This is a genomic window from Vibrio sp. 1249-1 (assembly GCF_033340495.1).
In genome coordinates this window covers 1-57,671 of the sequence record NZ_JAWOWJ010000010.1, presented here as the reverse complement: position 1 = coordinate 57,671, position 57,671 = coordinate 1, and the positions used below count along the sequence as shown (strand labels likewise).

At 42.4% G+C, this 57,671-nt stretch carries 55 protein-coding genes and 1 pseudogene; 16 read left to right on the top strand and 40 right to left on the bottom strand.

The window, feature by feature from the left end; all coding sequences use genetic code 11:
* The first annotated feature begins 473 nt into the window (after positions 1 to 473).
* Positions 474 to 677: a hypothetical protein gene (locus R7Z50_RS17275; protein WP_005377162.1), complete on the top strand. Its 204-nt coding sequence runs from the start codon at positions 474 to 476 to the stop codon at positions 675 to 677.
* A gap of 10 nt (positions 678 to 687) precedes the next feature.
* On the opposite strand, the gene R7Z50_RS17270 is transcribed toward R7Z50_RS17275, so the two are convergent.
* The 4 genes from R7Z50_RS17270 to zwf all read right to left on the bottom strand — a co-directional run bounded on the left by R7Z50_RS17270 (position 688) and on the right by zwf (position 5,144).
* Positions 688 to 1,215: a hypothetical protein gene (locus R7Z50_RS17270; protein WP_005377161.1), complete on the bottom strand. Its 528-nt coding sequence runs from the start codon at positions 1,213 to 1,215 to the stop codon at positions 688 to 690.
* Between the two features lie 226 nt (positions 1,216 to 1,441).
* Positions 1,442 to 2,890 (bottom strand): decarboxylating NADP(+)-dependent phosphogluconate dehydrogenase, encoded by a 1,449-nt coding sequence (gnd, locus tag R7Z50_RS17265; RefSeq protein WP_005377160.1) that lies wholly within the window; start codon positions 2,888 to 2,890, stop codon positions 1,442 to 1,444.
* A 38-nt stretch (positions 2,891 to 2,928) separates the two neighbouring features.
* Positions 2,929 to 3,645: a 6-phosphogluconolactonase gene (pgl, locus tag R7Z50_RS17260; RefSeq protein ID WP_017634562.1), complete on the bottom strand. Its 717-nt coding sequence runs from the start codon at positions 3,643 to 3,645 to the stop codon at positions 2,929 to 2,931.
* Positions 3,642 to 5,144: a glucose-6-phosphate dehydrogenase gene (gene zwf / locus R7Z50_RS17255; RefSeq protein ID WP_017634563.1), complete on the bottom strand. Its 1,503-nt coding sequence runs from the start codon at positions 5,142 to 5,144 to the stop codon at positions 3,642 to 3,644. Before zwf ends, pgl begins: the two co-directional genes overlap by 4 nt.
* Positions 5,145 to 5,681: 537 nt before the next feature.
* Between zwf and R7Z50_RS17250 the strand changes: the two genes are divergently transcribed.
* Positions 5,682 to 6,647: a helix-turn-helix domain-containing protein gene (locus tag R7Z50_RS17250; protein ID WP_238969908.1), complete on the top strand. Its 966-nt coding sequence runs from the start codon at positions 5,682 to 5,684 to the stop codon at positions 6,645 to 6,647.
* 99 nt (positions 6,648 to 6,746) lie between these two features.
* The gene (locus tag R7Z50_RS17245) at positions 6,747 to 8,882 is read left to right on the top strand and encodes a TonB-dependent siderophore receptor (protein ID WP_258616815.1); all 2,136 of its coding nucleotides are present in this window, start codon (positions 6,747 to 6,749) and stop codon (positions 8,880 to 8,882) included.
* A gap of 91 nt (positions 8,883 to 8,973) precedes the next feature.
* On the opposite strand, the gene R7Z50_RS17240 is transcribed toward R7Z50_RS17245, so the two are convergent.
* Together R7Z50_RS17240 and R7Z50_RS17235 are read right to left on the bottom strand one after the other, a co-directional pair.
* On the bottom strand, positions 8,974 to 9,660 hold the full coding sequence (locus tag R7Z50_RS17240; RefSeq protein ID WP_017634565.1) for a response regulator: 687 nt from the start codon (positions 9,658 to 9,660) through the stop codon (positions 8,974 to 8,976).
* Positions 9,657 to 11,276, bottom strand: coding sequence for a sensor histidine kinase (locus tag R7Z50_RS17235; RefSeq protein ID WP_258476788.1), 1,620 nt, complete (start codon positions 11,274 to 11,276; stop codon positions 9,657 to 9,659). Before R7Z50_RS17235 ends, R7Z50_RS17240 begins: the two co-directional genes overlap by 4 nt.
* Positions 11,277 to 11,752: 476 nt before the next feature.
* Between R7Z50_RS17235 and R7Z50_RS17230 the strand changes: the two genes are divergently transcribed.
* The 5 genes from R7Z50_RS17230 to R7Z50_RS17210 all read left to right on the top strand — a co-directional run bounded on the left by R7Z50_RS17230 (position 11,753) and on the right by R7Z50_RS17210 (position 16,847).
* Positions 11,753 to 11,980 carry a hypothetical protein gene (locus tag R7Z50_RS17230; protein WP_005377125.1) on the top strand — a complete coding sequence of 76 codons (228 nt, stop codon included), beginning with the start codon at positions 11,753 to 11,755 and terminating at the stop codon, positions 11,978 to 11,980.
* A gap of 130 nt (positions 11,981 to 12,110) precedes the next feature.
* Positions 12,111 to 13,526, top strand: a complete 1,416-nt coding sequence (locus R7Z50_RS17225; protein ID WP_053306992.1) for a TolC family protein — start codon at positions 12,111 to 12,113, stop codon at positions 13,524 to 13,526.
* A 3-nt stretch (positions 13,527 to 13,529) separates the two neighbouring features.
* The gene (locus R7Z50_RS17220; protein WP_005377122.1) at positions 13,530 to 14,510 is read left to right on the top strand and encodes an HlyD family secretion protein; all 981 of its coding nucleotides are present in this window, start codon (positions 13,530 to 13,532) and stop codon (positions 14,508 to 14,510) included.
* 22 nt (positions 14,511 to 14,532) lie between these two features.
* A complete protein-coding gene (locus R7Z50_RS17215; RefSeq protein ID WP_213898658.1) occupies positions 14,533 to 15,699 on the top strand; it encodes an ABC transporter permease in 1,167 nt (388 codons plus the stop codon).
* Entirely contained in the window at positions 15,696 to 16,847 is a 1,152-nt protein-coding gene (locus R7Z50_RS17210; protein ID WP_213898657.1) for an ABC transporter permease, read from the top strand. The genes R7Z50_RS17215 and R7Z50_RS17210 overlap by 4 nt, the downstream gene beginning before the upstream one ends.
* 286 nt (positions 16,848 to 17,133) lie before the next feature.
* Here the strand turns inward: R7Z50_RS17210 and R7Z50_RS17205 are convergent, their stop codons facing one another.
* The 6 genes from R7Z50_RS17205 to aspT all read right to left on the bottom strand — a co-directional run bounded on the left by R7Z50_RS17205 (position 17,134) and on the right by aspT (position 24,401).
* Entirely contained in the window at positions 17,134 to 18,042 is a 909-nt protein-coding gene (locus tag R7Z50_RS17205) for a LysR family transcriptional regulator (RefSeq protein ID WP_017634569.1), read from the bottom strand.
* Positions 18,043 to 18,185: 143 nt separating this feature from the next.
* Positions 18,186 to 18,614 carry a hypothetical protein gene (locus tag R7Z50_RS17200; protein WP_047102715.1) on the bottom strand — a complete coding sequence of 143 codons (429 nt, stop codon included), beginning with the start codon at positions 18,612 to 18,614 and terminating at the stop codon, positions 18,186 to 18,188.
* Between the two features lie 17 nt (positions 18,615 to 18,631).
* Positions 18,632 to 19,801, bottom strand: coding sequence for a patatin-like phospholipase family protein (locus R7Z50_RS17195; RefSeq protein WP_318089319.1), 1,170 nt, complete (start codon positions 19,799 to 19,801; stop codon positions 18,632 to 18,634).
* A gap of 210 nt (positions 19,802 to 20,011) precedes the next feature.
* On the bottom strand, positions 20,012 to 20,869 hold the full coding sequence (gene pdxY, locus R7Z50_RS17190) for a pyridoxal kinase PdxY (RefSeq protein WP_318149174.1): 858 nt from the start codon (positions 20,867 to 20,869) through the stop codon (positions 20,012 to 20,014).
* A gap of 125 nt (positions 20,870 to 20,994) precedes the next feature.
* Complete coding sequence (locus R7Z50_RS17185) at positions 20,995 to 22,590, bottom strand: bifunctional aspartate transaminase/aspartate 4-decarboxylase (RefSeq protein WP_258624464.1); 1,596 nt, start codon at positions 22,588 to 22,590, stop codon at positions 20,995 to 20,997.
* A 95-nt stretch (positions 22,591 to 22,685) separates the two neighbouring features.
* On the bottom strand, positions 22,686 to 24,401 hold the full coding sequence (gene aspT, locus R7Z50_RS17180; RefSeq protein WP_005377107.1) for an aspartate-alanine antiporter: 1,716 nt from the start codon (positions 24,399 to 24,401) through the stop codon (positions 22,686 to 22,688).
* Between the two features lie 426 nt (positions 24,402 to 24,827).
* On the opposite strand from aspT, the gene R7Z50_RS17175 reads away from it, so the two are divergent.
* The 6 genes from R7Z50_RS17175 to R7Z50_RS17150 all read left to right on the top strand — a co-directional run bounded on the left by R7Z50_RS17175 (position 24,828) and on the right by R7Z50_RS17150 (position 33,043).
* Entirely contained in the window at positions 24,828 to 25,040 is a 213-nt protein-coding gene (locus R7Z50_RS17175) for a DUF1656 domain-containing protein (protein ID WP_005377106.1), read from the top strand.
* 10 nt (positions 25,041 to 25,050) lie between these two features.
* Positions 25,051 to 25,914, top strand: a complete 864-nt coding sequence (locus R7Z50_RS17170; protein WP_005377105.1) for an HlyD family secretion protein — start codon at positions 25,051 to 25,053, stop codon at positions 25,912 to 25,914.
* Positions 25,915 to 25,927: 13 nt separating this feature from the next.
* A complete protein-coding gene (locus R7Z50_RS17165) occupies positions 25,928 to 27,283 on the top strand; it encodes an FUSC family protein (RefSeq protein ID WP_005377104.1) in 1,356 nt (451 codons plus the stop codon).
* Between the two features lie 301 nt (positions 27,284 to 27,584).
* The gene (locus tag R7Z50_RS17160; RefSeq protein WP_005377103.1) at positions 27,585 to 29,240 is read left to right on the top strand and encodes a hypothetical protein; all 1,656 of its coding nucleotides are present in this window, start codon (positions 27,585 to 27,587) and stop codon (positions 29,238 to 29,240) included.
* A 210-nt stretch (positions 29,241 to 29,450) separates the two neighbouring features.
* On the top strand, positions 29,451 to 31,490 hold the full coding sequence (locus R7Z50_RS17155; protein ID WP_318149173.1) for a carboxylesterase family protein: 2,040 nt from the start codon (positions 29,451 to 29,453) through the stop codon (positions 31,488 to 31,490).
* Positions 31,491 to 31,591: 101 nt separating this feature from the next.
* Positions 31,592 to 33,043 (top strand): phospholipase D family protein, encoded by a 1,452-nt coding sequence (locus R7Z50_RS17150; RefSeq protein ID WP_318149172.1) that lies wholly within the window; start codon positions 31,592 to 31,594, stop codon positions 33,041 to 33,043.
* A gap of 57 nt (positions 33,044 to 33,100) precedes the next feature.
* Here the strand turns inward: R7Z50_RS17150 and R7Z50_RS17145 are convergent, their stop codons facing one another.
* The 26 genes and pseudogenes from R7Z50_RS17145 to R7Z50_RS17015 all read right to left on the bottom strand — a co-directional run bounded on the left by R7Z50_RS17145 (position 33,101) and on the right by R7Z50_RS17015 (position 54,183).
* Entirely contained in the window at positions 33,101 to 34,759 is a 1,659-nt protein-coding gene (locus R7Z50_RS17145; protein WP_246542564.1) for an autotransporter assembly complex protein TamA, read from the bottom strand.
* Between the two features lie 334 nt (positions 34,760 to 35,093).
* Positions 35,094 to 35,558, bottom strand: a complete 465-nt coding sequence (locus R7Z50_RS17140; protein ID WP_005377099.1) for a DUF2846 domain-containing protein — start codon at positions 35,556 to 35,558, stop codon at positions 35,094 to 35,096.
* 169 nt (positions 35,559 to 35,727) lie between these two features.
* Positions 35,728 to 36,354 (bottom strand): LysE family translocator, encoded by a 627-nt coding sequence (locus R7Z50_RS17135; RefSeq protein ID WP_318149171.1) that lies wholly within the window; start codon positions 36,352 to 36,354, stop codon positions 35,728 to 35,730.
* A 327-nt stretch (positions 36,355 to 36,681) separates the two neighbouring features.
* The gene (locus tag R7Z50_RS17130; RefSeq protein WP_318149170.1) at positions 36,682 to 37,308 is read right to left on the bottom strand and encodes a LysE family translocator; all 627 of its coding nucleotides are present in this window, start codon (positions 37,306 to 37,308) and stop codon (positions 36,682 to 36,684) included.
* 129 nt (positions 37,309 to 37,437) lie between these two features.
* The gene (locus R7Z50_RS17125; RefSeq protein ID WP_005387184.1) at positions 37,438 to 37,791 is read right to left on the bottom strand and encodes a DUF1428 domain-containing protein; all 354 of its coding nucleotides are present in this window, start codon (positions 37,789 to 37,791) and stop codon (positions 37,438 to 37,440) included.
* A gap of 97 nt (positions 37,792 to 37,888) precedes the next feature.
* Positions 37,889 to 38,494: a hypothetical protein gene (locus tag R7Z50_RS17120; RefSeq protein WP_258481121.1), complete on the bottom strand. Its 606-nt coding sequence runs from the start codon at positions 38,492 to 38,494 to the stop codon at positions 37,889 to 37,891.
* A gap of 81 nt (positions 38,495 to 38,575) precedes the next feature.
* The gene (locus R7Z50_RS17115; protein WP_031781322.1) at positions 38,576 to 38,872 is read right to left on the bottom strand and encodes an antibiotic biosynthesis monooxygenase family protein; all 297 of its coding nucleotides are present in this window, start codon (positions 38,870 to 38,872) and stop codon (positions 38,576 to 38,578) included.
* A gap of 143 nt (positions 38,873 to 39,015) precedes the next feature.
* Positions 39,016 to 39,303 (bottom strand): putative quinol monooxygenase, encoded by a 288-nt coding sequence (locus R7Z50_RS17110; RefSeq protein WP_158173947.1) that lies wholly within the window; start codon positions 39,301 to 39,303, stop codon positions 39,016 to 39,018.
* A gap of 137 nt (positions 39,304 to 39,440) precedes the next feature.
* Entirely contained in the window at positions 39,441 to 40,082 is a 642-nt protein-coding gene (locus tag R7Z50_RS17105; RefSeq protein WP_005377082.1) for an alanine--tRNA ligase-related protein, read from the bottom strand.
* A gap of 142 nt (positions 40,083 to 40,224) precedes the next feature.
* On the bottom strand, positions 40,225 to 40,770 hold the full coding sequence (locus R7Z50_RS17100; RefSeq protein ID WP_025768089.1) for a GNAT family N-acetyltransferase: 546 nt from the start codon (positions 40,768 to 40,770) through the stop codon (positions 40,225 to 40,227).
* Between the two features lie 253 nt (positions 40,771 to 41,023).
* On the bottom strand, positions 41,024 to 41,587 hold the full coding sequence (locus R7Z50_RS17095; protein ID WP_053306980.1) for a sugar O-acetyltransferase: 564 nt from the start codon (positions 41,585 to 41,587) through the stop codon (positions 41,024 to 41,026).
* Positions 41,588 to 41,730: 143 nt separating this feature from the next.
* Complete coding sequence (locus R7Z50_RS17090) at positions 41,731 to 42,144, bottom strand: RDD family protein (protein ID WP_021707760.1); 414 nt, start codon at positions 42,142 to 42,144, stop codon at positions 41,731 to 41,733.
* Positions 42,145 to 42,285: 141 nt separating this feature from the next.
* Positions 42,286 to 42,894, bottom strand: coding sequence for a pyridoxamine 5'-phosphate oxidase family protein (locus R7Z50_RS17085; protein WP_318149169.1), 609 nt, complete (start codon positions 42,892 to 42,894; stop codon positions 42,286 to 42,288).
* Between the two features lie 143 nt (positions 42,895 to 43,037).
* Entirely contained in the window at positions 43,038 to 43,439 is a 402-nt protein-coding gene (locus R7Z50_RS17080; RefSeq protein ID WP_318149168.1) for a DUF2007 domain-containing protein, read from the bottom strand.
* Positions 43,440 to 43,543: 104 nt separating this feature from the next.
* Positions 43,544 to 44,065 carry a GNAT family N-acetyltransferase gene (locus tag R7Z50_RS17075; protein ID WP_258661316.1) on the bottom strand — a complete coding sequence of 174 codons (522 nt, stop codon included), beginning with the start codon at positions 44,063 to 44,065 and terminating at the stop codon, positions 43,544 to 43,546.
* 142 nt (positions 44,066 to 44,207) lie between these two features.
* Positions 44,208 to 44,579, bottom strand: a complete 372-nt coding sequence (locus R7Z50_RS17070; protein WP_132937087.1) for a hypothetical protein — start codon at positions 44,577 to 44,579, stop codon at positions 44,208 to 44,210.
* A 160-nt stretch (positions 44,580 to 44,739) separates the two neighbouring features.
* Complete coding sequence (locus R7Z50_RS17065; protein ID WP_132937086.1) at positions 44,740 to 45,315, bottom strand: hypothetical protein; 576 nt, start codon at positions 45,313 to 45,315, stop codon at positions 44,740 to 44,742.
* A 788-nt stretch (positions 45,316 to 46,103) separates the two neighbouring features.
* Complete coding sequence (locus R7Z50_RS17060; RefSeq protein WP_206970907.1) at positions 46,104 to 46,508, bottom strand: DUF1801 domain-containing protein; 405 nt, start codon at positions 46,506 to 46,508, stop codon at positions 46,104 to 46,106.
* Between the two features lie 112 nt (positions 46,509 to 46,620).
* Positions 46,621 to 47,565 carry an FRG domain-containing protein gene (locus tag R7Z50_RS17055; protein WP_206959765.1) on the bottom strand — a complete coding sequence of 315 codons (945 nt, stop codon included), beginning with the start codon at positions 47,563 to 47,565 and terminating at the stop codon, positions 46,621 to 46,623.
* Positions 47,566 to 48,195: 630 nt separating this feature from the next.
* Positions 48,196 to 48,573 carry a VOC family protein gene (locus R7Z50_RS17045; protein ID WP_132937081.1) on the bottom strand — a complete coding sequence of 126 codons (378 nt, stop codon included), beginning with the start codon at positions 48,571 to 48,573 and terminating at the stop codon, positions 48,196 to 48,198.
* Positions 48,574 to 48,765: 192 nt separating this feature from the next.
* Complete coding sequence (locus tag R7Z50_RS17040; RefSeq protein WP_206959763.1) at positions 48,766 to 49,386, bottom strand: HNH endonuclease; 621 nt, start codon at positions 49,384 to 49,386, stop codon at positions 48,766 to 48,768.
* A 132-nt stretch (positions 49,387 to 49,518) separates the two neighbouring features.
* A pseudogene (locus R7Z50_RS17035) lies at positions 49,519 to 49,995 on the bottom strand (GNAT family N-acetyltransferase).
* A gap of 738 nt (positions 49,996 to 50,733) precedes the next feature.
* The gene (locus R7Z50_RS17030; protein ID WP_318149167.1) at positions 50,734 to 51,267 is read right to left on the bottom strand and encodes a DUF6817 domain-containing protein; all 534 of its coding nucleotides are present in this window, start codon (positions 51,265 to 51,267) and stop codon (positions 50,734 to 50,736) included.
* Between the two features lie 199 nt (positions 51,268 to 51,466).
* Positions 51,467 to 53,086, bottom strand: a complete 1,620-nt coding sequence (locus tag R7Z50_RS17025) for a Shedu immune nuclease family protein (RefSeq protein WP_225478318.1) — start codon at positions 53,084 to 53,086, stop codon at positions 51,467 to 51,469.
* A 157-nt stretch (positions 53,087 to 53,243) separates the two neighbouring features.
* Complete coding sequence (locus tag R7Z50_RS17020; protein WP_132937075.1) at positions 53,244 to 53,651, bottom strand: hypothetical protein; 408 nt, start codon at positions 53,649 to 53,651, stop codon at positions 53,244 to 53,246.
* Positions 53,652 to 53,784: 133 nt separating this feature from the next.
* Positions 53,785 to 54,183 (bottom strand): DUF6232 family protein, encoded by a 399-nt coding sequence (locus R7Z50_RS17015; protein WP_025519062.1) that lies wholly within the window; start codon positions 54,181 to 54,183, stop codon positions 53,785 to 53,787.
* Between the two features lie 745 nt (positions 54,184 to 54,928).
* Here R7Z50_RS17015 and R7Z50_RS17010 point away from each other — a divergent pair.
* Positions 54,929 to 55,213 (top strand): type II toxin-antitoxin system RelB/DinJ family antitoxin, encoded by a 285-nt coding sequence (locus R7Z50_RS17010; protein WP_005398409.1) that lies wholly within the window; start codon positions 54,929 to 54,931, stop codon positions 55,211 to 55,213.
* Complete coding sequence (locus R7Z50_RS17005) at positions 55,210 to 55,488, top strand: type II toxin-antitoxin system RelE/ParE family toxin (RefSeq protein WP_170890328.1); 279 nt, start codon at positions 55,210 to 55,212, stop codon at positions 55,486 to 55,488. The genes R7Z50_RS17010 and R7Z50_RS17005 overlap by 4 nt, the downstream gene beginning before the upstream one ends.
* Positions 55,489 to 56,089: 601 nt before the next feature.
* Here R7Z50_RS17005 and R7Z50_RS17000 read toward each other — a convergent pair.
* Together R7Z50_RS17000 and R7Z50_RS16995 are read right to left on the bottom strand one after the other, a co-directional pair.
* Positions 56,090 to 56,368: a hypothetical protein gene (locus R7Z50_RS17000; RefSeq protein ID WP_033007115.1), complete on the bottom strand. Its 279-nt coding sequence runs from the start codon at positions 56,366 to 56,368 to the stop codon at positions 56,090 to 56,092.
* A 721-nt stretch (positions 56,369 to 57,089) separates the two neighbouring features.
* Positions 57,090 to 57,584: a GNAT family N-acetyltransferase gene (locus tag R7Z50_RS16995; protein ID WP_025637911.1), complete on the bottom strand. Its 495-nt coding sequence runs from the start codon at positions 57,582 to 57,584 to the stop codon at positions 57,090 to 57,092.
* Between the last annotated feature and the right edge of the window lie 87 nt (positions 57,585 to 57,671).

The window sequence follows — 57,671 nt, the reverse complement described above, 5'->3', positions numbered from 1 at the left end:
ATGTCCATATAATAAACATCCTCCATGTGGGCGCTAATTATAGGCGTAGTTTAAAGGCTTACCTAGCACTCTTTTTCACCTTTTGTGCAATCTGAGTTTCGATCGAAAAACGGATTTAATTGCCCGTAATTACTAAGGTATTGTTAAAAAGAGAAAAAAGCTTTTACTGTAACTGACGACAGGGATGAGCTTACGAGTGTAGGTTCACTTGCAATTGTGTATCGTAGAGTTCGAATACGATAATAATAACGCTACATGCCCTTAATCTGCGTAGTTAAAAACTTTGAAGTGATAGACAACCGAAGTCATATCTGTGCAACTCAGTTTAACGATTTGTCTACCAGTTCAATATTTCACCTTTTTTGAGAAATCTTTAGCCACTTTTTTGTGTGAAACGCCCCAAAAGAGCAGACAATTAAAAGTGTGGCATATGACCACAATTGTCTATCCCCACTTAGCTTCGGGAGGCGTTTATGAAAAGTAACAAACTTGGCCATGTGATGTCTTTCAGCAGGATGTTTTCCTTCATCGCATTCTTGACGGCCACATTCGCATGGATTCTCAGCATGTACGCCCTATTTACTGTTTCTTTAGTGGCTCTTGTGGTCAGTGCAATTCTCTACCTAAAAGACAGGTTTTATCAAAACAAGAAAACGACCACTGAAAAGAGCGCCTAGGCGCTCTTTTCTATTGAATGTCATTTCTGTGTGACTTGATATAGTTATCAATCCGTTCGAGTTCGTGAAAATAACCATACATACCAATACGATTAATTTCTGGTTCTATACAGTATTTTTCTTCTTTTACCATAGCTTCTACAAACATTCCGCTTGATGCAATTGTGAAAGGTGGACACGCTGAGTAACCATTATTTTCTGCAATATACTTCAATCGCCCAAATTCAAAAATTTGACCTGGAATAGCAACGATAAGGGACAAGACAATTGTTATAGTTATCACTTTAATCGGCACTTTGACTAACTGAGTCATTCGATCAAATAAAATATAGACCAATAATGTAGGGCACAAGAGTAAGCTTGCGATACTTAAAACATATGACGCATCAATGTAGACCACTTGAAAACCACTACTGAGCTGAAGCGGTAGAGATTCGAAAACGAAATGATGATAAAGGCGATAGATGGAGTAAGTAATCAGTAATATGAACATAAGCAACACGAAAGCTGTGTGAAATGGATGCTTCTGTTGTGTCATTTCTATTACCTTATAGTTGAGGAGACGGCAGAGAGCGGCTTAGCTTCACTCTTCGAAGAGAAATATTAAACTGCTAGCAAATGCATGCTCTCCCATTTCTGAGAAGTGCGTGACGAATCAACGTTTAATGTAACTTTTAAATCTACCAATATCTTACAGACACAAAAAAGGATGCAACTTGGGCATCCCTTTATATCTTTATATATAGTCGGTTTACTTAAAACGATTACACGTCGTAAGTTGTAGACGCTGTGTCGCCGCCTGTACCAGTCCAGTTAGTGTGGAAGAATTCACCACGTGGACGGTCAATACGCTCGTAAGTGTGAGCACCGAAGTAGTCACGTTGAGCTTGAAGCAGGTTCGCTGGTAGACGTGCTGTTGTGTAACCGTCTAGGAAAGATAGCGCAGAAATCGTACATGGCATTGGGATACCAGACTCTAGAGATTTCGCTGCTACTTTACGCCATGCTGCTAGGCTGCCTTGTAGGATGTTTTTGAAGTACTCATCAGAACCTAGGAATGCGATATCTGGGTTCGCTTCGTACGCATCACGGATGTTGCCTAGGAACGCCGAACGGATGATACAACCACCACGCCACATTAGCGCTACGTTACCGTAGTTTAGGTCCCAACCGTTCTCGTTAGACGCTTCGCGCATTAGCATGAAGCCTTGAGCGTAAGAGATGATCTTAGAAGCTAGTAGCGCTTGACGTAGTGCATCAACCCACTCTTGCTTGTCGCCTTCAACTGGAGTGATTGTCTTACCGAATAGAGACTCAGCTTCAACACGTTGGTCTTTCAGTGCAGATAGACAACGAGAGAATACAGACTCAGAGATAAGCGTTAGTGGAATGCCTAGGTCTAGTGCGTTGATACCAGTCCATTTACCAGTACCTTTTTGGCCAGCTGTGTCTAGGATCTTCTCAACTAGAGGCTCGCCGTCTTCATCTTTGTAGCCAAGGATGTCAGCAGTGATTTCAACAAGGTAGCTGTCTAGCTCAGTCTTGTTCCAATCAGCGAATACTGCTTGCATCTCGTCTGCAGACATACCAAGACCGTCTTTCATGAACTGGTAAGCTTCTGTGATAAGCTGCATGTCACCGTATTCGATACCGTTGTGTACCATCTTAACGAAGTGACCAGCACCGTCGTTACCAACCCAGTCACAACATGGCTCACCAGCGTCAGTTTTCGCAGCGATACCTTGGAAGATAGGCTTAACCGCTTCCCATGCTTCAGCAGCACCGCCAGGCATGATAGATGGACCGAAGCGCGCACCTTCTTCACCACCAGATACACCAGTACCGATGAAGTGGATACCTTTTTCACGTAGTGCAGCAACACGACGGTTTGTATCTGGGTAGTTAGTGTTACCACCGTCAATAATGATGTCGCCTTTGTCTAGCAGAGGTACTAGCGCTTCGATGAACTTGTCTACAACGTCACCAGCGCGAACCATCAACATTACTTTACGCGGCGTTTCTAGCTTCTCTACTAGTTCTTCTAGAGAGTATGCACCGATGATGTTCGTGCCTTTTGCTGGACCTTCCAGGAACTCGTCTACTTTAGCAGCAGTACGGTTGTGAGCAACCACTTTAAAGCCGTGATCGTTCATGTTTAGGATAAGGTTTTGACCCATTACTGCTAGGCCAATTACACCGATATCACCTTTCATTGTTTCTCTCCAATTTTATTTCATCGACGAGCAGCGTCTTAAGCAATTTTTGCTGCCGCGTCTAAATCTAAATACCATTCCGTTAGGCCCGATTTCGCTTGAATCTTAGCCGCTGGGTATGGCAGTGCGTGTGCTGGTGAACTGTTAATTTCTTCAACAATGTCCGCTTTTCCTGCACCAAGCACTAAGTAACTAATGCGTTTCGCTGCTTCTAATACGCGTGCGGTTTTCGACACACGAAGTTGGCCCGATTCAGGATGCGACGCCACAAGAGATAGGTTCGCATCATCATAATTCGTTTGGCCAGGGAACAGAGAAGCTGTATGACCATCTGCACCAACGCCTAATAAGATCCAGTCAAACACAGGTGTGCCGTTTTCACTCGGGATCACCTCTGCCATCTCTTTTGCAAAGCGCTCGGCTTCTGCTTTAGGCTCATCTTCGCCACGGATGCGGTGAATGTTTTCCGCAGGAATATTTACTTGGCTAAACAACAACGTGTTCGCTTCACCGTAGTTGCTTTCTGCATCGTCAGGGGCAACACAACGTTCGTCACCCCACCAAAAGTGGAGGTTTTCCCATTGAATGGAGGTTGCGTAAGCCTCTGAAGCCAGTAGTTTAAACAGCATTTTAGGAGTGCTGCCGCCAGAAAGAGAGATGTGAACAGGTCTGCCCATTTCGCTAAACGCTTTCATATCGTTAGCTAGGCTTTCAACTACCTGTTCTGCTGTTTGGTAGATCTTATGGTTGATCATAGTTCACAGTAATCCGTATCTGTTAAGTTTTTACATGGGAAACGCCAAGCGCGGCCATCACGCTGTAACAAGTCATCTGACTCTTTAGGTCCCCAAGTGCCGCATGCGTACCCGAAGAGGGATTGTGGATCTTGCTTAAAATCTAAGATTGGCTGTACGTATTGCCAACACGCTTCCACCGCATCACTACGTGCAAATAGCGTAGCATCACCATTCAAAGCATCAAGTAGAAGGCGCTCGTATGCCGTTAGCATTTGCGTTTCTTGCAGGTCAGCGTAATGGAAGTTCATTTTCACTTCCTTCGCTTCAAAGCCTGCGCCTGGCTCTTTCAAGCCAAAGCTCATTTGAATGCCTTCGTCTGGTTGAATACGAATGATCAGCTTGTTTTCTGGTGCGTTTTGACCAAACACAGGATGCGGTGTTTGTTTAAAGTGGATAACCACCTCAGTAACGCGTGTTGGAAGACGCTTACCAGTACGCACGTAAAATGGCACGCCATTCCAACGCCAGTTGTTGATGTACGCTTTCAAACCGATGTAAGTCTCTGTACGAGAATCGTCTGCAACTCCCGGCTCTTCACGGTAGCCGCGTAGGCTTTGCCCACGAACTTCAGACGCCGTGTATTGGCCTAATACTAGGTCATTGCGCAGAGCGTTTTCGTCTAATGGCTTTAAGCATTGAAGCACTTTTACCACTTCATCGCGCATCGAGTCTGCATTGATTTGCGCTGGTGGTTCCATACCTACCATTGCTAATACTTGTAGCAAGTGGTTTTGGAACATGTCGCGCACAGCGCCAGAGTTGTCGTAGTAACCACCACGCTCCTCTACGCCAAGGAATTCTGCGCCTGTGATTTCAACGTAATCAATGAAGTTACGGTTCCAAAGCGGCTCAAACATCGCATTAGAGAAACGAAGCACAAGCAGGTTTTGTACCGTTTCTTTACCTAAGTAATGGTCAATTCGGTAGATTTGATGCTCTTGGAAGTGCTCGTGAATTTCTTTGTCCAGAATACGCGCCGATTCAAGATCATAGCCGAATGGTTTCTCAATGATCAGGCGTTTCCAGCCATCCTCTTCACTGTTAAGGCCATGTGCTGCAAGACTTGCAGGGATCACACTGTATAAACTTGGTGGGGTTGCTAAGTAAAAAAGCGTATTGCGTTGCTCGAATTGATATTCGTCCGCAAGTTGGTCTAAGCGAGAAGATAGCTTACCGTAATCTTGTGTGTCAGAAGTATTAATTGCTTGGTAGTGCAGATGGTTAATAAATGCATCAAGCGTTTCTGGCTCAGTCTTTTCCATTTCCTGAAGCGATTTTTTCAGCTTCGCGCGGTAAGACTCATCACTGTATTCAGTGCGACTTACACCCAGAATGGCAAAATTCTCTGGAAGCTGCTTGTTCGCGTAGAGGTGGTATAAAGCAGGAATGAGCTTACGGTACGTAAGGTCACCTGAAGCACCAAAAATAACGATGCTACTGTTTTCTGGTATTACCATCATCTTTCCCTTAAAAACGAGGTACTTATTGTGTGCCCGGATACGGCTAGAGAATGAGCCAACCCTATCAATGGCACCTCAAAATAGAAAATTGGTCTTACCTATTACGTTGATAGGTAAAGTCTATGGGCCCAAAGAACCTCAAGAAGTTGCATTTCCGATTCTTGAAAACACGACGTATTGAGGTCATTTAAGTCACTTATGTCTCAAAAGTACACACTGTACTCGCTGGAGGAGAGTCCGACACGGGGCAATATTGTCTACGACTATTTGATTTACATCAACACTTGCCAGTGCAAACGTTTAAATAAGTTGCACAAAACGTCATAAGCGATTGTATTTTATTGATAAAAAAAGTTTCATCTGAACACTCCAAAATTTAAGCAAAAACTCTAATGTGGGCAATAATTACTCATCCTTGCAAGCCATTACAGTTTTATCGTGATCTGTGTTACTTACTTTTTATTTCATCATCCTATTGATAATGATACTCAATTAAAGATAATGAAATCACTATTAATGTGAAAGTAGAACGCCATGAAATCAAGCGCCATTAACCCACATCCCATAAACCGAATACAATCGGTGCTTGACTACATTCACACCAACTTAGACAGCACTCTGAGCGTAGATGAAATATCAAAAGCAAGTTGTTGGTCGCGCTGGCAACTGCAACGCGTATTTCAACAACACACTGGCGTATCCGTCGCTCACTATATCAGAGAGCTTAAACTTAGCCTTGCGGCTGAGCGCTTAATCCATACTTCTGACCGCTCGTTAGATATAGCGATAGAAATGGGATTTACATCTGAACACGCATTTAGCCGAGCGTTCAGGAATATGTTTTCAAAAAGCCCCCGTGAATATCGAAAAACGCAACAACTCTCCGGGTTGAGACAACCTTTGACGCTGCGTAAGACACCAAAAGAAGAGAAAAAACATCAGCGCTTTATTGAAGTTCGAATAGAAACAAAACCGGCTTTTGAACTTGCTGGTTATCATGAACCTATTCACGGATTGTTTTCTGCTACGCCCGATTTCCAATCCAAAGTACCGTCACTTTGGTCACGTCTTTATTCATCTGAAAACCTTAATAATTCGGAAAGTACTTACTTTGGCGTGATTGATGTGACGCAAGCGTATTCAAACAACCAACAACTTGAGTACTGGGCAGGTTATGAGTGTAGTCCAACAGTAAACGCATCAAGATCAACGAACTCTTCCAACTCGGGGTTAGACCTCTTGGCTGTTCCTGAGCAAACCTACGCCGTCATTACACACATAGGCAAAGCATCAGAGCTCGCCTCAACGCTGGAATGGTTTATTTTACATTGGCTACCCTACTCTAATTATCATGCTATCGATGGTTATGAGTTAGAGCTTTATCCAGAAGGTTATGATGTTGATAGCGAACAAGCACAAATGCAGTATTGGATTCCTGTCGAGCCAAACGACGCGCTATCTTTAAAACCTAAGAACAGAAGAATACGTTCCAAAGATTAGTGTTTTGCACCAAATTGTTAACTTTTCCTATTTCTTTGAATATAGAATACAAATAACAATCATTATCAATAAATAGAAAAAGTAGTGGAATTTATAAATATGGAAAGTCCGATTCGATTTCATCGTTCAGCGGTTGCTATCGTCGTATCCGCATTGCTCGCTGGCCACGCCAATGCGACTGAGAGCGTATTCCAACACGAAACGATTACGGTGCTAGGAGAAACATACCGAAACACCGCAACTAAAACCGTTTTAGAACCGGAGGAAACACCGCAAGCGATCACGGTAATCACTAAAGATGACATGGACCTACGCGGCGTAAACTCGGTGAGCGAAGCATTGCGTTATGCGCCTGGCGTAAATACAGAATTGCGTGGTGGTGCCGTTTCCCGACTTGACCTATTCAATATTCGTGGTTTTATTAACTACACCAACTTTTATGATGGTCTTCCTTTGCTGTACAACGGTTGGAACCTTCAACCGCAGGTCGATTCCGTTGCTCTTGAGCAAATCGAGGTTTTTAAAGGGCCAACGTCTGTTCTTTACGGCAATATTCCACCAGGAGGTATGGTCAACATTATCGCCAAGGCGCCTCAGTCAACACCCTCGCACTCTGTCTCGATTAGTACAGGGACTAACAGCCTAAAAGAACTGACGTTCGACACCACAGGACAAATTGGTGATTCTAATGTGGATTACCGTATCGTCGGCCTGGCAAAACAGCGAGATGGTCAAGCCGATACGTCTGAAGATGAACGTTATGTACTCGCCCCATCTTTCAATTGGCAAGCGACAGAAAGCACATTAGTGAACGTGAATGTTTACTATCAAAATGATCCATCAGCAGGTATCTACACGACTGTGCCTGCGTCTGGCTCAGTGATTAAAAACCCACTTGGCTCGATGTCACCAAACACTTATTTGGGGGATGAGGACTGGAACACTTACGAACGCGAAGTTCTGATGATGGGTTACAAAGTCCAACACGACTTTAACAACAATTGGCAATTTCTACAGAATGCCCGCTACATGACCGCCGATGCCTATCAGGAAAACACATATAACGGTGCACTTGAAGCGGATAACCGTACCGTTGGTCGAAATGCCTATTTAACCGATGAAAAGTCCAAATCCTTTGTGATTGACAACCAACTATCTGGCTACGTTAAAACAGGAAATTTTGAACATAACTTATTGTTCGGGCTTGATTATCAGTATCTAGATTCAGATGTAAAATACAAAGACACGCTTGGGTATTCGCTAACTCAGGACATTTTTAATCCTGACCACAACAGCATTGATCGTAATGCACTGAATTTCCAATACAAACAAAACTTAGATATCAAAACGAAGCAGATTGGCGTTTATTTCCAAGATCAAGTTCGTTACGACCAACTTGTAATGATTGCAGGTCTTCGTTGGGATAAATACGATTCAAATACAGACGCCGTTAGCGATTATCTAGGAGCAGTATCCAACAGCAAGGAAGAGTTAGACGATACCAACGTATCTTTCCGAGTCGGTGGTTTGTATGAGCTAGACTTTGGTCTCTCGCCATATCTTACTTACTCGGAAAGTTTTGAGCCAATTGCGGGTGCCGACTCTTCTGGTAAAGCATTTGAGCCATCAACCGGTCATCAATGGGAGTTAGGCTTTAAATACGCCCCATTATCTGGTGATATCTCAGGTAACTTAGCACTCTTCCATATTACGAAGAAAAACGCGATCTTGACCGATCCGAATAATCCATATGCACCAAACTATCAAGCGGGCGAAGTGGTATCACAAGGTATTGAACTTGAGGCAAAATGGCAAGCCACAGCACAAGCTGATTTCACTCTAGGCTATACATATACCGATATGGAGATTACCGAGGACAGTTATTACAACCAAGAAGGTAAAACGCCGGTTTGGGTACCTGAGCAAACGGCCTCTCTATGGGCCAATTACTTCTTTGAAGGAAATCTTTCAGGCCTTCGTACCAGTGCTGGCGTTCGCTATGTCGGGGAAGCACAAATTGATGCACAGAATAGTCAAAAAGTACCGGACTACACCTTGTTTGATTTAGCAGCAAGTTACGATTTCTCAACGGTATCTGAATCAATGAAAGGGGCTAGCGTCACGCTTTCTGCAAGCAATCTATTCGATAAAGAATACTATTCTTGTTACGACAAAAATAACTGTTGGTTTGGCGCTGAGCGCTCTATCGAAGCGAAGTTAGAATACAACTTCTAACCTCTTAGAACGGAACAGCAGTAATTTGTAAAGCGATGGTTTCTACAACAAGCCATCGCTTTTTATTTTGCATAGAGCATCAATATAAACGCTACCGTGTCACTTTTTTATAGCACCTTTCTGGCCTACCAACAGAGCCATAGTTTAAATCAGCCTCTAGTTCACCAGTGCTGATAAGATACTCCAAATAGCGCCTCGCCGTTGTTCGGCTCGCGCCGATCTTTTCGCCTGCCTCATCAGCGGTCAGCACACTGCCATTTGGGAACAACTCTCTGATCTTGTCTAGGGTTACACCATCAATCCCTTTTGGTAATCGGTTCGGCAAGTTGTCTTGATTGGCGTGAGACTGCAGCATTTTATCAACGAGGTTCTGATCCAAACTCTCTACGATGTCTAGTTGTTGGCGTTGGGACACATACTTTTTCAGTGCGGCATCTAAGCGTGGAAACATCACTGGTTTTAACAGGTAATCGACAACGCCACCCCTCATCGCCTGTTGTAATGTATCGACATCCCTTGCGGCTGTAATCAAAATGACATCACACGTTTGGTTACTTGCACGCAGTGTATTTAGTATCTCAAGCCCTGTGCCATCGGGAAGATAGACATCCATCAATAGTAAATCTGGCTTAAGAATGTCGAGTTGCATTTCTGCTTCCATTCTCGTGGTCGCAATTCCAACCACTTCCAAACCTGTCAGTTGGCTTAAGTATTTGTGGTGCAGCTCAGCAATAGCCAGATCATCTTCAATGATCATTACGCGAGTCGCCATACTCATAATTGTTCTTCCTTGGGTAAGTACACCGTTATTCTTGTCCCATAATTTGTATTGGGTATCATCTCAACATGGCCGTGATATCGAGTAGCAAGCTGATTGACAAGGTGTAACCCAACACCTCGATTTTGACGAGATTTCGTCGAAACGCCTTTTGTAAATAATGTTTGTGGATCCATTGTTTTTGGGAGGCCACAGCCATGATCTATCACCTCAAGTATCACTTCATTTCCGTAATCGCTAACGGACACATCAATGTTTCTGCGTTCTGACGCAACATTTGATTCATCGCGAATTGAAGTTAACGTGGCATCGAAAGCGTTATCAATCAAATTACCCAAAATTGTGACTAGTTCTTCCGAATTTAGCCACTCAGGCAGGGGCTCCAGACGACTGCCTTCCTCAACCACCAGTTGTAAGCCTAACTCGCGAGCACGTTCAGTTTTTCCAAGCAACATACCTGCAATTAGCGGGTCCTTAACGGTATCTCTTAAAAACTCAATCATTGCTTGATAGTGTGCGGTTTCTTGTCCAATTAACTTTTGCACCGCATCAAGTTCACCCATTTGTACTAGCCCACTAATGGTGTTGAGCTTATTGCGATGCTCATGGGTCTGCGAACGTAACAAATCTGCATATTCCTTGGTTTGTGATAGCTGCTCGGTTAGATCATTGATTTCATCCCTTAAACGGAAACTCGATACCGCCCCCACGATTTTTCCATCAACATAAATTGGAGAGCGATTTGCAATCAGGCGCTTATGATTAAGGAATATTTCAATATCATGATCTTCCTGCCCGCTTTCTAACACTGTATATAGATCGCTATCACGCAGCGTATCAGTCAAAGGTTTATTGAGCGCTGATTCTCTATCAATACCGAGAATCTGGCAGGCACTACGATTTATCGAGCGAAGTATCCCTTGGGCATCAATGCTTAACACGCCCTCTTTGATGGTGCTCATCGTCACTTCTAATTCGCCGTACAACCGCCCTATTTCTTCAGGCTCAAAGCCTAAAATGGCGCGCTGAAACTTTCTCGACGCATAATTGGATACAATGGCATTAGCGACGACAACTACGATGACCATTAAAATCAAAAAGGCCAAAAATGGTTCGATGCGGTCTTGCAGTCGGTCGAGCAAATAGCCAACCGAAACCACACCAATGATGTTCCCTTGCTCGTCAAAAATCGCAGCTTTACCACGAACTGAATAACCTAACGAGCCCTGTGCCGTCGAAACATAAGACAACCCCTGTTCTAGCGCTCGACGATTGTCGCCACCTCTCATTGGCTTGCCCAACCGCTCATCAACAGGGTGGATTAAGCGTACTCCCTTATGGTCGCCAATAACGATGAATGCAGCACCTATGGCTTCGGTTAATTCTCTAAAGCGAAGTTGGTATGGCTGGGGGTTTTGGGTTTCGATCATTTCACGAACAACCGCTGAGTCCGCTAAAAAACGGGCAACACCCAGTGCTTTTTCTCCCATTTCTTGCTCTTGATTGATTTTGAGATAAGTGAACCCCGCGGCGACAAGCAATAACAGCTCTATCAACCCCGATAGCGTCATGATAATGAGCATCCGCTTACGAAAGCTGATGGTTTTCCAACTCATTGATACATCCTTGTGATTCACTCTTGAGCGTAACGTTAACACTCAGTTAACAGCATGACGTTGTCGCGGTGATAAATCTGTGAGGAAGGCAAACAAACCGCAGAGTTTACGGTTAATTAATCGACGAGCTGAAACATAAAATTACAACCATTCACCAAATTTAGCATTCCTCTCTGATACTCAATTCCATACATAAATTGCCCTTAAAATCATGATCGCGATCACATCGATTTTAGCGGTTTTTGAGGCGTTTTTAGACTTTACAACGTATAATTTTTAATCAACGAAACCAATGAGAGTTTCGGTTTGAAAGCAGTGAAGCTGGAAGTCTATTAAAAGCTCAACATTGATGTCAGTGGTTTGGACAAAAATAAAACAAAACACAAATACTGACTACATGACAAACACTTAGACACCATCTGAAAACTGGAAAACTATAAACAGAGGTGCATTTATAGTTAGAAGGAACACCAAACATGGAACGCGATACCTTTGGAATATGCCTGAATAAGGCGATGCTGTCAGAGAATATGTATTCAACATTTACACACGTCAGGGCTTATGAAAAAAACGGAGGCGGTACTTCTGATCTCAAAGTCCTGTTATCGTTCCCTCAAATGAGTGGAAAAGATCTATTGAATACGATGCGAGGTTCTCGTCAGCTCGAGTGGAGAGCGGAGTTTCACTGTCCATATACGAAATAAATTTGTAACATCTCCCGCGCCCAGCACAAATATAACTGGGCGCATACTACTGCCCAATTTTCCCTCCTACTTAACACGCAGTTACGAATCCTTTATATTAGAGCTAATACTCTACGACAAAGCAGCCATTATGAAAAAAACAGGAAAGTTTTGGATACTGGGCTTACTTAGCAGCTCGATTTCCCTTGCCTGTCATGCGGCACCGATCACTTTTGATACCGCATGGCAGCTATTGCTAGAAAACAACTATTCTCTTAAAGCTCAACGCTCAAACGTCGAGAACTACCAATACCAAGAGAGTGCCACCAGCAATCTCAACTTACCTCAAGTTACCATTGGCGCGAATTACACGCGTTTAGATACCGATATCACGCTTTCGGGAAAACAGATCCTAGACAGCACAGGAGCACACATTAACGTACCTCCTGCTTTTCAGCCTATTTTTGGTGCCTTAGCTAATACCACTTCGACCATAACCGAGCGCGATATTTTCTCTTCGTCTATTCGTGCGATTTGGCCAATTTTTACTGGTGGTCGAATTTCTGCGGCTCAATCAGCAGCAGAAGGCAAAACGGATGAGGCGAAAAGTCAGCTCCTAATGGAACAACAAGCGCGTTTTGAAGATTTATCGAAGTACTACTTTTCTGTCGTACTGGCAAAGGAAGTACTCGCAACGCGGCAAGCGGTTGAAGCAGGGCTAAAAAAGCATCGAGATTTTGCCATTAAGCTTGAAGAGCAAGGACAAATCGCGCACGTTGAGCGCCTGCAAGCCGAGGCTTCTTTAGATAAAGCATCCGTAGAAACACGTAAAGCTGCCAGCGATTTGAGTATCGCTCAGGCTGCATTAGGTAAATTACTCGCACAAGATGACGCCGTAGAGCCCGCTGAATCTTTGTTTATCAACGACAGTCTTCCCCCTCTTAGCGCTTTTGTCGATCAAACGTTGCTTACCTATCCGGGGTTAGAACTTCTGAGCGCTAAACACAAACAAGCCTCTAGCTTAATCAAAGCAGAAAAAGGGAAATACTACCCTGAAGTTTATCTTTACGGCGACTACAGCTTGTATGAAGACGATTCTCTCGCAAGCCAAATGAAGCCTGACTGGTTAGTTGGTGTTGGTGTCAGCATTCCACTGATTGAATCATCAGGGCGAAGCGAAAAAGTCAAAGCCGCTCAAAGCGTCGTCTCGCAGGTCGACTCATTAAAGTCCCAAGCCAAACAAGACTTATCGCTGTTAGTCCAAAAGACATACTTGGAGGCTCAGCAAGCCATTGATGAAGTACAAGGGCTCGCATCTAGCATTGAACTCGCTAACGAAAACCTGCGCTTGCGTGAAAAAGCATTTACTCAGGGTCTGTCGTCTTCTCTGGATGTTGTGGATGCACAACTTTATGTCGCGAGTATAGAAACACAACGTTCAGCGGCGCGTTTCCGCTATTTAATATCTTTAACCAAGCTACTCGCATTGAGCAGTGAAATGAACAGCTTCGAACAATATCAAAATACCGCTTATATCCCTGCTTCAACATCCAAAGAGGTGAAATAAATCATGGCAGCTAAATCACTAAAACCCGTTTTACTCTCACTTTGTGCTTTGGGTGTTGCCTCTTGGGTTGGGTATCAATTTTACCAAGCCTATCAACCAGAACCGATCCGCTTACAGGGATTAATTGAAGCCCAGCAATACAGCATTTCCTCAAAAGTCCCAGGGCGTATTGATGAGGTCATGGTACGTAAAGGCGACGATGTAGAGAAAGGTCAGCTTATTTTTACCCTTCATAGTCCTGAAATTGAAGCGAAGTTAGAACAAGCAAAAGCAGGTGAAAAAGCGGCGGACGCCTTAGCTCAAGAAGCTGAGAAAGGCGCACGTGAGCAACAAATCCAAGCAGCAAAAGATCAGTGGATGAAAGCCAAAGCCGCTGCGAATTTAATGGAAAAAACCTACAATCGTGTGAATAACCTTTATAACGATGGCGTGGTTGCAGAACAAAAACGCGATGAAGCTTTAACTCAGTGGCAAGCAGCGAAATACACAGAAAGTGCCGCGTTTCAAATGTACGAAATGGCAAAAGAAGGCGCTAGAAGTGAAACCAAAGTGGCTGCGGCGGAAAAAGCGCGCATGGCATCAGGTGCGGTAGCCGAAGTAGAAGCGTATGCGAAAGATACTCAGATCTACAGCTGGTTCGACGGCGAAGTCTCTCAAGTTCTGCTTCAAAGTGGTGAATTAGCACCTCAGGGCTTCCCAGTCGTTACTGTGATAGATACAGAAGATGCCTGGGCGACACTGAATGTGCGTGAAGATTACCTTCAACACTTTAAAAAAGGAGCAACCTTTGATGCCTATTTGCCTGCCTTAAATAAAAATGTTGAGTTCAAAGTAACGCATGTTGCCGTTATGGGTGACTTTGCAACGTGGAGAGCAACCGATGCTTCTCAAGGTTTTGATCTTCGTACCTTTGAAGTAGAAGCTCGTCCAGCTCAACCCGAACCTGAACTGCGTATGGGAATGAGTGTTGTCGTTGAACTTTAATCACAACCACTAGGTTAATGCTATGACGATTAAGATTTCACAGCGGCATATCTTACGACGAGACAAGTGGTTGCTTTCGTGCCTTACTTGGATACCGATTTTGCTCGCGATGATGATTTGGGGAGTGTTCTCTGCGGGCATTGCCCGAGATCTGCCAATCGGTGTGGTTGATCTACAACATTCCCAACTTTCTCGAAAGCTCATTCAATCTTTGGATGCGTCGTCGAGTCTGGCTGTCAACTATCACTACACCAGTGCAAGCGAAGCAAAAAATGCGATGATTGAAGGCGATATCTACGCTTACGCGGTCATCCCATCTAAGTTCGACCAAGATATTCTCCAACACCGCCAACCTCAACTTTCTGTCTTTTACAACAGTCAGTACATTTTGGTAGCGAAACTGATCAACTCTGCCGTTGCGCAAGCACAAGGCTATTTCGACGCTCAGGTTGAAGTAATGGGCAACTTGGCTAAGGGTAACACCACAACGTTAGCAGCGGCTGGACAGGCTGTACCCGTGTCGACACAAATAACCGCATTATTTAACCGTAACAATAACTACGCACAATTTTTGGTAACGGCTATCGTGCCAGCCATTTGGCAAATATGTATTGTAGTAAGCACTATTTTGATTCTTGCCGCGCACTTTCGCATTTATGGTGGAAAGAATAGCTTTGCATTTTTGGGCGAAAAGCCATACGCCAGGCTCACTACCCTATTAAGTCAGTACATTCCGGTCTTTATGGCGCAAGGTGCGTTGTTCTTGTACTGGTTTTATTCCGTGCTTGATTGGCCAATGGAAGGCAGTTTTGTGGTTATGCTATTAGCACAATTGGCGACGGTTATCGCCTGTATCATTATGGGAGCGTTGTTCTTCTTCTTGTCGATGGATCCTGCACGTGCGATGAGTTTTGCTGGCGCATTTACGGCTCCAAGCTTCGCGTTCATGGGAATTACATTCCCAGTTTCTGACATGAACACGCTCGCTTATGCATGGCGTTCATTATTGCCGATTACCCATTACATTGAAGTACAAGTGAGTCAAGCAAGCTATGGAGCATCGGCCGCACAATCTTTAAGCTCGCTATGGCCTATGATTGGTTACGTTGTGCCCCTGCTCATTACCGCAGCCTTGATGGGTAAACATCGAACAGCTTCATCAACACGCCAAGCGAAGGAGGCGGTATGACATTGTGGCAACTGATTAAAGCGGAACTTAAGGCCGTTCTAACCAATCCAGTCGTTACGTTGACCGTGTTTGGTGGTGTCGTATTTTACTCGTTTTTATACCCTTTGCCTTATGCACAACAAACGCCTCGTGAACAACCAATCGCGATTGTTAATCTAGATGGTAGTCAGACGAGTTTAAAGCTGGAACGTATGGTTGATGCCACCCCACAAGTCAACGTAGTCACTCGACTTCATACGATTGCCGATGCAAAGCAAGCATTTTTACAACGAGAGATCACCGGTTTTTTAGTCATACCAGAACACTTTTACAAAGACCTAATGCTAGGTAAAAGCCCGACTCTGGCCTACGCTGCGGACGCCTCGTATTTTCTCGTGTACGGAACCGTGGTAGAAGGATTGGCCCAAGCGGGAGGCACATTAGGGGCCCAAGTGAAAGTCAGTAAAATGGTGATAGATGGTGTGCCCATGAGTATGGCTAGCCATAATTACTCTGCTATTAAGCTTAATATGAAACCGACGTTCAACCCAACCATGGGTTACATCGAATACGTAGTGCCGGCAGTATTTGTTCTGATTTTACAACAAACGTTGATCATGGCGGTTGGGTTACAAACGGGAACACAGCGTCATGGTCGTGGCTATTGGTCACAAGTATCAACGGGATCGCTGCTGCTTGTGAGAACGTTAGTATTTGTGGCAATTTATTATTTACTCGGCGCCTATTATTTTGGTTTTAGCTTCGAACGCTTAAACGTAAACCATATCGCCAACGCGGGCGAATTGCTGGCTATGTTGTTACCGTTCTTTTTAGGTTGTTGCGGACTAGGCTTCTGGCTAGGTTACTTATTACCTCGGCGTGAACTTGTCACCTTAGTCGTCCTAGTGAGCTCTATGCCGTTCATTTTCTTGGCTGGTTTTATTTGGCCGATTGAAGCCATACCTACTCCTTTACTATGGATTGCTGATTTAAGTCCAAGTACATGGGCGATCAAAGCTTTCTTAGCGCTAAACCAAATGGGGGCAACCTGGCAACAAGTCGCTCTACATTGGACGGCACTTTGGGCACTCACTGTGCTTTGGGGTAGCGTTGCGTACTGGATTGCTAAGCGAAGTAACAAGCCAGTTGTAACAGAGAGCTTGGGGTGACAGCTGACATTTTCTATTACTATAAAAAAAGCCGGGTAACTAAACCCGGCTGAAAATCTGCGTCCTTGCAGCGGACATATGGTAAAAACACTTTTTGCTCTGGGCTTACCCATTGAGCGAGATTAGATTAAGCCAAAAAGTATGGATTCCATACTCTCATATAGAGGGTCATATCCTTCCAATAGACATTAGTCTTCGCTAGAAAGATAACGTTTTTCAGACACAAAAAAACAAGACTCACATTGAGTCTTGTTGTTGATAGGGATGAGCAAGATACATGTCGCCGCTAAGTCATATCGCGGATTATTTTCTCTCGGTATTCTGTAACGACCTTCATGATTGAATTTTTTACATCACCGACTTGCTTAGAGGGTTGGCACCATAGGCCAAAACCAAACTTAAAACCTTCCAATAATTCAGAAGCTTCCACTGGCTCTATATGATTATTAGAAAACTCCGAATGGGCAAACGTTCTGGGGAGAATCGCCCATCCTAAACCTGCTTCAACCATTTTCACTACAAGGGCCAATTGGTCGACCTCTTCATGGTTCGAACTTACGATGACTTTTTCGCCCATTCCCTCTTCAATAAGAGACCGCAGTACAAATTGTTTACTATTCCTCAAGGCTGTCAATACTCGATCTGGTGCCATAGAAGCGAGTTCACCACCTTTCTGGACGAAAGGAACAAATTCAAAATGACCTAAAAACGTCGCATCCAGACTATGTATTGCTCGACTATCATGCACATTGACAATACCGAATTGATAATCACCATTCTGTAAACCCTCTTTAATTTCGTTGCGATTACGAACAAGAAAGTTAACTCGCATCATCGGAAAATCTGCTGCTAATTGAATACGAAGCAATACAAGAAAACGGTGTGGTATAGCGCTTGAATAGGCGATACTAACATTCTCTAACCCACCGTAAGCTAGACTTAATGCGACTTTATCGAAAGTACGTGCTTGTTCGATGGTTTGCTTAGCATAGTGGTAAAGAAGATGACCATCTTCTGTCGGTTCTACCGAGCGCCCCACTCGCTCAAACAGGTTGACCGCCAGTTGATCTTCAAGATTGGTAATCACCTGCCCTATTGTAGTTCGGTGCTTATTGAGTTTGACCGCCGCCTTACTAAACGAAAGCTGTTCATAAACGGTTACGAACGCGAGAAGTTGTTCAAAACTAAAATTCATAGGTTGTGCTTACTTTTTAGAGTTATCTAATTAAATTACCACAAGATCGTAGAATTGCTACTTGGTAACGGTAACAATCTGCGTTTGAATTCCTTCTCGACAACACAAAAAAAACCTACTAGCGTCAGTAGGTTTTCTCTAACTTAGTTGTACTCAACGACACGAGCTAAATAGTTGAATTCTCCTGAGTCACCATGGTAATCGCGGTAGACATCGACACTGAAATATTTAGGTTGATCAGCGTAAATGTGGTCAACGACTTTTTGCTCAAGTGACTCCAACGTTTCACCGACCTGAGAGTACACGAACTGCTTGTTCACTTTTTCCAATTTACGTTGTTTCGCTTCTTTGTGTGACACATAGTTGTTGATCTCTTCCCACTTTCCCACGAACTCGACCGCCACGTAACTCGAGTTCTCGTCAATCATAATAAAGGCTGCACCTTCTTCTTTGATTGCAGACAGTTGCTGCATATCACTATCCACTTTTTGCTGGTCAAGATGGGCTCCACTTTGGGCGAATGCAGTCGCGGAAGCGGTAAGCATCATGAGTGTAAGAACGGCTTTTTTCATTGTATCGTTTTCCTGTATTAAGGGAGTTCAGTTACCCAAAGTTGCCCTTGGGTGGCTTTTTTGAATCCATATTCGTAAATCGTCAGCAAGTAGCGGTGATCGAACATATCTTTCGTTACTTTGGCGTATCTGAAATCTTGATCAATGTAGGTAAACTGCATCTCGATATCGTTGATTTCACTGATGTATTTCATTCGATAGAGATCACCACGAGTTTGCGCTAGCGTAAGGCTTGAGACACTTTTCGATACCAAGTCCAAACCTTTGTCTTTTAGTGGACGATACGGCGCTTTTAACGCACCATTGCGAATCACATCCAACTGAGGCGCTTTTTCTAACCCCAAAGCATCTGAGATTTGTTGATAGTTGAAGTTAGACGGATTAAAGAACACCTGCGCTGCGAGACCGCCATCTACGTGTAACTCCTCAAGTGTTTCTCCATCATGTTCAACATCGATAAATTGTGGAGGGAAAACACCAGGGATCGATGCGCTCGCAGCAAGCACCTTGTAAATAAGTTTAGATTTGTCCGCTAAATCACTGTTCGCAATCGCACCAATATTCCAAATCACCAGTTCGCCTGAATCAAAATGGGTACTGCCAATAAAGAGGCGTTTACCATTGCGGTGTTGCTGCGCCATCGCCTCGATCATGGGCTCAGGGTAAGCGTCTGCGATGAAATCATAGAGGTTCTCACCATCGGTAAACGCGTCCTTAAACAGGGTATTTAAGAAGTTCTTCTTACCCAAAATATTCTTATCATTGATGTTGAGCATGACTTCTTTCATCTTTGGCATCGCATCACCGCCAATGAAAACAAAAGGAGCGATTAGGGCACCCGCACTGACTCCAGTAATGATGGCATAATCTTTTAGCTCCCCCTTTTCCTGTAGCCCCATCAAAACGCCGGCCCCGTATGCGCCGTTTACGCCACCACCCGATAAGGCCAAAATATTGAGCTGTTCACCCTCTACTTTGATCGGTGTGGTTTGATTGTGCGCTGAGTAGAGAAAATCCGGCGCTTCATTGGCCCACATTCGAAGTGGCTCATTTGGTGTCGAACTCGCGATCTCGACATCTTTATAGTTGCTTTGAGAAACACGAACATCCAGCGTATGAGGTGAACTACAAGCTACTATCAGCAGCGAAAGTGCAACCGTCACACCAGAGGAAATTAAACGATTCATAATCAGTCTCATTTAATGTTCTCTGGCGTATGACCAGAGACTCAGTTTGAAGTTAATTGGGTCAAAATGAAGTCCGTTTCGTTGTTTGGAGTTACTATAGCTAGGCACGGCTAAACCCCATAATCGCGATTGTAGGATGCTATCCATCAAAGCAATTATGCCAAGTTTCTATATGCTAACTTTACGCTTCTCCGTTAATTAGGTACTGCGCTAAGCAATTTTCACGACGTTGAACTCATGCGTCGGTTCGACAAATTCGTATTGGGCATTGATCATCTGTAGCTCCCATGTGCCATAGCCTTTTGTGATCTCCAATACACCGTAAACGGCGTTATGTGTATGACGAAAGGCTGCGACAGGAGACATCTTCTTCACCAAACAAGAGGTAAAAATCGCAGAAATTAAATCACCGACACCGACGGGTTGCTGGTCAAAATCAATACTTGGACGCTGAGCTAAATAACACGCTTTCGGTGTCGCTAAGATCATACTGAAGGCGTCATCTGTTAGAGCATGCAGATGTTTCACCAATACCATTTTCGGTCCTAACTCTAAGGCTTTTTTACATGCAGTGACCGCATCATAAAGAGAGTCAATTTTCACACCTGTTAACTCGCTCAGTTCAAACTGGTTAGGAACAATCACATCAGCGATGGGCAACAAGCTATGGCTTATCGCTTCTTTGACACCGTCTGCCACAATGCAACCTTTGTCTGGATCACCCATAACTGGGTCACACACATAAAGTGCACTATGATTACGCGATTTGACTAAACTTACCGCTTCGGCCACCGCTCGACATTGCTCTGCGCTGCCTTGATAACCGGACAGTATCGCGCCACATTCGCCTAACTTCTCAATGTTATCTAAGCCTCTCATTAGAGAATGAATTTCATCTGCCCCAAACTTCTGCCCAGTCCAACCTTGCTGGTACTGAGTGTGATTTGAAAACTGAACCGTGTGGATTGGCCAGACTTCGAGGCCCATCCTCTGCATCGGGAAGACGGCAGAGCTGTTTCCTGCGTGGCCATAAACCACATGAGATTGAATAGAAATAATGCTTTTCATAAGTCACTCTTAATTGAGAAGTTTGTTAGCTTGGCGACTAAATAAACACAATATCGCGCACTGTGCTTATTTGGTCGGAATAGCCTCGACAACGCCGAGGCTTATTCTTAATCAGGCTGGATTAATTAGCCGTGGAACTCAGCAAAGTACTCATCCAACACTTTGCGTGTTGCACGACCGATAAGCTCGTATTCGTGGTGAGTAAGGTTTGCTAACGAAACTCGAACTGATGCGTGCACTACATCGAAGCCTTGGCCTGGAAGCAGGATAACGCCGGTTTCATGTGCAAGGCGGAACAGGAAGTCTTTGCCCTTCTCGCTCGCTTTGAACCATTCAACGAATGCTGGTCCGTACAATTTGCCGCCCAGAGTGTCGAGCTCAAGCAGTGTGTAGTAGTCCACACGATCTTTGTTTTCTTCAATTTCTACACCCATGTTTTTGTACAGAGTTTTGTAACGCTCGCGAATGATGCGTTTACATGCTTCTTTGTAGTTTTTCTCTGAGTCCATCAGACAATTCAATGAGAACAGCGCCATTTGAACTTGTTGAGGAAGCGACAAACCTGCTGTGTGGTTAAGCGCTACGCTACGGCTGTCGGCAACGATACGGTCAATAAACTTGATCTCACGAGGTTCCGGAGTCAGCGTTTTGTAACGATCGTCCAACTCAAGTTGACGCACTTCAGGAAGGCTACGCATTGCATCGTCAAACACGTTGTTGTGTTGAATCGCAATCGAGCCTAAACGCCAGCCTGTTGCACCGAAGTACTTAGAGAACGAATACACACAAAGCGTGTTGTATGGCAGTTTTGCAAACAGTGAGACAAAGTCGTCCGCAAATGTGCCGTATACATCGTCAGTCACAATGAACAGGTCGCTACGTTCGTTGTTCACAAAATTTGATAGGTTATCCAGAGTCTCATCCGAGAACTTCACAGACGCTGGGTTTGCCGGGTTAACAACACAAAGCAGTTTGATGCCTGTATCTGCAAGCTTTTCGATTTCAGACATCGGCAGTTGCCATGTTGTCTCATCCAGACGTAGTTCAACGATTTCCAGTTCGTATTCACTCAGTTCTGGAATCTCTAGGTAAGGCGTAAAGATTGGAGTGATTAGCGCAACCTTGTCACCTTTCTTCAATAGACCGTTGTTGAACATAGTTTGGAAGGTGTACGTCATAGACGCCGTACCGCCTTCCGTTGCAAACAGATCGAAGTCTGTTGTCATTGGCATTGGGCCGTACATCTCTTCTGCAATGTATTGCTTCACAACGGTTTCGATGTTCGTCAACATACGTGGTGGCACTGGGTAGTTACATGCAAGGTATGCGTTAACCAGTTCATTCAAGAATGCTTGTTTCTCTAGACCCAAACGGTCTTTTGCGTAGCTCAGCGACTTTTCCAAGAACTGTACGCCTTGGTCTTGTTTATTCTTGCTTGCAAACGTATCGAAGCGTTCAACAATGCCCACACCATCTGGAATGCCACCGAAACCACCATCTAGGTATGAATAAGTGCGCTCGGCTTCCAATATTGCGAACTCACCCAAACGAATGAACGCTTTACGTGGTAGTGTCGCAAGAAAATTAGGATTACCACGACCTGCATCTAATAACGCGCGGTCAGGAACAGTTTGTGCCACTTCAATTAGTTTATCTTTTAATTCAAATGGGCTTAAATCTGCAAATTTTGAAAAATCAATTGTTGTGTTTTGCGTAGTCATAATATTTACCTGAATCTATTATTTAGTAAAATTTGGATAATACTTCCCCTACCGCCTATTTAATTAGGCGATAAGCGTGTTCGAATTTATTTAAATTACATGCCTGCGTTTAAAGTAATAATGCCGACAATAATTGGACCCCATAGGGTAAGCAGGACATTGGCGACTGCATAAGTCACAGTGAATGAGAATACTGGCGTTGCGTTACCTGTTTTTTCCATTAAAGCCGCGAATGCTGGGTTCGCACTTCGTCCACCTGTCACACAGCCAAGTGCTTCAACCGGGTTCTTAATCTTCAATACAAAATATGAGAAGAAGAACGAAATAATCTGAGGGATAATCGTTACACCCATGCCAAGGAACAACAGAGACATACCGTGTTCTTTGATGGTGTCGACCGCTTGAGGCCCAGCCTCAAGGCCAACAATGCCTACAAATGCTGCCAAACCGAAATCTCGAATAAAGTTCGCGGCACCCACAGGAAACTGAGCAACATGCGGATTGCGGCTACGCAACCAACCGACGATCAAACCTGAGATCAAACAACCTGCACCAGAACCGATAGTGACGGGAATACCAGCAATCTTAAAACTGATTAGACCAATTAATAGGCCCACCACCATGCCCATACCAAGCACGATTAAGTCAGTCACGTTTGCTGAGCCCATTCGCTGACCAATGTTTTTCTCAACGCGATTGATATCTTTTGCGGTACCTGTAAGCTGGATGACGTCGTTTTTCTTCACCACAAGATCCGGCGTCATTTCAATTGAGTTGCCTTCACGAATATAGTCTGTCACATAAATACCGCGCATAGAGCCTTGGTTCGAAGCCTCTTTAATCTCTTGCAGCGACTTACCAATCAGTTTGCGGTTGTCTGCGATCAGTTGACGGTTTTCTTCAATAACTTCATAGCCTTCTGGAAGTGCAATCTCGTTGTCAGCCAAACCATCTTGCAGCTTATGTACCGCATTACGACGACCAGTTACAACAATGACATCCCCTTCTTTCAGTGCTGTGAATTTGTCCACTTCTAGCACTTTGCCATCACGTTGAATCAATTCAATACAAGCAGCTAGAGCGTGTTGGTTTAACTGAGCTAAGGTTTTGCCTGCTAGCCCACCATCTTTGCTCACTTTAAATGCTCGTGTAACCAGCGCTGTGATAGCGTTGAACTCACCCGGCGCTAAATCACGCTTACCATTTGAATTTTTCTCTTCTAGCGCAATCGCTTCTGCTCGGATATCCCACTTCATCAGTGTTGGGAATACCCATGTCACCATCAGAATTGGACCAAGCGAACCAAAGATGTACGTAACCGCGTAGCCTACTGCGACGTTGGTCTGCATTAGGTGCTTCGCTTCTTCTGTCACACCACCAAGACGTGCGATCGCATCACCCGCTGTACCGATGATTGCCGATTGAGTCAAACCACCAGCTGCAAGGCCTGCTGCCGTACCTCTGTCTAGATCAAACATCCAAGCTGCTGCTAGTACACAAAGCAGGCCAGAAACCGTCATCACTACAGCAGAAAGTAGAATGTTGATGGTTCTAAAGTTCAATGCTTTAAAGAACTGCGCACCACCTTGATACCCTACTGCGTAAATAAAGAGCGCAAAGAAAATGCTTTTTACGCCGGGATCAATATGAACACCAAATTGCCCAATAATTACACCCATTAATAATGTTCCCGCAACACCGCCAAGAACAAATCGACCAATGGTAATTTTACCTACCATATAACCGAGAGAGAGCGTAATAAAGAGAGCAACAAATGGTGCCATGTCAAAAAGGTTAGAAATAATTTCCATGACAATTTTACTCTTACTAATAAATATAAACCTCAAATAATCTAACGAATAATCTGTCACTCATATTTGTTGGATTATTTAATTTAAAAAGCATCTCGTTTGCTTCGAAGCGAATATTAGAAACAAAACCTCACAACTCGTAATCCCATTTGAAGGATGAAACCATCACTTCGCATATTCAAACGCAAACATTGAACAATAATTGTCGAAAATTTAATAACTTAGTGGTCTGAAATGAACATCAAATAAATTGGAAAATAAATTTATTTTTATTTTCACTGTCCAAAAAGCTACTTTGTTGCGCTATTCCCTCTATATAGCGCATAACACCTTTCTCTTGATGGATTAGATCCTACAAAAGCGATTATCACTGATGCCATCACTTGCCTTATCTTTACATTCATCAAGTTAATAGAGAAAAACACCATGAACTCAATGCCACATGAACTTGTGTGGGGCGAAGTTTACTTCCCTCCCTTGTTGCTGGTTATTGCATTGGCTTACATGCTCACCATTTTGGTTGGAACCGTTGCAACAAAACTGGGACTCCACAAATACGTTGCATTTCCTGCGCTCGCTGAGCTAAGCCTAATTGTGATTTTTACTGGCGTTATTGGTCGATTCATTACCATATTTTGAGGCAAATTCCGTGATAAAACGTTATCTCATCACACTGCTATTACTGTGTTCCGCTGGCACCGTGATTTTCAGCTACTACCAATCATACTCTGACAACCCTTGGACTAGAGATGGCCAAGTTAGCGCGCACATCGTTTCTATAACCCCCCGCGTAACAGGACAAATCATCCAAGTCTACGTCGAAGACAATTCGCAAGTGAAACAAGGCGATTTGCTGTTTGAGATTGACCCAAGCATCTATAAAGCGGCGTACCACAAAGCGCTAGCAGCTCAAAAGCAAGCCATTGCATTACTAGCAAAGGCCAAAAATGAAGAGCAGCGAGCACTTAAGTTAGAAAAGCGCACACCTGGCGCTGTACCTGTACTGACATTGAATAACCTAGACAATGCGGTGGAGACAGCCGTTGCCAACGTAGAACTCGCGAAAGCCAATGTTGAAGAAGCCAAGCTAAACCTTGATTACACAAAAGTTTATGCGCCAACGAATGGTTATATCACTAATTTGAACTTACGCGTCGGCTCTCAAGTCGTCGCTAACTCCCCAGTCGTGGCTTTGATTGATGAAGACAGCTTTTGGATCGAAGGATATTTCAAAGAAACGGATTTAGTTGGCGTTGATCCACAAGATAAAGCCTACGTGACCTTAATGATGCACAATGAAGCTGTGCTGGAAGGCAAAATCAAAAGCATTGGCTACGGCATTGCGAAGCAAGATGGTAGTACTGGTAACGATCTTTTGCCCAATGTGAACCCTAACTTTCAGTGGATACGCTTAGCTCAACGCATTCCAATTAAAGTTAAATTAGATCACTTACCGAAAGATTTTCAACTACGTGTTGGTATGACGGCCTCTATCAAAATCATCAAACAATAATGCGGTGGAATGTATGTTTAATGCCTCAACCAAAGAAGCAATCAAAGCTGCGCTGTCTATCGTTATCGCGATCTGCCTTGCCTTATGGTTTCAATGGGAGAAACCGTATTGGGCAGCGATCGCAGTCGCGGTAATGGCATTAAATGAAAGCTTCGCTCACTCAATAAACAAAGGTCATAATCGCTTATTAGGAACCCTCCTTGGCATCGGTTATGCCTTTTTCCTCATCACGACGTTTTCTCAAGATCGCTTTTTGTTTCTCACCTTCTTCACCTTGTTTTTAGGTGCGTGCATTTTTATGTCGAGCGACGAAAAGTATGGTTATGTGTTCTCTATCGGTTTTGCTGTGTGCTCCATCATCGCATGTATGGGAGGATTTGATAGTCAAGCAACGTTCCACTTCGCTGTTCTTCGCATGCAAGAGACGATTCTTGGTGTGATCACGTTTTCTGTTGTGTACCGATTAGTCTGGCCAGTCAGTACAGAACAAAACTTCATTCAACGTTTTGAGACCAGCAGAGAGGCGATGCTTAACGCTATGAAATCGCCCAATGATATAGATATTGAAGCTCTTGAGACCAACAGCGCCAACATAGAAAAGTTGTTCCAACTGGTCGGCTTACCACTTACTGGCAGCTACCACTTGAAAGAACATCGTCAGCTATGGCGTGCGCGTTTAAATGAGATGGCACAAATCCAAGACCGATTGCTAGAACAAGCAGATAAATCGCAAAGTCGTGAGATCGATTGGCCAACGCTAACGCAGCAACTTCAAAGCTTTGATATTAGAAATCCAAGTACTTCGCTCATTGGTCACGTTGCTTGTGTCATGCAAAGAGAGAAAAACACAGTTTGGCATCACGAGCATCGAACGTTTATCCAGCATTTGAATGAAGACGGCAGAAAGGTATTGCAAGGTGTATCCATGTTCGTCACTTCTTTGTTGATCTGGATTTATCTGCCCGTACCCGGAGGTTTCATTTTTCCGATGCTAGCTGGCGTGTTCTCTTCAATCGTTCCTACTATGCCACCAAGCATTATTAAAGATGCATTTTTTGGTGTGATAGGCACTGGCACGGTGATTCTATTGCAATACATTTTCCTAATGCCAATGATGACCGAGCTTTGGCAGCTTGGGCTATTCTACTTCATCAACATCATCGTAATTTGGAAGATATTTTCCACACCAAAGCTGATGGTACACAGAATTCTAGGTATTAACTTATTGGTTGTCTTGACATCAGGAGCGCTCAATTTAACCCCAGCATATCGAATTGAAACGCCCTTGCTGATGCTGGTAAACATTATGATCATTTTGATGATTGCCAAGTTGTTTACTGATCTGTTTCGTGTTCGCGTTACGGTCTAAGCGTCACCTCCGTTCTTGAAACTAAAGCCCCGCATTGCTTTTGCTCTGCGGGGCTTGTTGCTTTGTTCACTACCCTATTCCTGCCTCACCCATAAAGCGAGGATAGTATCCATCAAAAGCGATTAACGGGATTTCTCTTCACCTCATAAAATCCTCTCATTGATTCACGAAATGCAATCGAAAACCATGCATTCACAACGTCAATCACAGCAAACATATCTATCTAACTGAACAAGAAGTTCAGTGACACATTAACTGTCTGAGTCTCGAAGGTTTGAGACTATTCAGAGTGGAAACTGTCATGAGTTTTTTTGAATTACGCGCCGGCAAGACGTCTTCTCTTACTGTGCTCGCGAGCGCACTAATGCTTACTACCCCCACTTTTGGCTTCGCCGCTGAAGAGACGACGACCTACAACGAAGTAATCGAGCAAGGCCGAGCGCTGTTCGACAAATACGGTATCAGTCATGATTTACCAAAACTGGCCATCAGCTCTCTAGTTCAAGGCGAGCATTTGGTAGAGCATGCCCACCGAAGTGTTAAAATCGGTGATAGCGTTCGCGATTCGTCCGTCTACTTGGTTAAGAACACCGATAACAAAGGCAACATTGATCTGCGTATCAAGTACAACCCTGAACAACTCGATGAAAATGAAAAAGTACTTGATGAGATCGAAGCTTTCACACGAACAGAATACCGCCTTCGAAACTACGCAGAGAGTTTTGATCCGTCATCAGTAAGAGCCAAAGAGGATCAGAACGGTAATGTGATCATCAGTTTTAATTACTCAAAATACGGTCTTCCTCAAGATATCGCCTACTTCCGCTTTTTAAGCGTTGATATTGAGTTGGTTAATGGTGAACCGAAACGTATGGTCATTACCAACGATAAACCGTTCACACATCACAACTACCAAGTGGATTCTTACGATCAAGAGATCCTCTTCCAGAAGTTAACATCAGGCAAAATTGCGATTGCCAGTAAAAACACCAAGATAGTTGGTTCAAAGAAAAATAACCCCCTCGAAATGATGAGCAGCGTAAAACCGGTAGCGATTTATGAAGATAAGCTTGGCGTGCAAGTACTAGACGAAAAACGCTTGAATGAGGTCTCTGATCCACGCATGCAAGAAGCCAGTGTTAAGCTAGACCGCGTTTTTCCTTTAATGGGTGATATGGTTCGTCGTCAAGGTATCGATTTGCCTCTGCCGTTTGGTGTATCGCTAGCGTATCGAAATCAAGATATGAATATTCCATTTAATGATTTCACGATTGAAGGCATCGGCCTTAATGAACTATTTGATCCCGAAGACAGTGTCGGCATCGTGAGTGCTGAGAGCATGACGCTTCGTGGCGATGTAAACATCCTGCCATTTTGGAATGTATTTGGTTACATCGGAAAAGTTAATGTCGATGCCAATGTTGATGCCGCCTACACGGGTGAAGGTGGCCAGTACATAAAAGATAAGCTGAACGATAAACTGCCAGGATTAGGTGATAAGTTTTGCGATGGTTTATCTGCACTTTGTAGTCGCGGACGCCTAGACGTGCCGCTGCATTTGGAATATGACCTTCGTGGTATAGGTACAACCCTTTCGGTTGGCTATAAAGAATTCTTTGCTTCTGTCACTGGTACCTATTCGCAAACTCGCTTAAAGGGCTTAGATGATTGGGGCGATGGTATTGTTACTGTACAGCCGATGTTGGGTTATCAACTTGTCGATTATCGCACGCAGTTCTTTGTCGGAGCAGAATATCAAGGACTGGACGCTCGAATGGACGGGCATGTAAAAAGCGGTGATATCGAATTCGATTACGACATTGGTGTAGATCTTAATCAATGGGCGTTTTTGACTGGTTTCAATAAGCAAATCGGCAAAAACTACAACCTGACCTTTCTCTATAACAAAGGGGAAACTCGAGAGTCAGTGACCTTAAATCTTGGTTACCGTTTCTAGCTCTCAGGAAGAGCCCGCCCCTATACGATGGTAGGACTGCATCCTACAAAGGCGATTACTGAAACTGTCGCCGATGTCCTACCATTTGAGCCATCAATTCAACAAGCCATCCAACCATTCACGGATTAATGCCAAAGCGTCAGGACGTCGCTTGTTAGATGCCGTTTAACATTTTCGGTGTACGCACCAAATGACTTTTTGGACATAACAATGACTTTACTCAATCGCTCAACTTTAGCCATTACCATCACTCTTGCCTTAGCGGCTTGTGGTGATGATTCAAGTAAACCTAGCGTTCCTTACGATCCGGAGCCATTACAACCGTTACCGCCAGAGCAAATCTCTTTGGAAATTGGTGATGCGACCATTCAAGCCACTAAAGAGTCCCTTGTCATCACACCCCTTGATGCGGATGAAAAACTGGCAGCGGTAGAGGCGTTCAAAGGTATCCAATTTGCGCAAGCAGACCGCTTTCAACACAGCATTGTGGCCCCACTTGAAGGCGATATTGATGCGACTCAGTTCGGTGATGCGTGTCCGCAGTTAAAAACCACCACACAAACGCAGTCAGAAGATTGTTTGAATCTAAACATTTGGCGACCAGCCGGGACAGAAGCGTACGCAGATTTGCCAGTTTATGTCTTTATTCACGGTGGAGACTTTGAATACGGCGCGGGCTCAGAACCGCTGATTCATGGTGATATGGTGGTTGCACAAGGTGCTGACGATGGTAACCCGTTTATTGCTGTTACTTTTAACTATCGTTTGGGCTTGCTGGGCAGTGTTTGGGTCGATGGTTTGGACAACCCTGAGGGCGGTAACTTTGGCCTAGGTGATCAAAAACACGCGCTTGAATGGGTTCAACAAAACATAGAGGCATTCGGCGGCAATCCGCAAAACGTGACACTCATGGGTCAAGGTGCGGGTGCCATGTCGGTAGGAATTTTACAGCAATCAAAAGGCGATGCTGCAATCGCAGGTGAGCACTTTCAACGTGCCATCATGCAAAGCAACGCTTACGGCTTTGAATATAAAAGTTACGATGTTGCCAAGAGCCAAAGACCAGAGCAAAGCGTTGAAGATCTTGCGTTACTGCCACTTGAAGAGGTTATGAAGGTACAGAGCGAGATGCTTGATCCTATTCAACGTCTTAAGAACTGGGTACTGACCGCCGCGAATATTCCGGTTATCAGTCCAACACGCGACAACAGCCCATTAGCTACGTTGATGCCATTTGCGCCTTACATCGAGCATCGCCCACCAGCGTTTCTAGTGAAAGAAGTACCAGGCTATCACTTTACTGAACAAGCGATTGAGAGTGAATGGATCGTACCGACGGTAATTGGCTCTAACAGCGCAGAAAGCAATACTCTGGGCATGCTACCGAGCCTGACATTTTTGATCCCAACTATTATTGAAATCTTGAGCCAAGAGGCGCCAGAAATCATTGAAAGTGGTGACGAAAACTTAATCGTCGAATACATGGTGGAGTGGCTAGAATCGGAGACGAACTTAAACCGTTTACGCGCTGAATATCGTTCATTACTCAGCGATTCAGCTTCGATTGAACTCGATCTTTCTGACTTATTGGAACTGCTGCCTAGCACCGCTTATGAGGCGATGACTAAGTTGTTTTTCGGTTTGGGGAACTCCGATTCAACCGCGGAGTTACTTGCTCTGGCTGACTTCTTCCCTAACGATGAAAGCGAACTGAATGGCGCGGCCAAAAACATGCAGCAATTCAAAACCACGTTGCATGATTTGCTCTTCACGGGTCCAAACCGTCATAAAGTTTCAACTGAAGAAGCAACAGGAGCAACGCCAAGCTTCTACTACTTTGACTACAAACCTGGATTCAACGTATGGACTTACAATACCAAAGGTGAAAATGGCGATCTCGACGTTGGCGATTTACTCAAAAGCATCAGTTGTGTTGTGGGCGCTTGTAATGCATCGGAATTACCATTTGTGTTTAATAAAGCATTAAAGCTTGATGGTTCAAGTGTTCGTCCAGGTAGCAAAGACAAAGCGATGATGAACGAGCTCTCTCGTATGTGGTTTAGCGAACGTTTATTTGATGACTTCCAATACAACGGTGCGACTGATCGAGTATTGCTGATCGATAACGATGGCGGCATTCAATCCACGCAAGACTGGGACAATGCTCATCACTCAGGCATCGATCCAAAACTGCGCCAAGGTCGCCTCAACGGTCTCGAGGAACTTGGGCTGATTCTTAGCCACATGTAACTTCATCCTCAGCCACTCAAAACTCGTTACCGAATACCTAAAAGCCAGTTCGCTGGCTTTTTTCATCCTTATTCCTTGAACATCATTAGGAAGGTTTACTCATGTTTCCTAACGCCCTTCGTGCTCTGCTGCTCTTTATCTTCAGCGCACTATTGGTTGGCTGTGCCCAGCCCTACCCGCAAGTTGAACCGGATTTTGAAGCCAATTGGCAAACTACTCAGCATCAAGCCAAAGTTTACTTAATTCCTACCGCTCCGGAAGCCTTTGCGCGTCGCGTTGAACTGGTAAGAAACGCTCAGCAAAGCATCGATATGACTTACTTTTCTTGGGAAAGTGACACGCTTGGTTTGATGCTACTCAATGAACTCAAACAAGCAGCAGATCGTGGCGTGCAAGTTCGACTCACTCTCGATGATTTATTGGTGTTTAACGAGAAATGGCTTGCTGATCTCAGCGCTCACGACAACATTCAAATCCGTTTATTCAATCCGTTTGATTCACGTAAGTCAGGCTGGATTGGTCGCGCCGTCAACTTCTCTACTCATCAACAACGTTTGGACAATCGTCTGCACGAGAAGTACTTCAACGTCGACCATCAATGGATGATTCTAGGTGGACGTAACATTGGCGACGACTATTTTGGTTACAGCCGCAAAGCCAACTTCTTTGATATGGATGTCTTGTTCAAAGGCAGCATTATTCGAGCGTTCGACCAGAACTACCAACAACTTTGGGACAGCGAGCATGTCACGCCAATAGAAAACATCGTTAACGTTACCCCAAACTATTCCGCGTTTACTAAAGCGCTTAATAAAGGTGAGAAAGACAAAAGCATCATTCTGGCTGAAGTTGAAAAGCAGGTTAAACACCTGACCAGTCCCGACTTCATCGCTGCGCAAGTCACCCCCGTTTTCGACTCATTAAACAAGTTAGAAAACAACAAACCCTACTTTAGAAAACGTGCAGAACACCAAGTTTGGCAACAAATAACCTCTGCATCCAAAGCAGTGATATCAACGCCTTATGTGGTACCAAGTGATGGTGAATTTGCCTTTATTGATACCTTGATGGAGCAAAAAGCGGACATCACGTTAATGACGAACTCGTCTGCATCTAACGACTCTGGCTTTATTCCGGCTTATTACGAGGAGCATCGCCAAACCCTGTTGGATAAGGGCGTTCATATACTTGAGTACAAAAACCAAGCGAAAAATGATGACCATTACTTCCATGCGGATACTTATTATCACAACAAGACGGTGATACTCGATGATAGGCTGACTTATATCGGCTCATCAAACTTCGACCCAAGATCGGACTTCCTCAATGTGGAATTTGGTGTGTTGGTCCAAAGCGAAGCCTTTGCAGAACATGTCATGCACTACTTAAATCGACAACAAGATGAACTGTTTTGGCGAGTATCTCGAGATGGACAAGGCCAAACTCAATGGCAATCAATGAATGAGATCCATACTAAGAATCCAAACTATAGTGGATGGCATAAGGCGCCTAACTGGATATTCAAGAAACTGAATGGTGAGTTCGAACTCTAAACAATCAAGACTTAAAAGGCTCTCTATCTGCAAGGATGAGAGCCTTTTTAATGCCCGCTAAAACTGCGTTCCCAGCGAGAAGTGAACGCGGAATTGGTCTCCTTGAGGAGCATCTAAACCGTAAGCAAAATCCACTTTGACGGGCACGTATTTTGAATTCCATATCAAACTCAACCCTGTACCACTTTTCCAATCCACCTTATCGTTGAAGGCATCACCGACATCATAGAATGCCCCAAGCCACAGTTGGCGGTAGACCTGATATTGATATTCCAGCCCAGCAGTAAACATGTAATGAGCACCAGTTAAATCGCCATTTTCATCTCTCGGAGAGATAGACTCATAACCATAACCACGAAGATTGCCATCACCTCCCGCAAAGAAACGTAATGATGATGGAATATCGCTCAAAGTGTCAGCGACATTAATGCCAACATTAGAACGAAAGTGAAACTTGTGTTTTTCACTAATGTCCCAAGACAGAACACTATTGCCCTCAATACGCAGCAAACGAGAATCGGAGAAAAAATTAGGGTCTGAGTATTCCAATGAGTAAACGTGATGGTGCCTTACTTCTAATTGATCGTTCTTGCGATCAAGCAGTGAAAATGTCACCCCCGGTAATAACAACTGTGATTCGTTATTCTCCGACGCTTGTTGATAACTTTCTTGCAAATAACGAACGTGCATGGTGCTTTGCCAATCACTGTCTAACTGCCAGTGTTTTTCAAACGATAAATCATTAGAAAAACTCGATGTGTCTCGATAGTCGACATGCTTAGATTCAAACTGAATCCCGTAGTAATCCGTTAGAACATTTTGGGTGGGAATTTTGTAACCAAGTAATAGCGATTGTTCCGGTTTGGAAGCGTACGCTTGTGCCTCAAAACTGTGTCCACGTGCGTTATACCAAGGCTTGGTCCAGTTTAGCGAAGCGCGCAACCCCAAGTCTGTCGAATACCCTCCACCGACTTGCACAATATTGCGTGAATTCGGCTCTGCGAGTACTTCTATCGGCACCTTATAGCCATCGAATACCTCCTCGAAATCCGCTTTCACAATCACACTGCGAAACCAATCAGTACTGGAGAGATCGGCCTGATATTGACTCAATTTCACAGTGTCAAAATCGTCGCCCCACTCAAATGTTCTCATCGCTTCTATTCGAGCCGTTTCGATACCCGACGTAAGGACAGAGAGCTCTCCAAATTGGTAACGAGAACCACTAGAGAAATGCAGATTCACATGGGCTTGATTCAAACTTGGAATGACTTCCAAAGACGATTCGATAAAACGTCCATCTAAGTAACCTTTTTGCTGAGCCAATGAAATCAAGTTTCGTTTTAGCGTGTCGTACTCAGAATGAAGCAACGGCTGTCCTTGTTTAAGTTGAGCTTGATTAATTAGTTCGATGAAATCTTGATCGTTACTGGCCTCTCCCGACACAGCAATATTAGATTTTTTGACCAACATAACCTCCCCCGCGTCAACCTCAAGCGTGATGAGATCATTATCTGATCTCTGAACATTGAGCTCGGAATGATAGTAGCCATAAGGGTTTAACGCATTATTAACCATCTGCGTTAGTCGATTTGAGGTAATGTTTGAAACAGAGAGTTTCGTTAGTGGTGTAAGGTGACTTTCAAGATTTTTCTCTAATATTGGTGTTAGCCCTTTGATTTTAAATTGCGCTCCGAGTGCATGATGTAAAGGCATAGAAGCTAAAACTGATATACCTATTATTTGTTTAATGAGAGGAGACACACCGCTACCTAGTTTAGCAATACACTCGACAAGGTTAATGATGGAATGGCATATCAGTTAATCGCGTTTGTAGGATTGCTCCCTACGAAATCCTCTCGAAAATTCACGTTTCACAAGTAGATACTTTGAACGATAAATTGGCTCAAGCTAGGAGGTGGCAAATCATGCGGTCTGAAATAGGTATACTGTTTGCCAAAAATACAAAACCCAACGCTGAATGGATCTCATCAAGCGTTGGGTTACATTGATAATGTGTTTTTAATCTAAAAAGCGTCTGTTAGTAAAACTAGATCGAAGAACAGTTTCCTTTTTCTGCCATGTCGACTTTTAGTACTTCTGCTTTACCTTTGCTTTCGTCCACGAGTTCTACGCCCGCACCACCAACAAATACACCCATTTTAATGTATTGATTAACGAAATAATTACGGCCCTCTTCCGTTAAGATAGTTAAGTGATTTTCCGAAAACTCAGACTCTGTACTTACTTGATGTTCTTTATTGCCTTCGACCTCATGGTAGAAGAATACACCAGGAGCGGTTTCACCAATACATTCCCCATCGACGTAAACATACTTTTTAAGCGCTGCTCCGACAAAAGCATCTTCTCGGTAAATGTAAATCCCTGCGTTCCCCTTTTGAGGTGCTTCAAATGATTTCATTTGATTTGATACTGTCGAATCAACAGTAGGAACAGAAGCACAACCTGACAAACCCAAAAGGAATGCGGAACACAGAATTACTTTATTTTTCATGTTATTAACCTAGCTACGATAAAATCGCGCCAACCATACTATAAATAAATACGTTCACTTATTGGTATTTTTGAAATTTGTGATTCAACCTATGCAATAGCACTCATTTAACGTATGGATTGAGCAAACATTAGCCATATAATAATCACGAGAATAAAATGCCCTGTATCTAACGATCACTAAATGCCACTTTACTCGCTAGACTGATAAGTAGAATACCTGAAACACCTTCAAGAGTTCTTGAATAACGCTGAGAGTGTGGACGACTAAATACCCAATTACCCACAGAGGCGTACAAAACGTTACATGTCGTCGCAAGTGCGCTGAACAGCAAACCAAGTACTAATAATTGCATTGATGTTGAGCTTGCAGACGTATCAATAAATTGAGGCAGAAACGAGAGAAAGAATAGCGCTACTTTTGGATTCAAGACGCTGACGATAACCCCCTGAACAAACACATTTTTATTATTATCAACATTTTTGTTTTCAACGATTTTACTTTCTCCACGCCACATAGACAGTAATGACTGAACACCTAAATAAACTAGGTAAGCGGCCCCTAACCATTTAACAACGCTAAAAGCCAAAGATGAACTCAGAATTATTGCTGACAAACCTAAACATGCCGCTAGTGTATGAAAAAAGTAACCAATACCAAGCCCCAGAGCCGCTTTCAGCCCAGCAGATAATTTACCTTTCATTGTATTGGAAACAATATAAATTACATCAGGTCCAGGAATCATGTTGATAGCGAGACAAGCGACAACAAATAATAATAGTGAGTTTGAATCCATTCTTTTCTCCAAATTAACGTCTTGCGGGATAACATTTCATCGAACTACAAGTAATGCAACGTCCAGGTTTCAATTGGTTATATTTAGTATTAACAACACGTTACTAATACTACAGCACTGCGCGAAGAGCACAATCATGAACAGTGATACGAATTAAATTATGGGCCTTTGTTAGCCCTTTGAATGATAATATTTAGCATCGTTTGGTTGTAAGCTTTTTCTAGCCAGCAGCTCTTATGGAAGTTAACAAATCGGCTACTTAGTATACTTAATAGACCGTCAAATCAGATAGATTATCTATTCTTATTTCTTCAAGCCTTTTTTGCTTCATTTTCCTGCCTCACTAAGCAGCAACTTAATACTTGCCACACCAAAAAATAACGCGAACACGCCTTCAAAAACTGCTTTGAATCTGAGATAGGTTTGCCTGACCTTTTTATACGCGAAAAGAAAAGCATAGCCAAAGAAAACCAAAGCACTAACCAGCCCTACAACAAAAATGACCGACAACAATTCCAACGGACTGGCCGTAGGAGGAACCCCTATCGAATAAAGCGCACCAAAAAACAGAATAGCCTTTGGGTTAGTTAAGTGAATTAACACTCCGGTTAAGTAGTTACCCTTCTCTGTCGTTACGTATGTTTTGGGTAACTTTAGCTGCTCGATGTTGCAGGCAGAATGTACGGACTTTAAAGCCAAATATAAAAGATAAAATGCCCCACAATATCTAAGAATTTCAAAAAGCCAAACATTGCTATAGAGTATGGTTGCGAGACCAAAAGCGGCTGAGGTTGACCAAAATAAAGACCCCGTTAAAACACCTGCAGCCAAATACCCACCAAAGCGCCGACCGTGGCTCATTGACGTGCCTGCTATCGCAAGAGTTGCAGGTCCGGGGCTAGCGATGGCAGCGATAGCTGATACGACAATCAGTGAATAATTTATCTCTTCCATTTTTACTCTAAGCCTCCAAATGGAGTTTTATCAACACTTATCGCAGAATAGTCTATTGAACGTACATCAGAAGCGTAATACTGATTAAACCACCAAGTATCACGAATCGAGTTGAGATTATTTGGTATTTTACTGCTCCAAAATAACATCAAATCCGCCATAAATGAGACGCTTTCCATCAAAGGGCATTGGGTTATTGTCTGGACTCATTCGAGGATCACCCATGATCCGCAGCCACCCTGAGTCTCGAACTTCTTTTGAAGGCCAGACTACCCACGAAAACACAACGGTTTCGTTGCTTTCAGCGTTAACTGCCATGGGAAATGATGTGATCTCACCATCTGGTACTTCACTCCCCCACGTCTCAACAACCTTTAAGGCCCCAAACTCCCTGAACATTTCTGCTGCTATTTTTGCGTGTGCGATATACTTTTCTTTATTCGCTGTCGGCACTGCAGCGACAAACCCATCAATGTATGACATAAGTAAACTCCTTTCATTGGAGTTATAACCATAGCTCAATAAAAAGAATGCACATGATGCCAAACCATAGAAGCAGGTACGTAATACAGCTTGAGAGCTACATTCCTAGCTTGGACTTTATATGCATATTTGAAAGGTATGTGTTTGGATCAAGCTTGGTTAGCATATTTATAATCTCCAAAACACTCGAATACTCAATACGTTCCTCTTCAGCATGCCCGATCCCACCTATTGTAAAGTGAGTAAAGCGGTAATCACGATAAACGTTTTGCAGCTGGCTAGAAATATCTTTGAGTAATCTTTTACTGAGGGCGAATGCAGGGTATTCACTACTTTCTGAAAGCTCTGCTGTAGAGCCAATAGATACAATATTGCATTTATCGTTAAGTGAACCTAAAGCGTTAAGCTCATTGACTAAATTAAGATACCCAATCGGACCAACATTCATAAACTCAATCAGTTCGTTTGTTGTCAATTCTGAAGACTCTCCCCACATCGACGCCAAATAAACTATGATGTCAAACTCTACACCTTTGAAGCACGTATAATCTGGTTTTTTATCGGGATCAACGTCAATACAAATAGAAACTACTCCATCCTCAACTAGCTTTGATCTAGAAATCGTATAAATTTCTGTACCCTGTAAGTTCGTAGCCAAGAACCTTCCTAGCCCCTTACTACCTCCAACAATTAAAATCTGCATAACCCTATTCCTTGATTAAGGTTGTCTTTCATATTATCCGCCAAACTGTGCATTAGGCATCACTTTAACGTTTCTATTGCCCTACTTAGTTCTATCTTCAATTTCATCGAATGGTTCAACTGAAATACGCTCTGCAATTTCACTCATCTTCTTCATTTTTTCTGGGTTACTAGTTCCCCAAAACCGCTCCCAGTCTTCACGTGTTCGCCACTTGGCAATAGTTAAAACCTTTTCCGGTACATCGTAAGAACGAAGCATAAAACTACCAAGCGCCCCATCTACTGACTCATGAATTGAATCTGTCGTCGAACGCCATATATTTTGAAACTCATCCATTTTTTCACTTGGCACACGCCATTCATACACAACTCTAAACATAACACTTCCATTAAAATTTCTAGATTTAATACGGCAAAGTATCAAGAACACTAAGCCAGGTTAATAGATGAATAAAGCAACATAGTAGAGCGTAGAGCAATCTAAAAAACAAAGCGTAAACGCTCTAAATCACTCCGATTCGATTAGTCATGCACACATTCAAAGATTTCGTATTGCCGTTTAACATTGGCTGTTACTTTTCCCCAATGTGAGGCTTGAACTCTTTCCTGATGTTGTTTAAAAGAGGCTTTGTCGACGAACTCCTCATAGACATCAAAACGAAACGGATTAGTCGAGCTTTGAGTCACAAGAAAAGTAAGGCAGCCCGACTCTTCTAACGTGAGCCTTTTGTGAATTATTAACTCATGTTTTACTAATTCTAAATCCTTTTCCGGAACTAAAATAAAGCCTTTCAATGTTACTTTCGACATATCATCCTCTCACCCCTGTAACCTTTTGTTCAGAAGTAGCCAACACGCCCTCAATCTCAACCTTCATATCGCAAATGTGAATCTCACCATGAATTAAATGCCACGTGTTAGGAATCTATTTCTAATGCCCTATCGACTTACGAGCATAAGGTTATCTCTACCCTTTCTTTGCCTTTACCGATGTTCTTGCGTTTTAATTGAATTTGGCCGACTTCTGATGTGCGCTTTAAGTGAGTGCCACCGCAAGGCACTTGCGCAAACCCATCCACTCTCCAATACCTTCTTTCACTCTCTTGATCGGAAAAGTCACTAATAATAACTGAATCAGAGTTAATCAAATCTTGCACATCAGTTTCAATTTCTTTCAATAGCGGGCCAATACTTTCAGACCACTCGAAATCTATGCGACTCTTATTTTCAGAAATATGCGCGCCTATCTTAACAATGCCTTCCCGACGCTGATAAAACATCTCGAGCACCACTTCAGCCGCAAAGTGTAGCTTCATTAAGGCATATCTACGCTTCCAATCAATATTCGTAGTTACAATGTCACCAAGAGTAAAATTTGGAGAGGATTCCAATGTGTAAATAAGTCGAACACCTAACTTTTGAGCAATCAAAACCGGAATACCATTAATCGTTCCTTTATCACTCTCTTGGCCTCCAGACTCTGCAAAGAAGATAGTCTGGTCCAATTCAACCTTATTTCCGTCTACATTGGTCACTCTTGAGTTAAGTTCTGTTTGGTAGGGATTAACCCAAAATAATTTCTCGCTCATGCTGCTATCCTTGCAGTAAGTCCTATCCGTGATAGTACATTCAGTGACCACCAAGTCAATTCAAGAAACCTCGCCGTCAAGTGTAAGGCTGTGTATTGAGTACGAGCAGGCTAGATCTATTAGATGCTTTTAAGGCTGGGTACTAAACGCTGTCCAGGGGTTTAGCTAACAACCCGTAAATTGCTGAATCTGAGACTACTCCATTCACTTCCCAACGCTGCCTAAGGAAACCTTCCTTTATAAAACCTAACCGTTCCAAGACTTTACCTGAAGAAGCATTGTCTGGATCTATCTCAGCCTCGATTCGACGTAAATTCAGTGTTTTGAATGCGTGTTCGATTAATGCAGTTCCCGCCTCTAATACAATGCCTTTACCCCAGAAATGACGACTAACGCCAAAGCCAATTTCTGCGCGCCTAGACTCTTTCACGTGATTAAACAGCATTATCTTACCCAGAAGTTGGCCATTGCTCTTTAGGAAGATGCCTAGTGTCACTTCTGTATTGCTATTCATGGCCTGTGTACTCTTGGCTATAAATGTCCGCGCTTCTTCAATTGAAACCCAAGGGCCAGAGTTCCAATATTTCATGACCTCATGGTCTGAGAAGATGTCAAACAATTCGCTTGCATCATCTTCAACTAGCTCTCTTAGAATTAATCGTTCCGTTTCAATCTTTGTTACTAACATTTTGGGGTCAGCCTTTTGGTTTGTTATTGGTGACGAAAATCCAATAAAAGTATGAGACACGTAATACAAATGATTTCGTATGAGACTTTTAAACAAGCTCAACGCACGGCAAAAGCGCCACGTGTAACGATTCTATATTGAAGCAAATTTTAGACATTCAAGTGCGTCAACAAGTAACCGCTGAACGCATCAAAGCTTGGGGTGAGTTGATCATAAGTCCTAAACTCAGGCTCAAAATAGTCCATATACTTTATTATCGCTTAGTGACGATTTCCTTCAGTACTCTGGCTGGGTTGCCACCAACAACGACATTGTCTCCAAAACTCTTTGTAACGACTGCGCCAGAGGCTACCACCACGTTGTTCCCAAGTGTTACGCCAGGGTTGATTACGGCATGGCCACCTATCCAACAATTGTCACCAATGTTTATGGGCTTTGCTAGCTCTAAACCACTGTTCCTCTCGATAGGATCTAAGGGATGAGTCGCAGTATAAATTCCAACTTGAGGCCCAAGTAAACAGTTATCACCAAACTTAACTTCCGCAACATCCAAAATCACACAACCAAAATTAGCGTAGAAATTATCTCCAACGTGAATGTTGGATCCGTAGTCGCAATTGAAAGAAGATTCAACATGAATATCGTCACCTGTTGTGCCGAACAAGTGCTTAGTTATTTCAACTCGCTTTTGTTTATGCTCAACAGAGGTAGCATTCAATTTTTCAGTTAGTAACCTAGCGCTCAACCTTAACTTTAATAACTCTTCATCACTTGGGTCATAAAGCTCACCTGCTAACATTTTCTCTTTTTCTGACATAAAACTTGGACTCCAATACCAATTTTCTTACAACGCTACATTAAGTATGTGAGTAACGCTACCACCTAAGCAAGGCTGCTCCACCACGAAAACAAAGCCCGACTTGAACGCAAGTCCTCAGCGCTATCAATTTTTTCAACAAACTAGTGCACTACCACCACCGTTCTCACTAACTTATCACCGAGCCGTTGCCTCTTTTTACCAAGAATGAAAATTGAGTCAATAAAACCTAAGAATGGAGTAATAACATTTCGAAAGAGCGACTGAAAAATATTGCACTTTTTACCCGTTCTTGCACTTATAACTGCAATGCCCAAAAGTTTTTTACCCACACTTTGACCATTTGGTAAACAATCAGAAAAAAGGTAATACGATACAGTCGCAGTTACTGCTGTAGCGCGCACAAGCTCTTTTTCAATACCGATTTCTAAGCCGACCCATAAAACGAGAGTAAAAATGCTAAAACTGACAAAAAGATCAATCATTTGTCCAACACACCTAACTCCCGGACTAGCCAAAACGTAATTTTCTAGAGTAAATTTTTCTGCATTTTTCATTTTAAAATTTGGACTAACAATTGTTTATTTGTGAACTAACGCTATTGAGACAGTAACATCCCCACTAAACCTAATCCATACTTCCGCAGAGCACGGTCGAACCTGATTTTGCTATCTTTTCAATATATTACCAAGCTCGTTCTAAAGGCTAGATTGGTAATACTTCAACATATCTTCTTGATTAAGCGCTTTACTTTCTAACTTTTGTTGATCTTTAAAGATTTGAGCTAATGAAGGGAGAATTGAGCGATTTACTTTATAGTCATCAGACCAAAGTTTCCCTCTCATCACCGCTTTCGCACAATGAAAGTACATACTCTCTATGACTATTTTGATAACAACCTTAGGATCTTTACTTCCATCGGGGCAAGCAGATATCAAGTTGGCGTCGGTGTGAATACTTGCGATTCCTTTAATACGGAGCACTTCATCAATACCATTTACCATCAATAACAACCCTACCTTGGGGTTACTAATGATATTTTTTAGACTATCTATACGATTGTTCCCCGAGCTATCAGGGAGCAACAATGTTGATTCATCTAAAACTTTTACGAAGCCAGGCTCCCCTCCTTTAGGAGAGAGATCGATATACCCTTGTGAATCAGCGGTACTTAGAACTGCAAAATGGCAATTATTAATTAATGTAATCGCATGAACATCCAGCACAGGCAGCGCTTTATTTTTAGCTCTCGCACTTGGCTCTGCGTAAATTTCTTTTAACTGCTCTATTGTTTTAATTTCACTCATTCAATGTTATTCCTTCACTATCGTATAATACTTTGCTTGTAAGCAAGCAGTAACTCTGACTTCTTGTATAGGCACTCGACCTAACTCATCGTAAAAATACTACGAGTACAAGTTGTCTCTTTAATGCCTTGTTACCTAAAGATTTAAAGTTTTTCACTAAACTCCCCACACTGCTTACACTTATAACCATGCTTGTAAAAAAACAGTGGAAAACCCAGTAAAATAAAAACTAAGAAAGCTGGGCGTTTACCTTTTGTAAATGCAAATAGATCTTTACTACCACATTTAGGGCAAACGTCTTTTTCTTCATCAACGTCAACTTCATTTCCCAATGATTCTGCGAAATCGCTACTAAGTATTTGTTTCGCATCTTCTGTATCACTTTCGGCCACCATCAGACGGACGCCGCCTATTGCATTTGAATAAAGCCACTGAGTATTTACCGTGTGCTCGTCAGCGATGTAACTTTCTATTCCGACACTATCTAGGCTTGCTCTCGCAATATGAGCTTCATGAGGAAAAGAAAACCTTGCTACTACAATCACATATTACTCCTTGTGGGAAAACGCGCTCGTAAGGTATAAGAAACGCTAATTGGAAATGCCATGTGTAGTATTTCTTTTTGAACAATTTATTAGCCCACTACAGACTAATACATATACCCTAACCAATCTATATGACCAACAGCCCAAGTTTTACCGCTGATAGGTTTAACATATAAATCATCTAGTTGATCTACAGCGACACCGTAATTTTTATGTTCGTGAACTCGCAACCAAGAACTTAGAGAGTTAAGGCGCATATAACCATTAGCCACATAAAAACGCTCCAAATCGGAGACTAAAATGATGAAGTCGACATCTTTAGTGGACGCATACTCGCTGAGTTGAGACAACATTGTTGTGCCAATACCTTGTCTTTGAACTTTGCTCTCGACACAAAAGTCACTCACACCTAATACTTTATAAATTTCATCACCAACGCGAACAACTCTGTAGTCTAATCCCATGTAACCAACTAACTGATCACCTTCGTAATTCAGAACTCTCATATGCGGGAGTTGCTTATAGTAAGAGCGAGTAACTTGGTGTTCAGGAAACGACTGGTTTCTAAGAGCTTCAATTGCATTATGCTGCGCTTTAGATAATTCGATTTCTGGGTAAATATCCATATTTGACCTTTGAGTATTAATGACCTTTTGGAGGTGAGCAACGCAATACCGAGCCTTCCGCATACCGCCTTAAACACGAAAACCAACGCATAGTAAAAATGCCACGCGTTGCGAATCGCTATTGAACAGTTTGTTATGCTAATTACTCCAGTTGCCAAATCTCTGTAGATTTAAATGCATACATATACAGCGGGTACAGGTAAACAAGCATCAGTCCCATCCCTGTAACAAAAAAGAACAAGGTTCCTGGACTTAGATAAGTCAGTAAGAAGAACACACTAAATATTGCAATGCCCAGCATAGCAAGTGCATTTATCCCAAAGATGATGATCGCTAGCACTTTGCTACCGACGGCAACTCGATAACTAAAGCCGTAAAAGCTGACAAGAGATATTGCGGATACAAATGAGCCTATAAATGCTCCAATATTTAACTCTTTAAAAAATGGGAGTTGAAGAATGCTTAAAACCGTTAAGAAACACATTACCCAGAATACAAACTTCCACTTTTTCACGAATCTTCCTCATTCGTAGAACGCCCACGTAAGTGGAGAGCACCGCGACCACAACACTCAACCATTACACCGTAAACACTAAAACCAATTCAAACCAAAACCGCCAAGCATTACGAATCCGTCTTAAAGCGGTTGTTAGACGTCTTGAACTCACTGATAACTACCATACTCTCCACCATGGTTTACGTTCTAAATTAAACACATTATTGGCGAGTTGGTTTAGCTTTATAGCCTGACTTTCAGACAAATAGAACCAGATACTGGCTTGTCCATTATCCTTTGGATAGAAATCGAACCCCGGTTGGCGTAAATCGCTTAGTATAATTTCGATAGTTTTAGCATCAGCCCAATCATCGTCTATTTCAGGCTTTAGCAACCTTTTAACACCATCAACTGAATATTGGAGCTCTGCATAATGTTCTTCTAGGTTTACAGTATCTCGCAGCCCCTCTAAGTCCTTAGTTCTGCCTGTGATTCGATGGAACTGCTTTACTATTTCAATATAGGAACCATCCTCTTCAATCGCCTCTGCATCGAAATTCCACGCCTGATCACAAACAAACCGTCCCCATGGTTCTTCTTCAATCTCTATTCCGTATACAAAAAGAATTAAATCAAAAGGGTTCGATTCGTATTCTTCTCTAGAATATGAAAGGAGTAAATCGTTAATAGTCACACCTTTATTCAACGACAACCCTATGTCTGATAACTTCTCAATTTGTTCTTCGAGTTTCATTAGCTAATATTCCATAGTCCATTTCATAGACGCCTAACGCCGCGTTAAGTAGTGAGCAACGCAATACCTATGCTACCGCATACCACCGTAATCACGAAATCAACGCATAGTAAAAATGCCCCGCGTTGCGAATCACTCTTTAGTAGTTTGTTAGTCACGAGGCACCGAGCGATAATTTTAAGCCAAACTAAACTTTGCGAACAACAAACTTTATGTGCTTTGATGCACTTAAGTCTGGCGTAGTCTCAAAGCGACTATTCAATGAAACCAATTGGAACAGCAAACGCCGCAGAAAACGGACTGATAACACCCAAAAAGCGCTTTTTGAAAACCAATCTAACAGTGCGGACTTTCAACAAAGTCACTGAAACCAAGTGGAATTTACAACACCAAAGAAAACGTCATTTCAGAGAGTAAATCGGCTTTTGTACCAACAAACTCACCGAGTGGCGTTGCAACCAAAAACAGACTCTTGATTGCCCTGCTCTGTCAGCACCGAAGTACAAAACAGCAGCTAGGACAGTTACAAAACTTTGGATTTGAAGCTGTTGAAACTGAGTTTTGACTATCGACGACACACCGGCGTATCAAACGATCATCAGCTAAATTTTAAGCTTAGAAACGTAATTTTGATTGCTAACTTTTTCTGGCGACTAACGCCGCGTTAAGGGGGGGGGAAAGCGCCACCACCCGACTTAAACCATTATGCCATAAACACTAAAACTGATTAAAACCAAAAATGCCAAGCGTGGGGAATCCCTCTTGAACGCTTTGTTATGTGAATTTTTTCACGCGCCCAAAAGAGGCAAATTTTTACGCTGCTGATAAGTTAAAGCCAACTCTAAACAGGACTTGATTGCTGTTTCTGGCAACACTTGCGATATGGACAGAACGATTGCTCTTTTTCCCTGAAACACCAGTTCTTCACCATACAATTCTCGAAATGTATCGACTAACTTAGTTTGGCAGTTAAAGAACAGGTAATAATTGTTAGGGGATTTCAGCTTCCAGTCCATTCTTAGCGGGCTGACTGTTTTTACACTATAGCTGGGTTCACCCCACTTTAGAGTTTCATCGACTTCACCCAGATCCAAATCAGATACGATTTGAAAGACTAGATTTCGTAGCTCCTCTAGCCTAATACGAGCATTTTCCGGATATTCCTCGAAGCGCTCTTTGACTACCTTGTTCACTGGAACCTTCTATTCACATAACGCCGTATTAAGGTGTGAGCAACGCTTGGCTATACTTGAGCTAAGCGAAACTGCCAAGCGTTGCGAATCACTCTTAAATGCTTTGTTAAGTTCATTTATTGTTATCGTGATATGCTCCATTGCTAAGCATCCGTTTGGTAAAAGCTGGTGTCGCTTTCCAGAGTAAATTTTCCGATTCACATTCGAGGCTACGATTTGCAAATTCAGCAGCACCAACAAGATCAGGAAAAAGAGAGCCGCTATGTATATTCATAACCGTTAAATGACGTAAAAACGCTTCTCTTTGCGTATTCGGTATTTCTATTTTGTAAAGAATTGGGGCCATCCCATTTAAGTCGATATTATTTTCAATAAACTCTTCTATATCTTCACCGTTTGGTATACGCGTAAACAAACCACTTTGACTAATTATTCTGGAGTTTTCATCAGTTAACCCTGAGAGCACCATAATAGTGTCAGATTCTTTTATTTCCTTATGACAGTACTCTGGCGAGTTAATAAAAATCTCCATCATCCCATCATGCGAATAAGCCCAAATAGCTCGGCAACCAGATTCATCTGGATCTGCTTCACTAAACGCAAAGTATGCTGAAACATAAGGATATAAAGTCCAGTCTAGGAGAGGGGTTGCTAAACCAAAATGTTGACCTAATGCCCACCATTCAATATCTGACAATGTCTTAGGTAACTGTCCGCGACGACCTGTACACGCCTTTTTAAATGTGCTTATTAGCCTATCTAACACTTCATTTCTAGGATCTAGACTCAAATTCAGATTCCTTTCAACCAGATATATATTTTGCTCTGATAACCCCTTAGAAGGCTCTGCTTCATCTAGCTTTTTTAGGGCTAACCTATATTCACGATCGAATTTTGAACGTAACGGCCAATTGGAGCTTTTTTGTCCTCGAAAAACATATTCATTCCAATCAAGAAAGTCCTTTTCAATTAGTGCTTCAAGCTCATACCAATTATTGACTCGTACCGTCGCGAATGCTTTTCCACAATTCCAATCTGGAACTTTAATATTGCACATTTATTTACTCCGAATTAAATGAAACTTAACGCCTTGTTAAGGTGTGAGGCACGCAATACTGAAGCTCCCGCATAACACCTTAACCACTAAAACCAACGCATAGTAAAAATGCCAAGCGTGCCGAATCACTCTTGAACAACTTGTTATGAGACATTTTTTCGCAATAGATTCTTTCTGTGTTTTTGATACTGCCTACTCTTAAAAATCCAATCACTGCTTGCGAGAAATACCGCGCCAATGACAGTAACTAAGTAAAGCCGGTACGAAATAAAAGGCGACAAGTTCAAGTAAAAATCGTTTTGAACAAATGCAGTACCAAATACAAATGGTACACAGAAAGCTAATCCATGAGTAAGACAGTGTCTGAGAAAGCCTCCCTTTTGAATCTTTAGCCACTGAACCTGTTTTTTCCGTTCCATCTATTCCACTCTATTCTGCATTTTTCATGGTGGCTCATAACGCCGCGTTAAGGGTGAATGCCATACAAACCCACCTTCCGCAGACCACGTTCACCACAAAAACTCAACGCATAGTGAAAATGCCACGCGTTGCGAATCCCTCTTGAACAGTTTGTTATGTTGAAACTCAGCACGTGTTTTACATTAAACTTTTACCGCATTTTCAACTGCATCAAGACTTCCAGGTGTCAAAGACAGCCTCAATATTATGACCATCTGGATCATGAACGAAGCATGCATAATAGTTCTCGGTATAGTGAGGTCGCGGTCCTGGAGCTCCGTTGTCTCGCGCTCCTGCTGAAATAGCTGAGTCATAAAACTCTCGAACCTTTTGCTGACTCGCCACACGAAAGGCAATATGAAAGCTCGTTAAAGCACCCTCAGCCTTAGCACTACAGATCTCGAATAAGAAGCCCTTACCGAGGTCGAAAGCCCAAAATTTACCTTTTCCACCAAATGCAATTTTGTACCCTAGTGGACTAAAAGCTTCTTCATAAAACTTCCGGCTTCTTTCTAAATCACTAACGGGAATTGTAACGTGATCAATCATGTATATACCTAAGATATTGTGTGGAACAAGAGATTAGCTGAATACCTGTGGGCTTTGAAGCACTATTTAACATAACGCCCTGTTAAGGGGTGAGCAACGCAATACTCAAGCCGCCGCATACCACCACCTTAAACACTAAAACCAACGCATAGTGAAAATGCCACGCGTTGCGAATCCCTCTGAAACAGATTGTTAGGCTATGTTTTCCTCGAACCAAAAGTCATGTTGATTCAATTGAATGTCAAATCCACTTTTGGATAAAAAGTTAATCTGCTCTCGATTGAACTCTACTCCGTGCTCTTTTTTGAACTCCCTCATTTGACATAAAAACCTAAACTCCTCAATGTCTTTAGTTCCTTTTGAGGAATTACAGGTTTTACAACACGGAAATAAATTTGAGAATTCTGTTTTACCTCCTCGAGACTCGGGGAAAAAATGATCAACAGTTAGCGTTTCAAGCGTTAATCCAACCCCGCAGTAGTAGCAAAAACCGGAGGTTTTGCTAAAAACATCCGACCTATACTTTTTCACGGCGCTCTTTCTGTCATTTGGTTTAACAGTATGGTCGAGGAAATCTGGATCTACTTTGTTTTCATCAAACAAATGAATGTACTTTTCATCAATCTCCCAAGGACCGTCATAAGAAAAAGCTCTTGCTAAAATTTTGCAAGCGTTTCGAGAACATCCGACAACGGTGTAGTTTATACCCTGCTCATTTTCATACCACCCTTCAACCTGAGACATAAAACCCCCATGAACTGGACAGCATCCTTTATTAAGCCTATTTAAGCGCTCTTCTACTTTCTTTCTCATTGCTTCCTCGGAGCCTAACGCCCTGTTAAGGGGTTAGCAACGCAATACCGAAGGTTCCGCATAACACCTTAACCACTAAAACCAACGCATGGTAAAAATGCCACGCGTGCCGAATCACTCTTAAACAGTTTGTTAGGTGCGTAGCCAAAGTTGGTAAAAGTCTGTTTCATCGTGCTTGGGATTATTGCGCACGAACTCCCAACCATGGCGCTTATAGAATGTGAGAGCTCGATGGTTAGTTCGGCTTACTGAAAGTACAGCACGCAAACAACCCGCTTTACTCAACGTCCTTACAATATAATCCTGCAATTTTGCAGCGAGTCCTGAACCACGAAAATTCGGCTTTAAGTAAATGAGATGCACATAGCCAGTCTCCGGCTCGGGTGAAAAGCTACGAAACTCTAACTGCCCTGCAAACTGACCATCCACAAATATATGGATATAGAACCATCCTGATGCTGCTAACCGGTCTAATACTCATTCACGATACCCACTGATGAAGTCGTCGAAACCATCGTAATGCCCAAAACTACAAAAGTATGCATCTTTTCTCGCAGCAACGCACAATTCGAAATCATCAATGTTTATCTGCTGAAAAGTAATTTCCATACTTACCTTTTCCTTCAAGCACCTAACGCCGCGTTAAGTAGTGAGCAACGCCACCACCACACCTAAAACATTGTGCCGTAAACACTAGAGCTGAATCGAACCAAAAATGCCAAGCGTTGCGAATCTGCCTTAAACGCTTTGTTAGGGCACTTCTCGCTTGACATGAGTGCTTAAATGCATAGTATAAATTTCAAGCGGTTATCCGCGAGGTGTCAGGCAAAATTAAGGTAACTAAATACCAAAAGTAAGATACTGAAACTAACATAACTGAATAAAGATTAGAGTAAAGAGCTACATAAACTAGACTACTATTTCAATGCTTAAGATGCTAAAGCTCATAAGATTGAAGACAAACACTAATTTTAAAACTCTCTCTAATTTAACTTAAAACGACTAATTTCAATATACCTGAAACTCAAAACACACCTTCAAGCCTGATAGTCACCAACCCTTAGAGGCGTTGACTATGAAGATTAGTTTTAGTGTTTCTGCAGCATTTCACGCTTGGTTTCTGAAACTTGAGTTTGCTTTCGACAGAAGTAACTCTAGCCAAGGTGAAGCAGAGGAAGCTTAAATTCCAAGCCCACTGTTGATATGGTGGGCTTTTTTACGTTTGTACCCTAACGCTCTGTTAAGGGATGAGTAACGCAATACCGATGTTGCTGCATACCACCTTAATCACTTAAACCAACGCACAGTGAAAATGCCACGCGTTGCGAATCCCTCTTGAACAATTTGTTATGCGAAATTCGACAATGCTGATTTGTACGCCTTTCTAGCCTCGAAACTTAAGTAGTTGTCCATACCTTGGAACAGTTCAAATAGCTCAGCACCATATTTGAGTTTGAACTCTTCACTGCTATAAACAAGCTCTAGCTCATTAGCGACAGTTAACTCGCAAAACAATTTCACCGTTGCACTGTCGAGTTTGAATGTTGAACCAGCAAATCGATCTTTAAATTGGATTTCTGGCACTTTGCCAAATTGAGGAAATACATAGTCTCGGTCACATGAGCAGTACAAGTAAACCAAAGCTTCTTCATCACACCCAATAGTTCGTGCTATTTCTTGGCGCTGACTTAGCGACACCATATTTTCATCGAAGCCCGCAGTTCCATAAGCAGCATGAAAGAGACCTGCAATTTGAAGTAACTCGCTACTACCCCAACTTATCAGAACATTTTCAGTCCCTTTAAGGTGCGCTTCCAATGAACCGTTAAGGTGTTGAAAGTCACCTGCACCAAGCTCTTGTAGCATTCCAAACTTATCCATAAATATCCATTTCCTTTAGGTCGCATAACGCTTTGCTAAGGTGCAGCTAACCAACCATTAAGTTCAAGCAAAGCCACCGTAATCACTAAACTCACCCAAACCAAAAATACCAAAGGTTAGCTGTCACTCTTAAGCAATTTGTTAGCATTCGCTTATTAGAACGCCAGAACACATATTAATAACGGCATAGATGCATTTACTAGTTTAAGCCACCAATCATTCCCATAAGCCGTTTCATTCGCTCCAACAAATCATCATAGGTTATTATCTTTACCTTACGATTCACATTTAATGAAAACAAAATTTGTTTTTGGTCTTCTGAGAGGTCTTTTGAGCGACCAATAACGACAAAACCTTCAGGATTATACTGATTCGTTAACCATTTCGGTGCATTATTTGTCCCTAATCTAATTTCGTTAATCCAGTCTTCCACTTGTTGAGATGCATGAGTAACTTTTTTTCTTATACGGTTGGACTTCGTAAATATTTTATCACTATGACGCTCCAACTCAACCAATACTACTTTTTTGTCGACTTGCTCATAACGTATAACTAAGTCTGCTCTATAGCGACCTATTCTAACTTCGCTGAACATAGAGGCCATATGACTATCTAAAATTTGTGGATTTTTATTTAAAAATTCATGTAGCTCTTTTTCTTTTGTCGATCTACTACCAATTAGTCTACAGAAATGAACAAATCTATTTTCCAGTTTCGTAGAATCAGAAATTTTGGGGCATAAACTAGATATTTTCTCTCTAAGAGCTTGTTCTTTAGTTTTAATAGGAATACCTGAGTCTTCAATTTCTTCGACACCTATCGGAGGCATCAACTCTCCTCCTCCCTCAGACAAAACTTTCACATCAGTGTTCTTAAATTCACCTAATATTACCGCTGGAACCATACTAATATCCATTGCTGCATAAGCAAGGTATACAGGATAATCGTCATCAGTTATGAAAACATTACCATCTTCATAGATAAGCAACTCAGAAAAAGAAAAGCCAAAATCACACATTTTGTTAATGTAAGACTGAATTCTTTCTTTCGGAATAGATAATGCGTATTCAATATCACGTGGCTTAATAATATTTAATGGAACTTCTGCTTTATAGCATTTTATTTCATTTTTATGAGCCTTAACTATTAAATCTAATAAATAGTCATTATCAGTAAGCTTATCTTGTTCATCAACAATTATTAAATCTTTTGTTAATACTGGATACTCGTAACGGTGATAGGCTATTAAACATCGGAGAGCAAATACGGCATACTCATTTGATTGCACACTTTCCTTAGATATATGAATCCAGCCATTAATGGTAAAAAGAGAAACAAATGGCTCTGGTTCTTTTTTACACACTCGAATTTCTAGGCGTACTGCTTTCTTCGTTAAGTACTCTCTATCGAAAATTGTTATAGAATAGACTAAACCAGCGCCTTTAAGCTCTTCTCTTTGAATTAACACTCCTTTTTCTACATCTTGAATACGAGAAGTTATAAAGCAAAACTCAGGAAGAGGTAATGTTTCCAATTGAGATATCTTAGACTTACATTCCTCAAGCTGTGGTAAATCGCCTTCAGAATAAACTAAATCTTTTTTTATCATTAAAATTGCATTATACATATCACCAACTAAGGGGTTGGCTTGATAGTGCTCTAAAATCCAACTTTTTATTTCTTCTGAACTTCCTATCCTTTTTTCTCCTTCCGAAATCTCTAGTAGAAGCTCTCTTCTGAGCTCACTAAGCATTGAGAAAACTCCATTTTCAGATGAAGGAGTTCCTAAATTCTCTACTCTTTTCGTTACAAGTTTCATTATAATCCTTCAAAACCTGATTGACGCTATTTGCATGCTAACGCCGCGTTAAGTGGTTAACAACGCTGACAACCGAACCTAAGCCATTGCACCGTAAGCACAAAACTCAATTTGAACTGAGAATGCCACGCGTTGTGAATCCGTCTTAAACGCCTTGTTATAACTTCAGATACGTGTGGATTGTTGTATGTAGGTTTTTAAACCCTGTTAGCTCAAATTCCAGTACCCATGAGGATTCAAGTGTCATAGGTAACTTTCCATTTGTCGATTCACCAAATTTAATTTCAGTGATATCAACAGGACTATGAGCTGCAAAGAAGTAAACTGACCCATCAATATACCCGTCATCTGGGTTTACAGGGAAAGTAAATGTTCTACCAGTAAGTTCATTAAGCTCTGTAGGTAAATTAATACCGTTTAGGCTAATTACAGTTTCTATTGTCTCAGAATAGTCGTCTAGACTAAGTTCAAACGGCTCTATTCCTATCTCAAGTGAGACGTCGCCATCGACACCAGAAATCTTTGCACTTGTAAATTTGAGCTTTTCTATCGGGAAATTTTCCACTCTTCCTCCTGAGTTATAACGCCGCGTTAAGGTGTGAGGCACGCAATACCGAAAGTTCCGCATAACACCTTAACCACTAAAGCCAACGCATAGTAAAAATGCCACGCGTGCCGAATCACTCTTGAACAATTTGTTATACGAATTTCTTCAGTGCCAACACTTGCTGTTCAAATAACTCACAATCTGACTTTGAGTATGACTTAGCGACATTAACCCATTGAACGCCCGTTTCATCTATGTGGCGAAACTCGACTTGAAGTGCATATTTAGAACAACGAAAAAGAGCAAAAACCAAACCTACAACCGTCAGACTAAGAACTAAAACTAGTAGCCATTGTGGCACCTCTTCCAACCTTGGAATAACTAACCAAACTGCCCCTGAAAAAACACACACCCAGAATAAAACTTGACCTAAATTATCAAGAAAACTTAACTTTTTAACCCTAACATTGTTTATCTTAGACAAAGGATATGAGTCTTTCTTAAACCTGAACTCTTTTGAATCCAAGTTAAAATCAGTATTTTTGTACATAATTTCCCTCTATTCGTATAACGCCTTGCTAAGGTGTGAGTAACGCAATACAAAAGCTACCGCACAGCGCCTTAATCACTATAAGCCACCGCAAAGTAAAAATGCCACGCGTTACGAATCACTCTTAAGCAATTTGTTAGTACATGCGCTACTTCTATTTATGCGCTCCAAGATATTGAAAACTAGCATGATATGAAAGGTTTTGAACACTGAAGTGAGACGGGCAGCAACAAAACTTAATTCCAATTGAAAGACGAAAGTTGGCTAGAAGAAAAACGCACTGAACTGCTCTACTTCCACTTGCTTCAAATTAGAAAAGGATTCGATCCTCGCACTTTGATGGCAACACCCAACGAACGACAAGATTAACTCAGGAAGTACAACGAAAACGAAGAAGCGCCAAAGAAATAGGCTAAGAGTTAGAGACCGTAAACGGTGAAATCAAAGCAAACACTCCGCATATAGTGCCACCGGAAAGAACGTGACAGGTAAAAACTGAAAGGTGTAAAGACGAGCGCGAAAACAGATAAACACCAAAACTTATGACCTTTGACGTCAAACCCGTACTAACGCCCAATTAAGGTGTGAGGCACACAATACGATGCTCCCGCATACCACCTTAATCACTAAAACCAATGCATAGTAAAAATGCCACGCGTGCCGAATCACTCTTAAATTGTTTGTTAGTTGCCCATCTCAAAGCCTAGTGCTAACATTTGTACACACACCAACAAAGGAATACATCATGGACACTAGAATTCAATTTCGTGTTGATGAAGAAACAAAACGCCTAGCTCAACAAATGGCTGAGAGCCAAGGTCGAACTCTAAGTGATGCTTGCCGTGAACTTACTGAGCAACTCGCTGAACAACAAAGAAAAACATTATCTCACGATGCATGGCTAACTGAACAAGTAAACCTAGCATTTGAGAAGTTTGACTCAGGAAAATCCGTTTTCGTTGAACACCAAACTGCTAAGTCTCGAATGGAAGAGCGCAAAGCCAGAATCCGTAATCGAGGTAAGCAATGATTTTATGGGAAGAAAAGTCACTTAATGATCGTGAAAAGATCTTCGAGTTTCTCTATGACTTCAACCCTGATGCGGCAGAAAAAACTGACAACCTCATTGAAGCAAAAGTAGAAAACTTGCTTGAACAACCTTTAATGGGTGTACAACGAGATGGCATCCGCGGACGATTGCTCATTATTCCTGAGATTTCGATGATTGTCTCTTATTGGGTCGAGGGCGATATCATCAGAGTTATGCGAGTACTCCACCAGAAACAAAAATTCCCTATGGATTGATTGCTTCCTCTGGGGAACTAACGCCCTGTTAAGGGGTGAGCAACGCAATACCGAAGCCGCCGCATACCACCTTAATCACTTAAACCAACGCATATCAAAAATGCTACGCGTTGCGAATCCCTCTTAAACAGTTTGTTAACTGAGCGCCTTTCAGTTTTCGCCGATCTTACAGCCACTTTAGCCAAAGCTGGTTTTCCTAATTAATGATTAGTAAAGCTAACTCAAATATGTATTTAACTAAAAGATTACCGTTTACCTTTAGTTTGAAATGCGTCTCACAACACCATACTTCGGCGATGTAAGTGCGCCGAACTAATCGCGAATGCCTTATATTATTAGAAGGCTTTGTGCCGCCTTTCTCATGAGAAAACTTAAGTACCAAATTGAATTAGTCGCATTAGCTTAATTAAGGGAACCGACCAAACACGCTAAACCTCTGAACCTAGTAACGGTATCAATGTGCTTTCATATTTTCTGCGCCAGTTAACGCCCTGTTTAGGGGTGAGCAACGCAATACCAAAGCCACCGCATACCACCTTAAACACTAAAACCAACGCATAGTGAAAATGCCACGCGTTGCGAATCCCTCTTGAACAGTTTGTTAGGCGACATTTCTACGTTTAACTTCTTTCTCATACGAAGATTCGTTGTATAACCAAATAGCCCAAAATGCGAAAAACATCCCGATCGTGTAAATGGAGTAATTAAGAGCATTATCCGATAAGAAAATCGTAATGCTTGCAGCATCAGAAGATGGATAAAGGAAAATAACATTAAAAATTATGTACAAAATGGCTGTGACGAAAGTTGTTCTGAAAAGCCAATTTAAACATCCTTTCTTTCGAGATTTTTGCCAATTATCAAATGCTTTACCATTCATTAATCCACTCCTTTTCTATTAACTGAAGCTAGATTCACGCCAAGATACTATCACTACTCTATCGTTGATCTCATGTCGCCTAACGCCGCATTAAGGTGCGAACAACGCTAAACCACCTAACCTAAACCATTGCACCTTAACCACTAAAACCGAGTTTAAACCGAGATCGCCAAGCGTTGTGAGTCACTCTTGAATGCTTTGTTAGGCGCTTCACGCAAATAGTTAAAACTGGATTTAGAAAACAACCTTTTGGAAAAAGAAATTCACGTAAGCCACTGAATTTGATTAAAACCCAAATGCTAAAGCGGCTAAGTCTCTGAAACCCACTGCAACCAAAACACCAAAGAAATTGGCTTTTCAGCACATAAAAATAGATTTTGGAAAGACTAACTTTCAGTGCAAAATTTCAGCCAATAGACCCGTTTCGACGGCAGACAAACTTGAAGTGATTTGAGCCAAAGAAACTAACAACAAACCGACTCCAAAACTGAATGAGGCAACCCGCAAACTTTGACATGTTTTACAGATTGAGTGATTCAAGAACTTGGTTAGATAAGGCCAAATTGCCGAAAAACTAGAACAAATGGCCAAAGAGAAATTAGAGATTTGAACAAAGAAATTTCTTACTGCGCCTAACGCCGCATTAAGGTGTGAGCTTCGCTTGGCTATACTTGAGCGAAGCGAAACTGCCAAGCGTTGCGAATCACTCTTGAATGCTTTGTTATGTGCGTGCTAAACGGTAGCGCCTTACCGTACCCTCACTCTCATCTGTGTAGTTACCGAGGTATTCACCACCACAGTTTTCGATGACCTTTTGAGATGCGGGATTGTCAATTGAGCAAGTAACAATTACTGAATCAGTGACAACATGGTCTCGCACCCATGCAAGCAGAAATGAGGCTACACCCTTACCACGAGCTGACGGTCTAGTTTCGTAGCCAATATGACCAATGACATTTTCTACGTTGGCGTTAGTACCTTTGCGAACTCGGATTGCACCTAAAATTTCGGAGTTCGATACACAGTAGTAAGTTGTGCTAGGTAAATATCCCTTTGGTAACTCGGAGATTGCCTTTGAGCGTTCGACCAAACCTGACAAATAAGCTGTAGGATCTTGCTCCACACCCGAATATTTTGGAATACCCGATTCTAGGCATTCTTTCGCATAACTCGCTAATATTGGCGCCAAATCAGGGTTGGCCTCTACCACCTCCATGTCAATTTTCGTAAGCGTTCACCGAGGTATCTTGACTTACCAGATCTGAAGAAACATATGCAGTTTATAGATCAAAAACGTTTGGGT

Excerpts from the sequence above, each read along its gene's own strand:
- R7Z50_RS17030 (WP_318149167.1), bottom strand. The coding sequence starts at position 51,267 with ATGGATAAGTTTGGAATGCTACAAGAGCTTGGTGCAGGTGACTTTCAA.
- R7Z50_RS17220 (WP_005377122.1), top strand. The coding sequence starts at position 13,530 with ATGGCAGCTAAATCACTAAAACCCGTTTTACTCTCACTTTGTGCTTTG.
- R7Z50_RS17205 (WP_017634569.1), bottom strand. The coding sequence starts at position 18,042 with ATGAATTTTAGTTTTGAACAACTTCTCGCGTTCGTAACCGTTTATGAA.
- R7Z50_RS17200 (WP_047102715.1), bottom strand. The coding sequence starts at position 18,614 with ATGAAAAAAGCCGTTCTTACACTCATGATGCTTACCGCTTCCGCGACT.
- R7Z50_RS17250 (WP_238969908.1), top strand. The coding sequence starts at position 5,682 with ATGAAATCAAGCGCCATTAACCCACATCCCATAAACCGAATACAATCG.
- R7Z50_RS17155 (WP_318149173.1), top strand. The coding sequence starts at position 29,451 with ATGACTTTACTCAATCGCTCAACTTTAGCCATTACCATCACTCTTGCC.
- R7Z50_RS17160 (WP_005377103.1), top strand. The coding sequence starts at position 27,585 with ATGAGTTTTTTTGAATTACGCGCCGGCAAGACGTCTTCTCTTACTGTG.
- gnd (WP_005377160.1), bottom strand. The coding sequence starts at position 2,890 with ATGAAAGGTGATATCGGTGTAATTGGCCTAGCAGTAATGGGTCAAAAC.
- R7Z50_RS17115 (WP_031781322.1), bottom strand. The coding sequence starts at position 38,872 with ATGTTTAGAGTTGTGTATGAATGGCGTGTGCCAAGTGAAAAAATGGAT.
- R7Z50_RS17000 (WP_033007115.1), bottom strand. The coding sequence starts at position 56,368 with ATGAATGGTAAAGCATTTGATAATTGGCAAAAATCTCGAAAGAAAGGA.
- R7Z50_RS17165 (WP_005377104.1), top strand. The coding sequence starts at position 25,928 with ATGTTTAATGCCTCAACCAAAGAAGCAATCAAAGCTGCGCTGTCTATC.
- R7Z50_RS17235 (WP_258476788.1), bottom strand. The coding sequence starts at position 11,276 with ATGAGTTGGAAAACCATCAGCTTTCGTAAGCGGATGCTCATTATCATG.
- R7Z50_RS17075 (WP_258661316.1), bottom strand. The coding sequence starts at position 44,065 with ATGGATATTTACCCAGAAATCGAATTATCTAAAGCGCAGCATAATGCA.
- R7Z50_RS17045 (WP_132937081.1), bottom strand. The coding sequence starts at position 48,573 with ATGATTGATCACGTTACAATTCCCGTTAGTGATTTAGAAAGAAGCCGG.
- R7Z50_RS17210 (WP_213898657.1), top strand. The coding sequence starts at position 15,696 with ATGACATTGTGGCAACTGATTAAAGCGGAACTTAAGGCCGTTCTAACC.
- R7Z50_RS17040 (WP_206959763.1), bottom strand. The coding sequence starts at position 49,386 with ATGAGAAAGAAAGTAGAAGAGCGCTTAAATAGGCTTAATAAAGGATGC.
- pgl (WP_017634562.1), bottom strand. The coding sequence starts at position 3,645 with ATGATCAACCATAAGATCTACCAAACAGCAGAACAGGTAGTTGAAAGC.
- R7Z50_RS17150 (WP_318149172.1), top strand. The coding sequence starts at position 31,592 with ATGTTTCCTAACGCCCTTCGTGCTCTGCTGCTCTTTATCTTCAGCGCA.
- R7Z50_RS17105 (WP_005377082.1), bottom strand. The coding sequence starts at position 40,082 with ATGAGCGAGAAATTATTTTGGGTTAATCCCTACCAAACAGAACTTAAC.
- R7Z50_RS17275 (WP_005377162.1), top strand. The coding sequence starts at position 474 with ATGAAAAGTAACAAACTTGGCCATGTGATGTCTTTCAGCAGGATGTTT.
- R7Z50_RS17195 (WP_318089319.1), bottom strand. The coding sequence starts at position 19,801 with ATGAATCGTTTAATTTCCTCTGGTGTGACGGTTGCACTTTCGCTGCTG.
- R7Z50_RS17110 (WP_158173947.1), bottom strand. The coding sequence starts at position 39,303 with ATGTCGAAAGTAACATTGAAAGGCTTTATTTTAGTTCCGGAAAAGGAT.
- R7Z50_RS17015 (WP_025519062.1), bottom strand. The coding sequence starts at position 54,183 with ATGTACAAAAATACTGATTTTAACTTGGATTCAAAAGAGTTCAGGTTT.
- R7Z50_RS17140 (WP_005377099.1), bottom strand. The coding sequence starts at position 35,558 with ATGAAAAATAAAGTAATTCTGTGTTCCGCATTCCTTTTGGGTTTGTCA.
- R7Z50_RS17065 (WP_132937086.1), bottom strand. The coding sequence starts at position 45,315 with ATGAAACTCGAAGAACAAATTGAGAAGTTATCAGACATAGGGTTGTCG.
- R7Z50_RS17055 (WP_206959765.1), bottom strand. The coding sequence starts at position 47,565 with ATGTGCAATATTAAAGTTCCAGATTGGAATTGTGGAAAAGCATTCGCG.
- R7Z50_RS17120 (WP_258481121.1), bottom strand. The coding sequence starts at position 38,494 with ATGCAGATTTTAATTGTTGGAGGTAGTAAGGGGCTAGGAAGGTTCTTG.
- R7Z50_RS17240 (WP_017634565.1), bottom strand. The coding sequence starts at position 9,660 with ATGAGTATGGCGACTCGCGTAATGATCATTGAAGATGATCTGGCTATT.
- R7Z50_RS17175 (WP_005377106.1), top strand. The coding sequence starts at position 24,828 with ATGAACTCAATGCCACATGAACTTGTGTGGGGCGAAGTTTACTTCCCT.
- aspT (WP_005377107.1), bottom strand. The coding sequence starts at position 24,401 with ATGGAAATTATTTCTAACCTTTTTGACATGGCACCATTTGTTGCTCTC.
- R7Z50_RS17090 (WP_021707760.1), bottom strand. The coding sequence starts at position 42,144 with ATGAAAAATGCAGAAAAATTTACTCTAGAAAATTACGTTTTGGCTAGT.
- R7Z50_RS17270 (WP_005377161.1), bottom strand. The coding sequence starts at position 1,215 with ATGACACAACAGAAGCATCCATTTCACACAGCTTTCGTGTTGCTTATG.
- pdxY (WP_318149174.1), bottom strand. The coding sequence starts at position 20,869 with ATGAAAAGCATTATTTCTATTCAATCTCATGTGGTTTATGGCCACGCA.
- R7Z50_RS17025 (WP_225478318.1), bottom strand. The coding sequence starts at position 53,086 with ATGAAACTTGTAACGAAAAGAGTAGAGAATTTAGGAACTCCTTCATCT.
- R7Z50_RS17095 (WP_053306980.1), bottom strand. The coding sequence starts at position 41,587 with ATGTCAGAAAAAGAGAAAATGTTAGCAGGTGAGCTTTATGACCCAAGT.
- R7Z50_RS17130 (WP_318149170.1), bottom strand. The coding sequence starts at position 37,308 with ATGGAAGAGATAAATTATTCACTGATTGTCGTATCAGCTATCGCTGCC.
- R7Z50_RS17125 (WP_005387184.1), bottom strand. The coding sequence starts at position 37,791 with ATGTCATACATTGATGGGTTTGTCGCTGCAGTGCCGACAGCGAATAAA.
- R7Z50_RS17225 (WP_053306992.1), top strand. The coding sequence starts at position 12,111 with ATGAAAAAAACAGGAAAGTTTTGGATACTGGGCTTACTTAGCAGCTCG.
- R7Z50_RS17230 (WP_005377125.1), top strand. The coding sequence starts at position 11,753 with ATGGAACGCGATACCTTTGGAATATGCCTGAATAAGGCGATGCTGTCA.
- R7Z50_RS17245 (WP_258616815.1), top strand. The coding sequence starts at position 6,747 with ATGGAAAGTCCGATTCGATTTCATCGTTCAGCGGTTGCTATCGTCGTA.
- R7Z50_RS17135 (WP_318149171.1), bottom strand. The coding sequence starts at position 36,354 with ATGGATTCAAACTCACTATTATTATTTGTTGTCGCTTGTCTCGCTATC.
- R7Z50_RS17215 (WP_213898658.1), top strand. The coding sequence starts at position 14,533 with ATGACGATTAAGATTTCACAGCGGCATATCTTACGACGAGACAAGTGG.
- R7Z50_RS17010 (WP_005398409.1), top strand. The coding sequence starts at position 54,929 with ATGGACACTAGAATTCAATTTCGTGTTGATGAAGAAACAAAACGCCTA.
- R7Z50_RS17145 (WP_246542564.1), bottom strand. The coding sequence starts at position 34,759 with ATGCCTTTACATCATGCACTCGGAGCGCAATTTAAAATCAAAGGGCTA.
- R7Z50_RS17100 (WP_025768089.1), bottom strand. The coding sequence starts at position 40,770 with ATGTTAGTAACAAAGATTGAAACGGAACGATTAATTCTAAGAGAGCTA.
- R7Z50_RS17185 (WP_258624464.1), bottom strand. The coding sequence starts at position 22,590 with ATGACTACGCAAAACACAACAATTGATTTTTCAAAATTTGCAGATTTA.
- R7Z50_RS17005 (WP_170890328.1), top strand. The coding sequence starts at position 55,210 with ATGATTTTATGGGAAGAAAAGTCACTTAATGATCGTGAAAAGATCTTC.
- R7Z50_RS17085 (WP_318149169.1), bottom strand. The coding sequence starts at position 42,894 with ATGAGTGAAATTAAAACAATAGAGCAGTTAAAAGAAATTTACGCAGAG.
- zwf (WP_017634563.1), bottom strand. The coding sequence starts at position 5,144 with ATGGTAATACCAGAAAACAGTAGCATCGTTATTTTTGGTGCTTCAGGT.
- R7Z50_RS16995 (WP_025637911.1), bottom strand. The coding sequence starts at position 57,584 with ATGGAGGTGGTAGAGGCCAACCCTGATTTGGCGCCAATATTAGCGAGT.